We start from the raw sequence: 53,883 nt of genomic DNA on the forward strand, positions 1-53,883 counted from the left end.
CAGGGAAGGTACAGTATAACTCCGATCTGCAGTCTCTGTCATGCCGAACTTGTTTCGGCATCCCCCTTGTGTTTACAGGTACTCAGGGAAGACAGGGTAGGCAAACATACGTTGGGATGACAGTGTCCTTAGGCGTTGTCCTGCCTACCTTCGCTGGATGCACCGCTTCCTGATTAAAATACCCTTTTGGGTCCGCTGGATCTTTCCCCGGTACATCTGGCGGATGCCCACCCGGAAAAAAGTGTTGTACCTCACTTTCGACGATGGCCCGCACCCCGAAATCACTGCCTTTGTGTTGGATCAATTAAAACAATATGGCGCCAAGGCCACCTTTTTCTGTATTGGTAAAAATGTTTTGGCCCATTCCGGTACCTACCAACGCATACTGTCCGAAGGCCATGGCGTGGGCAACCATACCCATAACCACCTGAATGGCGTACATACTGCCAATGATGTATACCTGGCCAATATCGGGGAAGCGGCACGCCATATTGATACCCGGTTGTTTCGGCCACCTTATGGCCGCATCCGAAGCAGCCAGGCCAAACAGGTTGCGGTAGCCATGCAAAAACCTGAAGCCAAAATCATCATGTGGGATGTGTTGAGTGCCGATTTTGACCAGGGCATCAGCCCGGGGCAGTGCTTGCAATATGTGGTTCGGAATGCCCGGCCCGGATCGGTAATCGTATTTCACGACAGTGAGAAAGCTTACCGGAATATGGCATATGCCTTACCACGGGTATTGTCGTATTTTATGGAAAGAGGATATCAATTTCAGCCCTTGGTGTTGTAGTAAAAAAGTAGGGCCGGGGTAGAAACCCTGGCCCGTTTTTAATCCGTACCCTATGAAAACTGTGCTAAAGGTATAAAGTTTTTTTTGAATTAGTCGCAAGTAATTTCCCTTAGTTTTCTCCTTTATTTTTTGCCTTGGGGTCAAATCCATGTCTGGCTTGGGTTCCGGCTTTTTACAAAAACCATTGTTGATGAGGTGATTATGCGTGCAGGGCACAGGTTTGTAGGTGAGTTTCAACTGATTAGGGGCGGACTGAGTAGCAAACCCAAGGCTTTAGTTCCAGCAAACAGCCGATATGGAGGCTTCTATTCAATCCTGAATCGCATTTTGTAGTACGGATAATTTGATTAGGTCCTCTTTTCTACAGTTGTTACAGAAAAAAATATCTGTTTCTTAACCTGGCATTCAGTCTTCCCAGCCAGGAAATTGTTCTTTGTTTTTGGTCCTGCCAATAAAACTGCAGTTTTGCATTCCATGAATCCGATCATTGATACGCATACCCATATTTACCTGCCCGAACTGAATGAAAGCCTTGAAAACCTGGTGGGCAGGGCCAGGGAAGCAGGTGTTACGCAAATGCTGCTGCCCGCCATTGATAGCGAAACCCATCAACAGCTTTTGCAGGTTGCCGATACTTATGGTTACCTGCCCATGATGGGCTTGCACCCCTGCTCGGTAAAAGCAAACTTCGAGGCGGAACTGTCCATCATCAAAAATTACCTGGCGCAGCGTTCCTTTATTGCCGTTGGTGAAATAGGGCTCGATTTTTACTGGGACCGCACCTTCGAAAAAGAGCAGTATGAAGCTTTTCACCAGCAGATAGCCCTGGCGCTGGAATATAACCTGCCAATTTCCATCCATTCGCGCAATGCTACCCCCGAAGCCATCGACGTGGTGCGGCAGTACCCGGGTTTGCGGGGTGTGTTTCATTGTTTTTCGGGGTCTGTTGAAGAAGCTGAAGCTGCCCTGGCAACAGGCTTTTACCTGGGCATCGGTGGTGTGGTGACCTTTAAGAACGGCGGCCTCGACAAAGTGATCAACGCCGTTGGGCTTGACAAGGTGGTGCTGGAAACCGATGCGCCCTACCTGGCGCCAGTGCCTTTCCGGGGTAAACGCAATGAGCCATCGTACCTGACCCATGTAGTAGCCAAACTGGCCGAACTGACCGGGCTTCCTGAAGCAACAGTAGCTGCCCGCACCACAGAAAATGCACAGCACTTGTTCAACATAAAAGGATAAACCCTACATTTGCAACCCCGCAACAATGGAGACTTGTCCGAGTGGTTGAAGGAGCACGCCTGGAAAGTGTGTATACCTCTAAAGGGTATCGAGGGTTCGAATCCCTCAGTCTCCGCCAGTTATGTTCTTCAAAAGAGGTAAAAGCCTGTAAACTACTAGTTTACAGGCTTTTTTATTACGGATTCTTTGTCACAAACAGCCAATTAGCACCAAAAAAAGGAGACTAAAACGGGACCCAATGGAACCTGGAATTTGGAGTCCCGATCCCTTTGTAATTGGCTGTATGTCAAATGGTTAAATTTTTGAACACCTTTGCTTTCGGTTACTTGATAATCTAATTTTATTAACCCTTAAAATTTATTTTATGGTAATGAATCGATTAAGTGTTCGCTTCAGGTTGAAAAAAAGCAAAACTTCGAAAAAGAAAGCATGCTGGTGTACATGCGTATAACTGTTGCTTCTGAACGTATTGAATTATCTGTGAACCGTGCATTTGAGCCTTCACGATTGAAAAGCTAAAGAATAAAATACTAGGAAAAGAAGTGTGCAAACCAAAGATGCTGCTCCAGATATTTTCAGAACACAACCTGCAAATGCAAAAACTAGTGGAGCAGGGTGATTATGCTAGAGGAACGCGCCTTTACTATTAAATAGCATTTTCCCCCTCTTGAACCGGCTTGCTGCTTCCTTATCTAGAGGTCCACGGTCATAAGTTTGCACATAATTTATATGTGGCTGTTTATGGTTGTTACAATTTGGCTTATCTGCAAAATCGGCGATCTTCTTGTAGGCACATTTACCAAAACATCTGCTGCACAAAAGTCAATGACGGCAATCCTCAGGTAAAGCATTACATTGTTTTTCGAACCAACTGTCAAGATATTGACTCTTATTAATTGCGATGGTCTGCAACATTACTTATACATATAGCCTAGTGAAAGGCTTTTAAAGCGACTTAATTTTCTTGTTTAGTTTCAGCATGCATTGTTCCACCCTTATTAGTTATAGCTCATTGAACTTAACGAGCTCGGCATTTAAACAGTATCTTAGCCTTACCCTTAGTTGTTCTATCTATTATGCCAAGACTTTTCTTACTTGTGCTGCTCACCATTGCGGCACTTTGCTGTTGCCGTCAATCTTTGGGGCAATCATGCCCTGATTCGTTTTATATTAAAAAGCTTTACGCTGCAGGAGTGCAGGTAATTACCCATGACCAAGTGATGCTTCAGGACAACAGTATCATCTTGTGTGGGCAAATAAGCCCTTCAACTGGAGTGAATGGAGATGCCCTCCTGGTCAGGTTGGATGTAAACGGGAATATAGTCTGGGAGCGAGTTTTTGAAAGTGATGGGGCTCAGTATTTCCAAAAAATAATACGATGTGCAGATGGGGGGGTGCTGACTGCGGGTTACCAGGAACATATGGGTCTTACTGGTTTGGTGTTGTGTCGGTTTGACCTTGATGGCCGCTTACAATGGCGAAAAGATTATTCTTTTAAATTGGGCGCCTCTTTAGGTATTGCAGATATAAAGGAAGATGCGGAAGGTGCTTTTTTGCTCCTGGCCAATTTTATGGCCAATGGCTTATCCTTCAGCGACAAGATATTCTTTGCCCGGTTTGATCAACAGGGGGCGCTAAAGTTTTCCCAGGCGTTTTACCAGCCAGTAACGCTGCGTTCCATGCAAGCCAACCAAATGGTATTGCATAACGGAACTGCCTATATCGCAGGGTATTGCCACGACTGGTATAAGCACCAAGGAATGCTGCTTCGGGTCAATGCAAGAACTGCCGCGCTGCAATGGTCTAAATTCTACAGTTTCAATAATGGGGAGGCGAGCTTTAAGCATGTTTTGAAACCTGGCAGTAATCAGTTGTACTTGTTAGGTACCAATAATGTTTTGAGTGGTGATACTACCATCGTTCTTGTTACAGATTTGGATGGGCAGGTAGTAAGCTCCAAATGCCTTAGCCAGCAGGGTTGGCGTGACCGTGGCGCTGCTGCCTTGGACGGTGCAGGCAATATTTTGTATGGCGATCGTTTTTATCTGACCAGTGCTCCTGCCAATACTGGAATCAATGTAGTAAAATTCCATCCGCAGTTAGGGGGGGCCTGGTCGAAAGTTTATCCGCAGATCGGGGGTATAGCGCTAGTTTTTGGTCTTGGGGTGCGCTCCAACAATGAAGTTGTGCTTAGCGGCACAAGTTATGAAGGTAATAAGCCGGGTAGCAGCTTTATAAGCCGTTTGCCCATATCGGGCGAACTTAACTGTAGTACTACTGATTTATTTTTCAAATTTGGGGAAGCGCGGTCCAGGTCGGTTATCGTGACATTTACCGCGGAGCCGGCACCAATAACAGATACAGTTATCAGCTATAACCTGTCCGGCAATTTGCCTTTATCGCTTGAACAGCTTTGTACACGTGTTAGCGATTGTTCCAGCTTTTCACTGGGCGTTTCCCGGAATATTTGCAGTGCAGGTGATACCTTAGTCTTATCCATTCGAAAGAACGCAGGATGTATTGCTGCTCCGGCATTTACGTACGATCAAAGTATGTTTCGATGGGTAGGGCAAACTGAATCCGAAGTGCGATTTATAGCTATAAAACAGGGCAGCTCCAAAGTCGCCGCTGCAATTGAAGGATTATGTGGTACCATTAAAGACAGCATTACCTTGTCCATATCTTTTTCAGCGGCTTCCTTCAGCTTGGGTTCGGATACGGCCCTTTGCAGTGGGCAGTCGTTGCAACTTAGGGCTGGTGACGGTTTTGCCAGCTACCAGTGGCAGGATGGATCAATAGGTTCTACCTATGATGTAAAGAAGCCAGGCATATACCACGTTAGAACTATTAATAGTTGTGGAGGCGTGTTTAGTGACACCATACGGGTTACGGAAGGACTTGCGGGTAACTTTGATATAGGTGCGGATCGTACCCTTTGTGATGGCGATACAATTATGCTTCAGATGCCACCGGGTTTTAATTCATATGTTTGGCGTACTTCAGATGGAACCTTGCTTGGCTCCGATTCTTCTATCCTTATACATCCAGATTCATCTGATACCTACACTGCAATGGCAACCCATTTAAGTGGGTGCACTGTTACAGATATAATTTCAATAAAGGTGAAGGCGCCCATGTTCCTAGATTTAGGAAACGATACCAGTTTGTGTACTGGTGACAGCCTGGTTTTACAGGTAGGGTCTGATTTTAATCAATTGCTTTGGTGGGATGGAAGCAGCACAGCTAGTAGATCGGTGACTGCCAAAGGCGCTTATTCTGTAAAGGCTTGGGATAGCAATGGCTGTGTATCAACCGATACTATCAAAGTGTTGAATTTATTTCCAGTCCCGCAAGTCAGGTTGGGCTTTGATACGGTACTGTGCAGCGGACAGGCCCGAGTCCTGGAAGCGGGAAGTGGCTTTAGTAATTATTTTTGGAGCACAGGTGCGACTACATCATCAATTGCCGTACAGGATACAGGAATGTATAGGGTAATGGTTGTAGATCGTAATGGGTGCTATGGTGATGGCCAAGTACGCATAAACAAAAGGGTTGCTGCTCCTGCCAATTTTCTGCCCGCCCAGCTTTCTTTATGTCAGTATGGTAGCATCAAATTGAAGCCTTTGAATACCTATGCGCAATACTTATGGAGCACAAATGCTGTTACCTCTGAAATAGATATTTTCAAGCCTGGAACGTACTGGCTGGAAGCATTGGATCTGTATGGATGTCGGGGAAGGGACAGTATTTTAATAAAACAGAAGCAATGCTTAGAAGGGTTTTATATACCCAATGCATTTTCTCCCAATGGTGACCGGCTGAACGAGGTTTTCAAGCCTTTAATTTTTGAGCCTGTTGCTAACTATCATTTTTTGGTATTTAACAGGTGGGGAGATGTAGTTTATGAATCCCGAATACTTGAGCAGGGTTGGAATGGAAAAGTAAAAGGAGTTGCTGACAATACCGCAATTTTCACATGGTTATGTACTTACCGGAATGCTGACCAAGTGCCACAAGTGAAACGAGGAACAGTTGCTTTGATAAAGTAACGTCAGTGAATGACCTTTGGCTATTCAGTTGCTTTAACCGCTGACTTAAATGGCTTATACCAGCAGCTACCTTTAGGTTTGCATAGTTCCTGTACATCGGTACTAACTTTTTAGGGTTTTCGTAACTTCTTGTTTTGTCACTTACTTTCCTTTTGCCTAAGGCATTGTTCACTTCTTTTGTTGCATTCAGAAAGTGATTTTTCCAACCTGTTTGAAAACGTTGTAAAAGAATCACCTTGGTAGGATTGTGAGCACCTCCACAAGGTTTCCTAATTACAAAACGGCTATCCTGGGTTAATGCCATATAACTTTGGTGTGAAAAATTGTATTCAGTGATGATAAACAGGACCGTTACATGATGCTGGGCGAGTTGGTACTTACTTTGCTCCGGAACTATTATTTAGGGTTGAAGCGTCGATCAGAGGTTTATATATTCGAAGGGGAAAAGCCAAATACGCATTACAGTGCTTGTGCAGCACAAAAGTGTTTCATCGCGCACGGTTGGCAGCAGGAAATCGCAGGGAAGTAAGCTTCCATAGCCTGAGGCATAGCTTTGCCACCCATTTGCTGGAACGTGGCACAGACATCTGATACATAAAGGAGCTACATGGCCACTTCAACATCAAAACCACAGAGTGTTACTTACATGTTGGTCGGAGTGACATTATCAGCATTGGGAACCCTCTGGATGATTTAGCAAAAAAAGAAGGGTTCTTGTAAGATTGTACAATTTAACAAAGACACACAGCAGGTTTTGAAAATGAGATAGTTAGAGAAAGGGAGAGCCAAAGATGGTTCGTATATTAGCGTGTTGGGCGCAACTTATGGAAACAGCCCCAAGGTGCATCTCTTGGAAAAGAAAATGAAATCAAACTTCCTGCTCAAACTTTCCTTGCTCACATTGATTGTAGCAACATCATGTATCCAACCAAACGAGCAATCAACCAAGCCAAGCCAAACCTCTGGTTTTGACACATCAATTGTTGCTGTTATTCAGTTCGACAAATCTGAATATGGGCCATTTCCCAAGGAATATGAACCAACAAACTTAACAACCGACGAGATCATGCAACTCGACAACATCATTAAGGAACAGGCCAATACATATAATCAAAGCTTGAAAGAGCATTTAAAGGAAGCCTACAGCGTTTACTTTACAAATCATAAGTATAAACGGCAATACATTCCGGTAATCAACACCAAAGGTGAAAAGGAGGTATGGGCAAATTTCTTTTGTAACTCATGGAGTGACGACTGGAAAACGGAAGTAGTGTTTGTCAAGGATGGAGGCAATTGCTACTTCAATATTAAAGTTAACTTATCAACCAAGAAAACTTATGAACTTAACGTAAATGGCTATGCTTGGGAGAGCGGTGCGCCCAACAGCGCATTGCCGCAAGCGGGGCTAAATAGCATAAGCCGATCGGCAGTTTTTTAAGTAAGCATTTGTACATTAGCCAAGCAGACGCAGCGCTATTTCCCCGCCTGACAACAATGCGTTAACCGTTAGCCGCCACCTGAATGGCACCCGTCCTAAGCTGGCAAAGAACCAAAACTTACTTTATAGAAAGTTCAGAAGCTGGCTGCCCACAAGTAAGAAGCACTCAAAAAAGTAAATGAAAAATAGCCCTAAGGTCAAACTACTCCTGGTTTCCGCCGTTGTTGGTACAGCTTCAGGGCAAGGGGCACCAACAACGGCTATAAAAGGCAGGGTAGTTTGATGGTTGTGGTAGTGCCTATACCCTCATGGCTTTCCGCCTGAATGCTGCCGTTCAGTTGCAGCAGAAATTCATTTACCAGGGCCATGCCCATGCCTGCACCTTTTTCGTTGTTGGTTCCGGCGGTTGAAGTCAACTTCCCGGTAACGTATTTTTTCAATTTTTCAGGTGGCATGCCTATCCCGGTATCTTGCACATGTATGGATAAAGTGCCCGGATCGGCACCTGTAGTTACGGTAACAGTTACCCCTCCGCTGCTGGTGTATTTTATGGAATTGTTTACCAGGTTGCGGATGATGAAGGTAATAACCTGCCGATTCGAACTCATTTCCAGTAAAGGGCTCACCTCGCTTTTAAGAACAATGTTTTTCGCGTCTGCATTGCCCTGCAACAGTTCAAATACCTCCCTTACAACATCCTGAAGCAAAAAAGAAGATTCTGCCTGCTTTTTATTGTTTAATAAGGCATCCGACCAACTAAGTAGGTCCGCCAGTAAGATAAGCGTGGCATCCAGCTGGTTTGCCATCCGCTCAAAGAAAGGTATGATCTCTTGCTGCGCGATTTTTCCCTCTGCCGCTAGCCTGATCATCATATTGATGGAATAAAGCGGAGCACGGGTGTCGTGGCCAAGGATGAATAAAATTCTCCGTTGTGCCTGTAAAGTGTGTTCCTTGTGGTCGGCAGCAGCTTCCGCCATTTTCTTGGCGTTCAGAATTTCCACCTCATATTTTTTCCGGTCAGAGATGCTGAAAAGAATCGCATTGATCTGGCGCAGACTTCCATCTTCATGCTTGATGGCGGAAGCATTGAACAGGCAACTGGTGCTGGTATTTTCGGAGGAAAGGATGTCAATACTCAGTTCATTGATGTATCCCTGCATTTTCAGCAAGGGATAAACAAACATCTGAAAATAGATGCTGGTGCCCTTTGCGGTAATTGCGTCCAATTTCTTGACACCCACAACCTCTTCCTTCCGGTACTGGATCCAGTTCAGGAGGGTTTGGTTGATCTGGCAAATGGTTCCATCGGGGTAAAACGACAAATACCCGCAAGGCGCATGTTCAAAATCGTATTCACTGATCATTCGCTACATATTGAAGTGTGTTGACGCACCTACTCATGTTTCAAAAAACTGCTGATAGACCTCACCACCTCGTGGGGTGCACTTAAATGCGGACAATGCCCGCTGGCTTTCAGATGCACCAATGAGTTGTTGGGCATGTGTTCGGCTACATAAGCGCCAATATGAGCGGGTGCCAGCATATCATCGGTACACTGAAGGGTAAGGCTTTCTACTTCAACCAGTGGAAGAAAAGATCGATAATCGGAGTAAAAAGTAACCTTGGCAAACTGGCGTGCAATAGCTGGATCGTTGGCGCAAAAACTATTGGTCAGTTCTTCGCCCAGTTCCGGCCGCTCCGGATTGCCCATGATCAGCGGGGCCATCAACGAAGACCATCCAAGGTAATTGTTGTCCATCATCTCAAAAAGGCCATCGATATCCTGCTTGTCCAATCCGCCATTGTATTCGCCATCCGCAAAGAAATAAGGGCTCGGACTTACAAAAACTAGCTTTTTAAACAATTGTGGCTCCTGCAAGGCTGCCGATACGGCAATCATACAACTCACCGAATGAGCAACCAGGATAAAGTCGTTGCCGCCCAGGTCGTGGCAGATATCAAGGATGTCCTGTGCATACCCTTCCAACGAACTGTATTTTTGGGGGTCATAGGCATTCCGGTTTGACTGCCCCGAGCCTACGTAATCAAAAAGCACAACCCGGTAGCGATCTTCGAAAGCAGGTGCTACCTCCCGCCAGGTGTTCTGGTTACATCCGAAACCATGGGCAAAAATGATTGTTTCCTCGCCCTTCCCCTGGATCGAGACATTATTTCTTTTCAACACATCAAACATAGGAATCGAAGTATGGTTTTTCCATAAGACACCTTGACAAACAAGAAGCACAGAGCATTTTGCCTATTGGTATGTGGATGCAAACATACTATGCAATCGATTAAACTTAAACATAATACGGTGAATGCTTTTTCTTTTTCGCCGTTGTGGTTTGCCCAGACGATAAAGTGTAACAGGTGCAGCAATGGGCTAGGGAAGCTGAAGGCCATGGAATTTCTAACCGCATATTGACGGCCGTTTTCGGCATTGTTGGTGTTCCGCCTAGCCCTGCGCTTGGCTGCACCAGCAAAAAGCGGGTGGTACGCTTAGTTGGTGGTGAGCCGAGGTGCATTTCCATATTTCAATAAGATCGATGGTAACAAAATTGCGGTTAGTGGCATGTCTTGCGGCGGCTTGCAAACCCTGGAAGTGGCTTCCGACCCACGCGTCAGCACCGTGGTGGTTTGTAACAGCGGCATCCTGGCAGATACCACCAAAAGATTGTCCGGAATGCCGGGCCTCACAAAGGATCACCTTCAAAAACTCCATACACCAACCCTGTATTTACTTGAAGGCGAAAAGGACATCGCTTATAAGAATGGCATGGACGATTACCGGCGGATTGATCATGTGCCTGTTTACGTAGCTAATATGGATGTAGGGCATGGCGGAACGTACAGCCAGCCACAGGAAGGTGAATTTGCAAAGGTGGCTACAGCCTGGTACAAATGGCAATTGAAGGGCGATCAGGAAGCCGGAAAACTGTTTGCCGGTGCACACCCTGGGTTGTCACAAAGCCCGGCCTGCGTTTTGAAAAGAAGGATAAACCTGTAAAGTAACAAGTAATAGCTTTTGAAGGCAACATGCGGGCAGCATACCTTACAAGGACGGATATAATCATTTTCATTTTTCAGGAGCTGCATTGGTCTGGCTTGAAATTGAACCCTGATCGGGTGAGTTAAAAGCTGGGCGGCTCAACATGCGCTCCTGAATAACAGCATCGCTTGGCTGGTGAAACGGCACCAGGATCCAGGGGTCGTTTCATTGTTTACAGCCAACGTTGCATACCCGGTAGAGAATACCTTTCATTAGTAGCGTTGTGCCTCAATTCGTAATTATAATAGCCGAATGGGCCATCTCCCAGTTTGCCTGCACTTGTTGTAAAAAGCCCCGATCTTCCTGCAGCTGCTGTACCTGTACCGCCATCCCACTGCCAGCGATGCTGCAATTGTAGTTATTACCGGAATCACATTTGGTTGCCTTTTGCCCATGTACAAAAACGACTTTATTGGTTATATGGTCCATTTGATTATTTCCTTGTTTTGCCAACAACCTGAAGCAAGCCATGGCTGTATGCACAGATAGTAAAAGCCAGGGTTAGCTTACCATTGATATCAACGAAGCCGCCAAGATGATGGAGCTGTACGAAATAGTGGCAGGCCTGGCTAACGAATTAAAATGACGGGCGCAATTCAACAAGGTTGCCCGAGGGAGAAGCTGCAGTTTATACAGAACGCTGACAGCTTGGTGCTCAACATCACCGGGTTGCGGTGCAGGATTTAAATCATGAACTGAAACTTTTTAGTCCATTTCTTTCAATGCATCCAATAGCTTCCTTGCTTGCGCACCCATTGTTTCTGGTAGTATATCCATCTGCTGCTGCAAGCTTTCTCTAAGACCATGCAATAGTTCTGATTTATCCTTGCTGATTTTATCGAACGATTCAAGAAAGTTGGCTGCGTGCTCTTCAGGTAAAGGCGTTGCCAGCGCGGGCTCGTGCGGGTCAACCACGCATTCGATCAGCACTGGCCCATCTGCCATCAATGCCTCTTGTAATTGCTGACGGCACGTGGTAGGGTCATCAATCTTTATGGCTCTTACGCCACAGCCTTCGGCTATTTTCACAAAATCGGCAGGCAAAAGGTCGTTGCCAAACTCAGGATTGCCCATGAACCCCATCTGCTCCCATTTCTCCAGTGCCAGCGTATTATTTTTAAACACCAGCAACTTTACAGGCAGCTGATACTGTGCCAGGGTAAGAAGCTCGCCTAAAGCCATTGTCATGGCACCATCACCGGTCATCACCACAACCTGTCGCTTTGGAAATGCCGCCTGGGCCCCAATACCATAACTGATTCCGGAAGCCATAGTACAACTGGTTCCACTCAGGGTAAACCGCTGTCCTTTACGAAGTTTGATGTGTTTATTGATCCAGTAAGCCACTGTGCCTGCATCCCCAAGCAAGATGGCGTCATCAGCTAAGAGCGAGGACAGATGCTGTGCCGGAACCTGAGGCTTCATGGGTAAGGATGTGCGGGCAGCTTGCGCTTCCACAAACTGCCACCACCTGGCCATTCCTGCTTGTGCCTGTTCAAGGAATGTGCGGTCTTGCTTTTGCCTAAGTAGGGGAAGCAATTCCTGGAGGGTGGCTTTGGCATCGCCTGCAAGTCCTACGGTTGCAGGGTATCGCATACCAATGCGTTCAGGCATATCGTCTATTTGTATGCATGCGGCCTGGTTGGGTTTGGGATACCATTTCAAGTAGGGCATGGTGCTGCCTATGATCAGCAGGCAATCGCAGGTGTCCATCACCATTTTCGACGGGGCGGTAGTGGTATGACCCGTGCCACCTGTTGTGTAGGGGCTATCATCTGCAATGACATCTTTTCCCAGCATTGATTTTATGACAGGCGCACCCAACAGTTCCGCAATTTGTGCTACCTCATCACCAGCACCCGAGGCACCAACGCCAACCAGTATGGCTACTTTGCTTTTGGTGTTGAGGAGGTCTGCAGCTTTTGTTAACAAACCTTTTTCCGGGATGCGGATTGGTAAATGGAACAGGGCTGAAGTGTGATGCGGTACGTTTTCTTTAGAAGGCTGAATATGATCTGCCGGCAAGGATTGAAAATCGGCAGGAATGGCAATATGCACGGGTCTTCTTTTGGTAAGGGTTGTGCGGCAGGCCCTATCAACCAATCCTTCCACATGTGCAGGTCCCATTACCCGCTCATTGTACACTGTAAAAGGCTCCATCATTTTATTGGAATCATAGCCCTGCATGTTTTCCGATCCAATAAGATCGTGAAAGGTTATCCCTGTAATAGCAAGCAGCGGCACGTGGTCCATCTGCGCATCCAACAATCCATTCAGGAGGTGTACCGCACCGGGTCCAGTTGTACCAAAGCAAACCCCAATCTTGCCGGTTAGTTTTGCATAAGACACAGCTGCCAATGCACCCATCTCCTCGTGTCGTACATGGATAAACCGGATCTGCCCTTGTTTTCTGCGGAGGGCTTCCATAAAACCATTGACGCCATCGCCTGGAATGCCAAAAATAGTGTCCACTTCCCAGGCAAGCAGGCGGTCCAGCAAAAGGTCTGAAAGCGTGTAGGGACCATTGGTATACGTTGCATTAATCGCGGGTATCTGCATCTTCGGTAGATTGCTTATTCAGGTTGTTCCTGGTCAGGCTTAAGGGTGCCTTGCTCTTTAGCCCTTTCTATATCATCCATATACCGGTTGGCATTATCAATGGCAATGCGGTTATCTTCCTCATCGCCTGCATAGTCGTCCAGGTTAATTTGCTGCATCGGATCCTTTTCAGTAATCGGTTCTTTTTGCTTTTTCGAGCTGTCCATATGCTTGGGTTTAAGTAATAAAAAATTTAGTAAGCATCACAACAAATCAACGCATTCCGACGCCACCCCAATTACTTTGCGTCGGGAAATTTTATTTTGCTCGTCCATAATTTGAATTTGTCGGATTTGAATCGATTGCTTTCAATAAAACCTAGTGTGCGTATTACAACGCATTGGTTTGTTTGAGATCTGGAAATTACCATACCATAAAAACGTGCAGCCCATAGGCTTTCATGAGCTTTCATCACTCATGTCGCCATTTTATTGATTAAGGTTACTCAATTCATAACGTGATAATCGAAAGGATATAATTATTTATTGCTGCCGGCAAATGAATGGTTGCAATGGTGGAGCAGAATTGCTTTTTAGTTGCTGTTTGGCAACAAAAAACTAACTACTGTAGAAGCACTACAGTGAGGCTTGTGATAATTTGCTCAAAGAACAGTAGCGTGGCGCCATTGGTTTTTCCGGTTTACTTCCGGGAGCAGTAGTCAGCTACGCCTCATCCGGGGTGCTCGCTTGTTCGGTATGTAACAAGTTCTGTGGCATGGTATAGGTTTACTATTTCTAAGCACGGTCGAGCCATTTATTTATGAGTGCTTGGGTGATGAAACTTTTTGATTTTGGGTAATGGTTTAATTTTCTGTAGCCACATACCCGGACATCAGGCAACTGCCATCTTACGCTTTATGGGCTATTGTTCCTGTTCTTAAAGTCTCAATGTGGATACCATCTGGTTGATGGTGGTCCATTTAAATGCTCCGTGCCACTAGGCAGAAAACATCATATTTCTATAACCCGTTGCCCGCTTAGGAAAAAGAAATAGAAGTGGAAGCAAGGAAAGCAGACTTTCCTGGATATCCTTGCCATTGTAGCCTTCCTGCTTCAGGCTGCTGAGTTCGGTATTGATATCAGCCGCAAATGGAAAAAAGCAAGAAAAGGCAGCAGAAAGAATATGGCTGTTCCAGCCTGAACCTAAATGAACTTTCCTGGTAAATTTTTTTAAAGAATGATTATTGCAGAAGCTGTTGTCTTATGAAGTACAGTTTGTTGTCCAAGGTGTGATCGCAATTCGCTGTACAAGGGTTTGAAAACAAAATCGCGGTCTAACGTAGGTCAGTATTGCATGTAGCGTACAACTTTACTGTTAGAGTACGCATTTTTGTTTCATCCCTTTTACGAAGAATACAGAACAACCCAGTTCTTAATCAGGCTTGGGAAAGCGCATTACTTGGTTATTGTTGGCAACTGCATCAACTACCGGCAAAGCATCAAAAAGAATACAATCCATGCGTAACAAAATGTTTCCCTTCTCGCTTATAGTTGTGATCCTGGCACCTTTCCTGGTTAAATGCCGCCAGCAGGGCGAAAAAGAACAGCGGGCAACACAGGCAACCACACCGATTTCTGTTGATAGCACGGCTGCTTTATGGTATAAAAACAGTGTCATGTACACACTGGATGTAGAAGTGTTCCAGGATTCGGATGGGGATGGTACGGGCGATTTCAAAGGACTTACCCAAAGGTTGGGCTATATTGATTCGCTGGGCGCCGACGTGATTTGGCTGGCACCTTTTCAACCTACTCCAAACAAAGACGATGGCTACGACGTTTCGGACTATTATACCATCGATCTCAGGCTCGGCTCAATGGCCGATTTCCAAAACATGATTAAAGCTGCTGATGCCCGGGGGCTGCGCATTATTATGGACCTGGTGGTTAACCATACTTCCAATGAACACCCCTGGTTTCGCGAGGCACAAAGGGATACTGCAGGGCCCATGCATGATTGGTATGTGTGGGCGAAAGGGCGGCCTGAAAACTATGATGTGGGGATGGTTTTTCCTGGCGTGCAGAAAACCATCTGGAGCCTGGATTCCCGCTCGGGATTGTATTACTATCACCGTTTTTACGACTTTCAGCCTGATTTGAATGCACAGCACCCACAGGTGCAGGCAGAAATCAAAAAGATTATCCGGCATTGGTTGAACCTGGGTATTGCAGGCTTCCGGCTCGACGGTGTGCCTTTTTTTATCGAAGTACCGCAAACAAAAGGAGAAAAGTTTGAGCACCAGTACGAACTGCTGTCGCAGATGCGGTCTTTTGTACAGTCGATCCGAAAGGATGCCGTGATTTTAGGTGAAGCCAACGTTTTGCCAGCGGAAAACGAGCATTATTTTGGAAGGCAGGGTGAGGGAATGAACATGATGTTCAATTTTTTCGTTAACCAACACCTGTTTTATGCACTGGCTACCGGCGAGGTAAAGCCCTTGAAAGATGCACTAGATGCCACTTCGGAAATTTATCCCAACGCACAATGGGGGCAGTTCCTGCGGAATCATGATGAGGTGGACCTGGGCAGGCTCAGTAAAAAGGATCGTGAAAAAGTGTATGCCGCTTTCGGGCCTGATACCAGCATGCAACTTTACGACCGGGGTATCCGCCGGCGGCTGGCGCCCATGATGCATAATAACCGCAAGCAATTGGAGCTGGCATATAGTGTGTTGTTTTCCTTGCCCAGCACGCCGGTGCTGCGCTATGGCGATGAAATAGGAATGGGCGACAACCTGGCGCTTAAAGAACGGAATTCCGTTCGCACCCCCATGCAGTGGTCTGAATCGTTTAATGGCGGCTTTTCCTCTTCAGTGAAAACCGTTCGCCCGGTGGTTGATACAGGAATATTCGGTTATCCTTCCACCAATGTAGCACTGCAACAAAAAGACACGGCATCGCTGCTTGCCTGGACGGCCAGGATGGCCCACCTGCGCAAGCAGTGCCCGGAAATAGCTTATGGTAGCTGGCGTTTGTTGAACTCCGGGTCGCCGCAGGTTTTGGTGATGCTTTATTCCTGGCAGGGGAAATCTTTATTGATGCTCCACAATTTCGGAAAGGAAGCTGTTCAGGTGCAACTTGATAGGGAGGATGTCGATTTTCCCCACCTGCAACTGGTTGCCACATCAGGTGCCGTTGTAAAAACAGATCAGGACATCCCGGTGCTCTCTTTGCCGGCTTATGGTTATTACTGGGGCCGGTCTGCAACAGTTCTCAAATGATTCTTTTCAGTTGATGAATGAAATCAATTCAATAAGCTGACCTTTTTTAAAACCTTTCAATTGCACAGAAAAGCTATTACAGCATGCAAGTATCTGTGCCTTGCTGCAACTACCTGGCGCTCACTGCTTCAGGGTTGCCGGGTTGTAAGACGGAAAGCGTATTTGCAAGGTCTTTGATATGCCTGCAGCTGTAATCCGGCTTTGGGGCAAGGGTATAAGGTGCCTGGCCCTTGCGCCTGATAAATGCGGTTTGCATGCCTGCTGCGGCGGCCCCGGCAATATCCCATCCATGTGCCGCCACCATCAATATCTCGGAGGGTGCAACACCAAGCACTGCTGCTGCATGTTGATAAGGTTCCACTGCCGGCTTAAACTTCCTTACAGCATCCACACTCAGGTTGGCTTCGAAGTAAGAGGTTAGGGCACTATTTGATAATTGGGTCATTAATGTTTGCTGCGGTGAATTGGTGAGTGTCGCCAGCCGGAGTCCTTGTTGTTTTAACAGCTGTAGTCCAGGTTTTACATCTTTATAGGGCTTCAAATGTCCCATCAGGGAAAGGGCTGCCTTTTTTTCGTGTTCTCCCACTTCTTCATCCAGAGCCACAGCCGCCAGATCCAAAGCAGCATTGCCAATTGTTGCAAAGTCGTGGTACTGGTTGGTGCAGTTTTCTACCAGCGAGTACTGGAGCAAGAGCCCAAACCAGATGCGAAAGCCGCTTCTGCTGTCCAGGATGCTGTTTACTTTCCTTTTTACTGGTGTCATGTCCAGAAGCGTTTCGTTTACATCAAAAAGGATCACTGCTGGTTTGGTAAATTGATTCATGTGGTGCCTGTTTGACCGGGGTATGATTTTATAACCTGTGCTCTAGTATATTTTGTGCTTATGAGGCGTGCCGCAGTTAAGCAGCTTGAAAGCACTCCGTACCCGACTGGGTAAAGAGGCCATCAATTTCACTGTAGGCAGGGGCAACATCACCAGTCCCTCATGTAAGCATGCTTATATTCCATTTGGTTGCTCATGACATTCGGCGATAGTTGATCGTTTACCCGGTAAAGGATTGATAGGTGGGGCAAAAAACAAACCATCGGAAAGGATGGAGCATTTCAAGTTGTGATATTGGTATAATTCTTTTCGCAACTTTTGCATGCGACACCAAAAGGTTATTAAAGCTGCGGCCATCTTCATTATCCTCATTGCAATTGTAGTGATCCTGGTATATGCCAAGCCTTTCCTGGTGCCGGTTACTTTTGGTGCTTTGCTGGCCATGGTTTTATTGCCCATTACCAAGTGGCTGCAGCACAAAGGTGTAGGCCATGCGCTTGCTATTATACTTTCTATGCTGGTGTTGGTTGCTTTCTTCGCCCTGGTAATATTCTTTATCTCCTGGCAGGTATCCGATATTGCCTCAAATGCTTCACAACTGGAACAACAGCTCACCAGTAAGTACCAGCAGGCGCAGCAATTCATTGCAAAGAAAATGGGGGTGCCTGTGGAACAGCAACAGCAATTGCTTAAAAAGCAGCAGCAATCCTCCTCCGGACAGATGGGCACAATGATTACCGGGTTTTTATCCGGCCTGGGTGGTTTCCTGACCAATACATTGCTGGTGCTGGTGTATATCTTCCTGTTTACTTACTTCAGGGAACGGATCAAGGGGTTTATTGTTCGGCTGGTTCCCAAAGAGCAGGAAGGCAATGCGGTTGATACTGTAAGCAGCGCTCAAAAAGTGGCGCAGAAATACCTGGGTGGCCTGGCGTTGATGGTTGCTTTTCTTTGGGTAATGTATGCTATTGGCTTTACCATAGCAGGTGTTAAGAATGCCATTTTCTTTGCCATAATTTGTGGTTTACTGGAGATTGTTCCTTTTGTGGGCAATCTTACGGGTACGGCACTTACACTGACGATGTCGCTGGTGCAGGGTGGCGGCATGAACATCGTCATCGGTATCCTGGTTACATATGGATTGGTGCAGTTTATTCAAACTTATATTCTGGAGCCGCTGGTGGTTGGTGCAGAGGTAAGCATCAATCCCCTGTTTACCATTATAGGCCTTGTTGCAGGTGAACTGGTATGGGGCATACCGGGTATGATCCTGGCTATACCGCTGATGGGCATTGCCAAAATAGTTTGTGACCATGTGGAGCCGCTGAAGCCATATAGTTACCTGATTGGCGAGGATAAAAAGAAAGGCGAGGAAAGCGGCTTCAAGAAAAAGATGAAGCAGGCAGGTGAAAAGATCAAAGGATGGTTCAGGTAAAATGTGCGCCATCGAATATTTGTCAGGATGCATTTTCCCTGCTTAAATAGCAACAGGGAGGCTGCAAACACGCAAGTATGAACTATGCGGCACATGCCACGCTTTCAAGCCGGTATTTCATCATTGTTGCTGCCGTTGCAACAGGTGATAACGTAAATGTTGTAAGGGTCTGACTCCTGTATCAGAAATGGCGATGCATGCAGGATTACAGGGGTGTGCAGTAAAAGTAGCCGAATGGTTGTGTATGAATTTTGCAGGCAACACAGTAAACATTATTTATGGACCTGCATTCCGGCTACCCATACTGGCTCATTCGCAATGGATTGCTGGCCGAATATCCCGCCCTCACCCATAATCTGCCGGATGAAGAGATTGTCATCATTGGATCAGGGATTTCGGGCGCCCTGGCAGCGCATGAGTTGTGCAAAGCCGGCTTCCGGTGTACCATCCTCGATAAGCGGCTGTTGGCTGCAGGCAGTACCTGGGCTTCAACCGCCCAATTGAATTACGAGATTGATGCTTCGATGCTGCAGCTAGCCAAATGGTATGGCGAGGAGCAGGCGGCAATGGTGTACCATGCAAGCTTTCAGTCGGTGAACAAAGTGCAGGATATATCGGCGGAAATCGGGCTGATGGGTGATGGCAACGGCCGGTCCAGCATATACCTGGCCAGCGATCGCAACGGGAAGAAAGAAGCACCTAAAGAGGCTGCCATCCGCCAAAAACACGGGTTGCCGGTAAGTGTGCTTGACCGGGATGCATTGCAGGCCCGCCGGATTATGCAACAAGACTGTGCTCTTTACCACCAGCACGCTTTCCAGTTTGATGCCTACCAGATGACGGCCAGGCTGATACAACACAATGTGGCAAAAGGCAACCTCAAGGTATATACCCGTACCTGTGTTGAAAAGTTGGCGTCGCAAAAAGACGGAGTGGTTTTGGAAACTAGTGAAGGGTATCAGGTACGGTGCCGCTTTGTGGTATGTGCGCCGGGCTATGAGTCGGCCCAGTTTCTTCCGCGAAAGGTGATGGACCTGCATGCCACTTATGCTTTGGTAACCCAGCCGCTTCCGGAAGAACAGTTATGGAAAGAGCGTAGCCTGATCTGGGAAACAAAAAGGCCTTATTTCTACTGTCGCACTACTACCGACAACCGCATCATGATGGGTGGCGAGGATGTGCCGTTCAGAAACCCAAAAAGGCGGGATGCCCTGATGGGTGTTAAAGAGGAAGCCCTCCTGAAACATTGCCGGACCCTGTTTCCGCACCTCCACATCAATGCGGACTTTGTATGGTGTGGCACTTTTGGCGAATCGCCCGACGGGCTGCCCTATATTGGTAGGTATCCAGGCATCGACCATGTGTTTTTTGCCCTTGGTTATGGCGGCAATGGCACCACCTACAGCACCATGGCTGCCGAGATGGCCCGCAACCATCTTACTGGCGTGCGTGATGAGCGGGAACAACTGTTCGGGTTTGACCGGAAGCGTAAATAGCTTTTAATTATTGGCTGGCAACGCTGCAATTATACTCGGTGTTCCTGCTTTTTTGGCCTGTATGGTCTAGGTGACTGCTTAAGGCTCAGCGCGAAAAACATCCTGACCAGTTGGGAAGGCACCCATGTTCATATCGATGATGCAACCCTTAAAAGGGATGGTGGATAGGTGGTTGAAATAAAAACAAAAAAGGAGTGTTGGCGTTTTTTGGGGCTAACCTTTTTTGGATCAGGGTTAGAATAATGTATCAGCTGTCTTCAACCTATAGCCTATTCAGGTGTTGCAAAACTGCACCTTAAGATTGTTTGACCGGTTTGCTTCTTGAGACCACCTTTTAGCTAAACTCCATGATTTGGCTCTTGCATACTTCTATGTAAATAGCGATAAATGTTTGTACGCTTCTTAATTGCCTGTTTGCAGAATCTTGGTTATGCTTTATCTGCCGGGATATTGTTTGTGTAAGCCAGTTGAAACAACCCCAGGTGAGAAAACCAGTTGATTAGGATAATGTTTGGACACCTGCTAAGAACATGAAATCCCAATAAGCAGGACGCAAGAGTGCCTTCAAATTGAGCGGGAGGGAGCCTGTGTGGGTAGTGGCGCATGATGGTGCGTAGAAAAAGTAAGCACAATAAGATTTCTATAGGTGAACTAGCATGATTTTTTGACACTTGAGCTGTGATGCATTCGTAGATGCTACCCATGTCGAAATGCAATTGGATGGCCGCGGTGTGATTCTTATGGGCACAGTAAAAAGCCGGAGCAAAAGCGCCGGGCGGTAGAATCTTATCAGTTCAAGTAGTGCAACGCGAATCAGCAGCACCTAATGGTGCCGCTTACTTTTTCAACAAATCATGTAAACACTTTTTGCAGGTGCTTAAATGATGTAACCTTGGTATTTCAGTATGGAACGACTAAACGAATGGTGGGGCATAAATGAGGATATTTCACCGGTGGAAATTGCAGCAAGGGCAGCTGTGATGTTTGTTTTAACCTTATTGCTGATCCGGATTACCGGGATGCGGCCTTTCGGAAAGAAGGATCCTTTTGATATCATTATTGCTTTTTTGATCGGCGGCGTATTAAGCCGGGGAGTTGTTGGTGCAACCCCCTTCTTTTCAGCTTTCGCCGGTGCACTGATGCTGATCCTGGTTCATAAGGTTTTATCCTGGCTGTCCATTCATTGGAAAGGTTTCGAAAAAACCGTCAAGGGTGAAAGCCTGTTGCTGTACAAGCAGGGTAGGTATATCGCTGAAAACATGGAAAAAGTTGGCATCACCGAAAATGACATTCACGAAGAACTACGCATTGAATGCCATACCGGCTCTTATGAAAAAATTGCCGAAGTGTACATGGAAAAGACCGGAAAAATCAGTTTTGTCCGAAAGGATTAATGCTGGTTAACTGTGCATGATAATGGTAAGCTGACGGCGTGCAGTACATGACATTGGCTCGGGGAAATACCGGTAGCCGGATGCCTGTTGCCGAAGAGCACTGGTGCTTTTTTCTACAGCCCCAAAACCTTCGTTTTAGTATCCATGACCAGACTATCGGTGCGGTACCGGTGGTTTAGCAGTTTGGTAAAGTCACCTCTTTTGCCCGGCCCGATGCTGCACAGAGCGCGGGTTGCCGAAGATGAATGGCTGGCCGGGGAACGGAAAAAGAAGTTACACAGCATCATGGAAGCCTTTGCCACTTTGCTAGAATCCGATGGAAGTCTACCCTGGCTGTGCAGGCACCAGGTGTGGATGCACAGGCGCCGGCAAACCTTCAGCGGCCCGGTGTCGAAAGCCGGCAGACCCGTATGCAAGGATAAGCAGTACTTTGCGGCACCCAATTTCACCTACCATGCGCAACTTGAACCGGATTGTACAGCGCCGTGCACAGGAATTGCTGAACCGGATTGGCAACAGTCCGGTGCGCACTAACCTGTTGCAGGGCCTGCCTTTTTGGATCGCATCCATCCTTACAGGTATGCTGGCAGTTGCATACGCCCTTCTTTTCGGCTATGCCGAAAGGCTGACCCATGTGGCAATAGGATATAACAAAGCCTTTTTGTTTGTGCTTACGCCTTTTTGTTTCTGGCTGGCCTGGTGGATGGTGCAGCGAGGAGCACCCTTTGCCAGGGGTAGTGGTATTCCGCAGGTGATGGCGGCAATGGAGTATACCCAGCCGGGTAAAAATGGTGTACTTAACCGCTTGTTGGGCATTCGAATCATCCTGGTTAAGATTGCTTCCAGCCTGGTGCTGGTGCTGGGTGGCGGCGCTATTGGCAGGGAAGGGCCTACCATACAGGTGGCAGCCTCCGTGTTTGCGGCCATCAATAAACGTATTCCTGCCACCTGGCCCAGGCTGGCTGACCAGAGTTATATTATTACCGGCGCCGCTGCAGGACTGGCTGCCGCATTCAATACGCCTTTAGGCGGGCTTGTATTTGCCATGGAGGAGCTGGCCCGTATCCATGTCCGGTTTTTTCGTACGGCCCTTTTTGTAGCGGTAATCATTGCAGGCCTTACCGCACAAGGCCTCTTAGGACCTTACCTCTACCTGGGCTACCCCGACGTACGCAATCTTTCCTACCGAATTTTCCTGGGGGTGGTTGTGGTTGCCTTGCTTTCGGGAATAGCAGGTGCTGTGCTCAGCCGGATGATTCTCTGGCTTATTGCCTGGAAACGCCGGGTGCAGGGCAGTTTCAAGCCCTGGCAGTATGCAATAGCTGCAGGTTTGCTTACAGCAGCTTTTGCCTTTTGGATCAGTACGGGCATCTTAGGTTCGGGAAAGGAACTGATGACCGGGGTGCTGTTTGCGCCCAATAAGGAAATTGACCTGGTCGCCTTGGTGGGGCGGTTTGCCGGGCCCCTGCTGGCTTTCAGCACCGGTGCTGCAGGGGGTATTTTTGCACCTGCGCTTGCCGCCGGTGCCGCTGTTGGCGGTTTTGTAGCTCACCTGTTTGTGGTAGGGGGCACCCATGCCAACATCCTGGTGCTGGCAGGCATGGTGGGGCTACTCACAGGTGTTACCCGTACGCCATTTACTTCGGCCATACTGGTGTTGGAAATGACCGACCGCCACAGTGTAATCTTCCACCTGCTGGTGGCGGGATTGGTGGCGCAACTGGTTGCATTACTGGTAGACAAGCATTCCTTTTACGATCACCTGAAGCAAGGCGTCATTCAGGAGTTGGAAAAGAAACCGGCATCCTAGGATGTCGGCTCTTGTGATTGTGCGGCTTTCATTTAGTTAGCTACAGAAGCCGTCGCATAATAGGATTTCAGCTCCGCAAGGCGGGCTTAAAGAAATGGTAGCATTATGCAGCCATCCGGCGGCACGCTTCGGCACACCTGCGGCAGGCTGCTGCGCACTGCTGGCAGTGGTCGTGCTGGTGCTGGGCACATTCTGCGGCACAGGCATCACATGCATCGGCACAAAGCCTGCACAATTCTTTTGCTCGCTCGCTGCCTAAACTCATTAACCTGGCTGCTGTATAACACAAAGCAGCACATTCCATATCCAGCTGGATACAACGGGCCATCATTTTTACATGTTCTTCCTGCAAACAGGAACTTGCGCAATTGTCGCAGGCCGAAGCACAATGCAAACAGGCATCGATACAGTCCTGGTATTGTTGAAATGTTTGTTGCATAATTTTTTTAGAAAAGAAACAAGAACTACACCAGCAGCCCTGTTGCAGTGGCCATATATAAACTTTCCCATGCGGGATCGGTTTTGTCATGGTCTGCTGTCTTGATTATCAGCGCATGGGCTTCTGCGTGGCAATGAATTCTAATGACATTTTAATTCCATGCGGTGCCGGTTGTAGCTAGCTTGCAACAAAGGCTGGCCTATGCAAAAGCAAAGACTGTTCATCGTATCCAACAGGCTTCCCGTTAGTATACTGGAGGAGGGAGGCAGCCTTAAGGTTTTGCCGTCATCGGGTGGCCTGGTAACGGCAGTCAACAGTTTTGTTGCCATGAGTGGCAATGCCTACAAGGACATCAGCTGGGTGGGCGTTCCGGGCTGCTCGCCTGCATCCTGGATGGAAGCATCGCGGCAGCTGCCGCAAACCGCTTTCCGTTATGTTCCTGTAATGGTGTTCAAAGAGCAATATGATCATTATTACAACGGCTTTGCCAATAGTACGCTCTGGCCCTTATGTCACTATTTTCCTTCTTATGCCGAGTACAGTGAAGAAGACTACCTGGATTACCTACAGGTAAACGAACATTTTGCCGAAACACTGGAGCAGTCCTGTGTGGCGGGCGATATCGTATGGATACACGATTACCACCTTTTGCCCCTGGCAGCCCGCCTGCGGCGCAGCATACCGGGGCTGACCATTGGCTTTTTCCTGCACATCCCATTTCCTTCCTACGAGCTGTTTCGCCTGATGCCCCGCAACTGGCAGCAACACCTGCTGGAAGGGATGCTGGGTGCCGACCTTGTAGGCTTTCATACCATGGACTATGCGGCCCATTTCCTGCAAAGCGTGCAGATGGTGCTGGGGCTTAACCATGACCGCAACATCATCCGCCAGAAAGACCGGTTGGTAAAGGTGGATGTCTTTCCCATCAGCATCGATTACAACAAATTCAGCCAGGCATATGATGATATTGAAGTAAGCACTATGCGGCAAAAACTGCAGGTTCAGCTGCAGGGCCGCAAGCTCCTTTTTTCTGTAGATCGCCTTGACTATTCCAAAGGCGTACACCACCGCCTGAAGGCCTATGAATGCTTTTTGAAACAATACCCTGAGTATCGCGGCAAGGTGGTATTTGTGATTGTGGTGGTACCCTCCCGGGATGGTATTGCCAAGTACGCCGAGCGAAAGCGGATGATTGATGAACTGATCAGCAATATCAACAGCCAGGTGGGCGACATTACCTGGCAGCCTGTTATTTACCAATACAACGCACTTGCCTTTGCCGAAATGGTGGGACTGTACACCGCCTGCGATGTGGCGCTGATTACGCCATTGCGCGACGGCATGAACCTGGTTGCAAAGGAGTTTGTAGCCAGCCGTGCCGACAAAAGGGGCGTGCTGGTACTGAGCGAAATGGCCGGGGCAGCCCGGGAGCTTTCCGATGCCCTGCTCATCAACCCCAACGACACGCGTGAACTTGCAGGAAAAATCAAGGAAGCCCTGGAGATGGATGCTGAAGAGCAGGCTTTGCGCATGGTTCAAATGCGCAGCCGCATTGCCCATTACACCGTAAAGGACTGGGCAGAGGACTTTATGTCGGAGCTCCAGCAGATCAAGGTGCGCCAGGAACAATACCAGGAATTGTTCCTGGCGGATACCGATAAGCGTAAGCTGCTCGACAGCTATAGCAGTGCCCACCGGCGGCTTTTGCTGCTGGATTACGACGGTACCCTGGTGTCTTTTTGCAACAATCCTACACAGGCTGTTCCCGGCAACGAATTGCTGGACCTGCTGCATAGCCTGGGCAGTAAGGAAAACCATGAAGTATGGCTGATCAGTGGACGCAGCAGTGCCTGGCTGGAGCAGTATTTTGGTCATCTGCCGGTGGGACTTATTGCGGAGCATGGTGCCAAAATGAAACAACAGGAAGGCGCATGGAATACAGAAGTGCCTTTCAACAGCGAATGGAAAGAAGCCGTGCGCAACATCATGGAACGCTATGTGCGCCGTTGTGCCCACACCTTTATCGAGGATAAGGAGTTTTCCATGGTATGGCACTACCGCAATGCCGATCCTTTCCAGGGCAGGCTTCGGTCGTCGGAACTGGCAGCCGAACTGAATAAATACCTGATAGACCGGCAACTGGAAGTGGTTTGCGGCAACAAGATCGTGGAAGTGCGCAATAGTGGCACCAACAAGGGCACCGCCATACGCAAGCTGCTGGCCACCCGTACTTTCGACTGGATTTTTGCCGCAGGGGATGATAAAACCGATGAGGACATGTTCAAAATGCTGGCGCCGATAGCACATGCCCACACCATTAAAGTGGGACCAAATGCTTCTTATGCCCGTTACAACCTGCTCAAGCCACAAATGGTGGTTGGCCTGCTCCGCAGTATGAGCGAACTTCAGGCAATGCAGGCCATTTAGCCTGCCCTTGAATAGCTGATGGCGGTGTCCTTGCTCTTTGTTATTTGTTCACAGTGCAGGGGCACAAATAGCAAGGGGTTTTTCAAACCGTTGATGGCTGCCTGGGTGTGTGGTCCTATGAACCTGCTGTTGCCGTTCATGTCGAGGGCGCTGTTTGCCACTACCAGTGCCCCTTCGTTCCGGCTGGCATAATGCACCAACTCCTTGCCAATGCGCAGGCTGGTGCCCTGGGCCATTTTTACCAGCACCTTTTTCTCCGCACATTTCTCCTGCACCTGGTCGGCAAAGGCATGGAGCGCCCGGTTGCCAATATCCAGCAGCTTCTGGTTCACCGACAACAACTCGATGGTGGCGCCGGTGCTGACAAAAGGAAGTACCAGGTCGTGGCGCATTTGTGCACCATCCATCAGCCGGAAGGGATAGACTACATGGTGAAACAACCCTTGTGGGCAGGACGCGGGCACCACTAATACCGGCACGTTACTGTGTTTGATGGTGTAATAGGTGTTGTGCCCGGCAAAACCATCGCGGATGCCCGAAGCGCCGTGTTTGCCCATTACCACCAGGTCGGCTGATTGTTCCTCGGTTGTTTGTACAATGGTTTCGGTAACATTTCCCCCTTTCATCGAAAGGCTGATGCGTAGCTGGTACTTTGTTGCCAGTGTTGCAGCGAGGGCCGGCAGTACATCGTTGTGCGACCCTTGCAGGTTGAGGGCAGGCCCAAAAGGATCCTCCATTGCGTCTAGTCTTTCTTCAATGTGCAACAGGTGCAGGGTAGCGCCTGTTGCCTGGGCCAGGGCACCCGCCACTTCTACCGCGTTCAGCGAGGAATCGCTGAGGTCAAGAGGTGCCAAAATATTTTGGATGGTATAGGTTGCCACAGGTTAACTGGTTTTGTATGGAACAACGCGTTTTTCCCCAACAGGATAAACGCCTTGCAAATTGCACCATCCCCTTCCCTCAACCTTCAAAAACACATTAGAAACAAATTAGAACTTGTGCGGCATTGGCTTGGTAACCCCCGCATTACTGGTTAAGCGGGGCGTGCGGCAGTAAGGTTTACCCGCGTGTACAGGTACCAGAGCGTTTTGGGAAATTACACATTGCCCAGGCGGGTGGCGCTGGGCAGCACGATCTGGAACAGGGAACCACCCGACGCCGGCTGTATCAGGTCGATGGTGCCTTTGTGTATTTTGATGATCCGTTCTGCAAGGGGCAGGCCCAGTCCAAAACCCTGTTTGGGTGTGTCGCCTGCTATCCGGTAAAAGGGCTGGAATACTTTGTTGCGTTCCTGTAGGTCAATGCCGGGACCTTTATCCTGCACCTCGATGACTATGGCATGCTCCTGTACGGCAAGCACCACCCTGGCGTTTTGGTCGGGGGCATACTTGCAGGCGTTCAGTACTATATTCTTTAGTGCGGTTAGCAACAGGGGCTCATTGCCAAATACCAGCAGCTGCTCCTCCTGTTCGGGCAAGTTTTCGAAGTCGATGGTAACTGCGTAATCGGGGTTGATGCGTGTAGCTTCCGCAGGCAACCGCAGCACAATTTCGTCCATACGCACCAGGCTTATTTCCAGGCCACCGGGATCACCGCTTGCCTTGGCAAACTCCAGCAGGGTTTGGGTGAGCTTACACAGGTGCTGCACATCCTGGAATATCGATTCCATTACCTGTTTGTACTCGGTGGCAGCCCTTTCGCGGCTCAGGGCAATTTCCAGCTGGCTGGAAATTGCAGTAAGCGGGGTAGACAGCTCGTGCGAAGCGTTGGCAATAAAGCGCCGCTGCATTTCAAAGCTTTCCTGCAGGCGGTCGAGCAGGGCATTGAGGGTAGTGGACAACTGGTACCATTCATCCCTGCTGTCGCCGGTATGGATGCGCCGGGTAAGGTTCTGTGCCGAGATGTCGCGGGTATCGTCGGAAATAGCCTGGATCGGCCGCAGCAGGCCCCGGGAGAAAAAATACCCGATCACCACCACCAGTATAATGCCGCTTACAAAACCAAAAAGCAGGATGTTGCGCAGTTGTTGCAAGGATTGGCGTCCTTCGGCATCTTCACCGGCAACAAACACATCAATGGTATTATCACCGGAACTGTAGTGATAACCTACCATTTCTTTTTTGCCCTCGGCAACAAATACCTGCCCCTTGAAACGTACGGTAGCCAGGTCGTTGACGGTGATGGAAAGGGTATCGGCCGCAAGGTCGCTGTAGCGGTAAATACGGTCGTCCATGCTGTTGTAAGCCTCCACCGACTTGTTGTTGAGGGCGATGGTGGTGGCGGCATCAATGCGGCGTACCAGTTCGCGGTCGAAGGTTTCGCGCTGGCTGAGCAGCCGCGCCGTGGTAATGGCCCGGTTGGTGAGCCTTGTTTTGATGGTGTTGAGCCGCGCCTGGTAGGAAAAATAATAGATGCCGGCGCATACCATGGCCAGGATGATGGCCACCAGGAGTGAAAAGATCAGGGTGATGCGGAAACGTACCGGCATATCAGGCGTTTTCCCTGAGTACATACCCCATACCTACCTGGGTGTGTATCAGTTTCTGGTCAAATGGTTTATCTACTTTGTTGCGCACATAGTTGATGTATACGTCGATGACATTGGTATTGGTGTCAAAGTCTATATCCCAAACATTGATGGCCAGGTCGGCACGGGATACCACCCGGTTTTTGTTGCGCAGCAGGTATTCCAGCAATTGGAACTCTTTAGCGGTCAGTTGTATGTCTTTGTTGCCGCGCCTTACTTCCTTGCTGTCGAGGTTCATTTCCAGGTCGCCTGCTTTTAACATGCTGCCAGTGGGTACCTGCAGCTGCTGGCTTCTTTTGAGCAAAACCCGGATCTTCATCAGCAGTTCGCGAAATTCAAAGGGTTTTACCAGGTAGTCGTCGGCACCGGTATCATATCCTTCCAGTTTGTCGCTGAGCGAGCTGAGTGCGGTGAGCATAATAATGGGTACCTGCGCATCGCGGTTGCGGATATTGCGGCACAATTCATAACCATTCATCCCCGGCAGGTTGATATCAAGGATCACCAGCTCAAAAAGCGCCTGTTGGTACAGCCGCCAGCCGATGGTGCCATCGTAGGCCACTTCTACGCGGAAACCTTCCTCCTCCAATCCCCGCTTCAGGGTGTCGGCAATCTTGCGTTCATCTTCCACCAGTAAAATACTCCGCTCTTTCATCGCTCCTTTTGTTATGGAAAGATAGTTGCCCCTGCCTGTTTGCCAAAAGTGCCTGCTGGCTGCAGCCTTATTCTAATATCATTCTAATGCCAGTTTAATGCCTGCCTAATTCCACAGGGCGAGATTCGTAGTAAACCGGCAGTATGAAGTTTGCTTTCAATAACATATTGGTGCCTGTTGATTTTACCATCAATACGGAAGTGGCCGTAGCCAAGGCACTTGCCCTTGCCGACACCGAAGGCGGCCTGCTTCATTTGTTGCATGTGCGGAAAAACAAGGTTGGTATTGCTGCCCCGGTAAAAGAAAACGAGCTTGCCGCAACGCTGGAACAGTGGCAGCATGAGCTTGAAACCTACCAGCCCGGATTACGGGTACGCTGGTGGATCGCACATGCCGACAGCATCACTTCCGGCATCGTGCACCACGCGGTTAGCCATGGCTGCGACCTGGTGGTGGTAGGCAAGAACAGGAAAGACCATTGGTTTCGTTTTACCGATACCATCGTGCCCAGGCGTGTGGCCGCCCAAACAGGTATACCGGTACTGACGGCCCGCCCCGGCGCCCTGCAAACAAAGGTGCGTACCATAGTGGTACCTGTTTCCGAAACGCTTCCCCTGAGCAAAATGGCTGCTTTGTCGCTGCTCTGTACGCGGATGCATCCCACCATTCACCTGGTAGCTTTTGGCACCAATGCCGCTGTGAGCACTGAAAACGCCGCTTCCCTTTTACAGGTATATCAATGGGTGCGCAGCCACCTGCGCTGCCCCGTTGAATATGCCTTACTGGATGGCAGCCTCCGATCCCGCTCCCTGTTGCGTTACACCCAAAAAGTAGACGCCGACCTATTGCTGGTGTACCCGGAGCAGGAAACAAGGGTAGATATATGGAACCGGCATATTTCCGATGTGCTGCCTGCCCAAAGTAAAGTGCAGGTGCTGGCCCTGCAGCCCGAAACTGAATTTTCAACGACTTAAAACCACACTATGAAAAAATTATTCATGGCCGTTTTGCTGTTATGGAGCGCCGGTATGCATGCGCAAACCATAGCCGAAGGCAACAAAAATCTTTATTACCAGCGCTACCACAGTGCGGTAAACGTCTTCAGTCAGTTGAGCAGCCAGCAACCCGGCAATGGAGCGGCCTGGCTGGGCCTGGCCACCGCCTACCTAGCGCAAAACGCTGCTCCCAAAGCTGCCCAAGCGATTGGAAACGCCCCTGCCGAAGTACAGGACCATCCTTACTTCCGTGCAGCCAAAGGCTCCCTGCTGCTGGCCCAAAACAAAAAGGATAGCGCAGCAGTCTTTTTTGGCCAGGCGCTGGACCAAACCAGGCAAAAAGATGCGGCCCTGCTGCAGGCTATTGCAAAGGCCCATATTGCCTGGGGTGACGCCAGCCGAGCCCTTGAATTATTGCAACAGGCCCAGAAGCGTGAAAAGCGCGATGCCGCCATCAATACCCTGATGGGTGATGCCTATCGCAAAATGGGCAACAGCGGTGAAGCCTACAAGCAGTACCAGGAAGCTATTGCCAAAAACGATAAGTATGCCCGTGCACACTACCAGCTGGGTGATATTTTTCTAAGCCAGAAAAATGCGGATATGTATGTGCAGCATTTCGAAAAGGCATTGGCTGCCGACCCGGCATATGCGCCGGCGCTGGAAAAGCTGTATGCTTACGAGTTTGCCCGCAACCCGCAGAAGGCACGCGCATACTATATGCAGTTTATGGCCAACAGCGATACTTCTGTGAACAACCAGTACGACCTGGCCGACCTGCTCTACATCAATAAAGAATTCAACGAGGCCATTGCCAAAGCGCAAAGCCTGGTGCAGCAGGAAGGGGAGGCCGTTCAGCCCCGTATTTACAAGATGATCGGCTATAGTTATGCCGGCCTCAGGGATACGGCGAAGGCAGCCACCTATATGCAGCAATATTTTCAGCAGGCCCCCGACAGCGTATTGGTGCCGCAGGATTTTGTATCGATGAGTGCCTTCCTCACTGCTGACAGTGATACCGCAAACGATTCGCTGGCGGCTACCTACCTGGCACGGGCGGTGGAAGTAGAAAAGGATTCGGCAACCCTGTACAAGTATTACCAGCAACTGGCAGAACTGGCAAAGAACCGTAAGGATTTTGGGGAGCAGGCCAAATGGATGCATCGCTATTACGCAGGAAATGAAAGGGCCACCAACCTCGACCTGTTTAATACCGGCCTGGCTTATTTCCGCGCCGAAAATTATGGGATGGCCGATTCGATTTATGGCATGTACGTGGCCAAATACCCCGACCAGAGCTTTGGCTATTACTGGCAGGCCAAGAGCAAGGCGCTGCAGGATCCCGAGATGAAGGAAGGGCTGGCGATACCTGCTTACCAGCAACTGATTACTGTATTAAAGCAGGATACCACGGATGCCAACTACCAGAAATGGATGGTAGAAGCCCTAGGTTACCTGGCTGCCTATGAAGCCAATACCGAGAAGGACTATGCAGAAGCGATTGGTTATTTCGAGCAGGTACTGGAAGTAGACCCGGGAAATGCAGATGCCAGGAAATACATCGATATACTGGAGCAGGATAGCAACAGCAAATGATACTTTTTCATAGTTCTAGTTTAGATGGTTTAGACGTAGGCCCTCCATTCCTGGAGGGCTTTTTCATAGATGTTCTGCCAACTGATAGCATGTTTGGGCAGCATCACGCTTGTCCGGCCATTGCCATGTACAAACGTATTCAGCACCTGGTCTAATCCGTTTACCAGAAAGCCTATCCGATTTGCTGCAGCAGTTGGTTCAGGTGTTGTAAACAGATTCCGGGCTTTGGACCTAAAGGGTATGCCAGCTGCTGCGGTCTTTCGATATATGCCGTTTGCATACCGGCATTGTGGGCACCCAGTATATCCCAGTCGTGGGTGGATACCAGCATACAGGCTGCTGCGGGCACGCCGCACTGTTCTGCGGCCCATTGATACACGCGTGTGGCCGGTTTGTACTGCCTGATCTTTTCGCTGCTCAGCACCGGGTCGAAGTAGGAAATAAGCCCGGTACGCTCCATGCGTTCCCTGACCACATCTTTGGGCGCATTGGTGAGTGCCGCCAGCCGGAACCCTGCATCGTACAAATCCGACAGCACTTGCGGGGTACCATCCTGCAGGGGCAGGTATTTCATCAGGTGCAGCAGGTCTTCGATATGCCCTTCCGAGACTTGCACGCCCAGTTGGGCGCCTGCCATCTGCAGGGTAGCCTTGCATACATCTGTAAAGGGCTGAAAAGTGGCTGTACAATTGTGCAGGAAACAATATTGGGTAAGCAGGCTAAACCAAAGATCGTAACCCCGCTTGTTGTCCAGGGCACTGTTGATCCGCCTTTTTATTTCGGTCATATCCAGCAAAGTGTCGTACACATCAAACAATATGTACTGCGGGCGGTGGCGGGATGAAGAAACACTCATGTGCCATTAATTTGAGGTTTAGGCTTGCAAAAGAGCGGCCGCAGTCCCCTGAAGTTTTACTGCACCGACAGTTAACAGAGGTATTTAAATAAAAACCGTTTTGCGTTTAATGAAGCAGTAGTCGTAAATCTGGGTAGGTTCTTTGTAAAGCAGGTCAGGTATTGGCGTTTATCGTGTAGTTACGGTTACTTATTTACGTAACTCATTGACTTATGTTGGTTGATTCGGTGGATTCGCATCCTTCAGGCTTCGCTAATAATTGTTAAGTTTCGTAATAAATGCTTGCAACCATTGGTATGCAGGCATTTTGTTTTTCTGCCCTTCACCATCCAGTTACATACCGCAGGCCGATCCGCTCGGAGGCTTACCGGTTGGTACGCCTGCATTCAGAAAAAGGCAAATGCAAGTTTAAAACAAAACAGCCGGCAGACCTTGGTTACAGGTGCCGGCTGTTTTGTTTAAACTTATTGTGTTGCTTCCTGTAGGCGATCATTATCCAACAGGCGCAGTGTTTCCTCGTCTCACGATCCGCAGCTCACACAGCCATCTTCCATACTACAGGTAGCGCCTGTTGCGATGTCTTCGGGTATTGGCTGAGCCGCTTCTTTTTGCGCCTGTTGTTTGCTAACCGTAAACTGCACTGCCTGTGCGGCTGCCTGTGTACGCAGGTAGTACATACCTGTTTTAAGTCCTTTTTTCCAGGCGTAGAAATGCATGGAGGTAAGCTTGGGTGCAGTAGGCGTATCCACAAACAGGTTGAGGGATTGCGACTGGCAAATAAAAGCCCCACGGTCGGCAGCCATGTCAATCAGGCTTCTTTGCTTGATCTCCCACACGGTTTTATAGATTTCCTTGATATCACCGGGTATGGCCGCAATGTGCTGGATGGAACCGTTCGCTGCAATGATTTGGTTTTTCAGGTCATTGTTCCAAAGGCCCAGTGCCACCAGGTCGTGCAGCAGGTGTTTGTTTACAACAATAAATTCGCCGCTCAGTACCCTGCGGGTGTAGATATTACTGGTGTAGGGTTCGAAGCATTCGTTATTGCCAAAGATCTGCGATGTGGAGGCTGTAGGCATGGGCGCCAGCAGCAGCGAGTTGCGCACGCCGTAACGCAGTACCTCGGCTTTGAGTGCCGCCCAGTCCCAGCGGTCGCTCGGCATTACACCCCACATATCGAACTGGAAGATGCCTTCCGACACCGGCGAGCCTTCATAGGTTGCATAAGGTCCCTGTGTTTTTGCAAGGTCCTTGCTGGCCGTCATGGCTGCGAAATAGAGGGTCTCGAAAATGTTCTTGTTGAGCACCCGCGCCAGCTCACTTTCGAAGGGCAACCGCAGCAGGATGAATACATCGGCAAGCCCCTGTACCCCGATGCCGATGGGCCGGTGCCTCAGGTTGGAGTTTTGTGCTTCGGGCACCGGGTAGTAGTTGTGGTCAATGATCTTATTGAGGTTGATGGTGGCCTCGTAGGCAACCTCGTAGAGCTTCTGGTGATCGAAGGCGCCATCGGCAACAAAACGCGGCAGGGCAATGGATGCCAGGTTGCACACGGCCACTTCATCGGGCGATGTATACTCCATGATTTCGGTACACAGGTTGCTGCTTTTGATCGTGCCCAGGTTCTGCTGGTTGCTCTTGCTGTTGGCAGCATCCTTATACAACAGGTAGGGGGTACCCGTTTCGATCTGCGCTTCCAGGATGGCGAACCACAACTCCTGCGCTTTGATGGTCTTCCGTGCTCTTCCTTCCGATTCATACTGGGTATACAGCTGTTCAAAGGCTGAACCCCAGCAATCACTCAATCCGGGTGCTTCGTGGGGGCAAAACAGGCTCCATTCACCGCCTGCTTCTACCCGCTTCATAAACAGGTCGGGTACCCATAGGGCATAAAACAGGTCGCGGGCACGCAGTTCTTCCTTGCCATGATTTTTGCGCAGGTCCAAAAATTCAAAAACATCGGCATGCCAGGGTTCGAGGTAAATGGCAAAGGCTCCCTTGCGTTTGCCGCCGCCCTGGTCTACATAACGGGCCGTGTCGTTGAACACGCGGAGCATGGGGATGATGCCATTGCTGGTACCGTTGGTGCCGCTGATATAGCTGCCCGTTGCCCGCACATTGTGAATGGCCAGCCCGATGCCGCCGGCGCTTTGCGAAATTTTTGCTGTTTGTTTCAGCGTGTCGTAAATGCCATCGATGCTGTCGTCTTTCATCGTCAGCAGGAAGCAGGAGCTCATCTGCGGCTTGGGTGTGCCTGCATTGAACAGGGTAGGGGTGGCGTGCGTATACCATCCTTCACTCATCAGGTGGTAGGTGCGGATGGCCGCATCGATATCGGACTTATGAATACCGACAGCTACCCGCATATACAGGTGCTGCGGACGCTCGGCAATGGCCCCGTCGATGCGCAGCAGGTAGGATTTTTCCAGGGTCTTGAACCCAAAATAATCGAAGGCATAATCGCGGTCGTATATGAGGGTGCTGTCCAGCAGGTCGGCATTGGCTTCAATCACCTCCATCACCTCGTCGGCAATCAGCGGCATATGCCTCCCTGTGTTGCGGTCTGTATATTCGTGCAGCTGGCGCATGGCCTTTGAAAAGCGCTTGGTGGTATTCTTGTGCAGGTTGCTTACTGCTATGCGGGAGGCAAGCAGGGCGTAGTCGGGATGCGTGGTGGTCAGGGAGGCAGCAACTTCGGCTGCCAGGTTGTCGAGGTCGGTGGTGCGTACGCCATCATAAATACCTTCAATGGTCTTCTTGGCTACATCGGTCACATCCACCAGCGGGTTCAAGCCATAACTCAGTTTTTGCAGCCGGGCAGTGATCTTATCGAATTTGACAGATTCTTTCTTCCCGTTTCTCTTTATTACAAACATGGTACAATGCTTTTGTGATTTAAAAATCTTCCTCGGTAGAAAACACCTGGCTGTCCTTGCCCGATAAAACACCGGCCTTCTGGTAGTCGCCAACCCGCTTCTCAAAGAAGTTGGTTTTGCCCTGCAGCGAGATCATTTCCATAAAATCGAATGGGTTGGCAGTATTGTACACTTTCGGATATCCCAGTTCTGAAAGCCAGCGGTCGGCTACAAACTCGATATACTGCTGCATCAGCCTTGCATTCATGCCAATGAGGTCAACAGGCAATGCTTCGGTGATGAATTCCTTTTCGATGGCCACCGCATCGGTGATGATGGCGTACACTTCTTCCTGCGACAGCTTGTTTTGGAGCATGCCATACAGCAGGCAGGCAAACTCGCAGTGCATGCCTTCATCGCGGCTGATCAGTTCATTGCTGAAAGTAAGTCCGGGCATGAGGCCTCTTTTCTTCAGCCAGAATATGGAGCAGAAAGAACCGCTGAAGAAGATGCCCTCAACGGCCGCAAAGGCCACCAGCCTTTGTGCAAAGGAGCCGTTGGTGATCCAGCGCAGGGCCCACTCGGCCTTTTTCGTTACGGCGGGCACGGTGTCGATGGCATGAAAGAGCCGGTGCTTTTCTGCGGGGTCTTTGATGTAAGTGTCGATCAGCAGCGCATAGGTTTCGCTGTGTATATTTTCCATCATGATCTGGAAACCATAGAAACAGCGTGCTTCCGGCAGTTGCACTTCACTCATGAAGTTCACGGCAAGGTTCTCGTTTACGATGCCGTCGCTGGCAGCAAAAAAGGCCAGCACATGGGCAATGAAATGGCGCTCGCCGCTGTTGAGTGCCTCCCAGTCCTTCAGGTCGCTGCTGAGATCAATTTCTTCGGCCGTCCAGAAGCTGGCTTCGTGCTTTTTGTATTGTTCCCATATCTGGGGATAGTTGATGGGCAGGATGACAAAACGGTCCTTGTTTTCCCTGAGTAGTACTTCGTCGTTGACTTGCATCGTAAATGGATTTAATTACCTGCAGACGAAAAGGGTAGTGCTGATGGGGTAAACCGGCAGCCATGCGTATCGCGTGCACTCCAATACGCTGCGCGGAGATCCGTCAGTACTTTGCCTTTCACCCGAAAGCATTGTTACTAAAATGATGACTGGCAGGTCTTCTGACTTACTCCGTTGTTCCCGGCCTTCCCACCCGTTAAGGGCAGTGGCATGGAGCAGAAACAACACGAAAGGAGCTTACAGCTACGGGGATAGTTCCGGACTTACACCGGATTCCCTTTTAATGCAGTACCCGAAGAGTACCTGCAACCAGTATCGAACGGTGAAGTAAGGACAGAAAACGGGCCGTGTTTTTAAATGTTTTGCACGTCCTGTGCATAACTGTAACCAGGTCTCGGTTTTGTCTGGATGATCGACAGACAACAGGCCTTTATTGATTGCATAAAGCATTTATAGCGTATAGGATGTTGGTATGTATGCCATGCCACCCTTGCGCTGTTGATAGAAGAGAAAACAAAATTTTCAAACACAAACTCCCCTACATTTGTTGAAACTTTAGGGGTGCCGAAAGGCTGAGATGATACCCTCGAACCTGATGCAGGTAATGCTGCCGAAGGGAAAAGTGAATACATACTGCACGTCTGTCCATTCCTGAAGTTTTATTATTTAAGCTCCCTACTAATTCGGAATGGAAATCTATATAAACGATCAGCCACAAGTTTTTGAACCGGGTGCCTCCGTTCAGCAGATTGTTGACGCATGGGCCGGTGAAAAACAAAAAGGCATAGCTGTAGCCATCAACAATACCGTGGTGCCCAGGGCAAACTGGAAAGATCATTTGCTGCAGGACCATGACCGGATACTGCTCATCAAAGCTACACAGGGGGGATGAACCCTCAACTGTAATGGACAGGAGCCAAGGTGCTCTTGGTTGTTTTGCTATATGCGAATGTTTGGATATGCTGATCGTTATTTCAGAGGAGACAATATGCCCCGGAGCAGCAAGCCTGGTCAATGAACTGTTTGATGCAGGAATGCCGGTATTGCACCTGCGCAAGCCGGCAGCAACCGCATCCGATATGCAACATTTGATTGCAGCTATTTATCCAAAATACAGAGCGCTTATAGCACTCCACAGCCACCATCACCTGGCGGAGGAGAATGGTATCAAAAGGCTTCATTTCACCGGAAAGCAACAGGCGGAAACATCAGCTGCCATGCTGGCAAGCTTGAAGGCAAAGGGATTCTATTTGTCGGCGTCGATGCACCAGTTGAAGGAAATAGAACAACAGGGTATGTACTATGATCATGTTTTCTTCGGACCTGTATTCAACAGCATTTCCAAAAAGGGGTACAGCTCTGTACTGTCAGCCCATTTCAGGTTGCCCCAAAGCAGGACTAAGGTTGTAGCCCTTGGCGGAATCGATGTGCATAATTGTGCCGCGGCTTTCCGGATGGGTTTTGATGGCATAGCGGTGCTGGGCGCCATCTGGCAAGGTAAAGACCCGGTCCTTTCTTTTTTACAGGTAAAAAACGCCTACGACCTGGCTGCCGGTTGTAAACAGTAATCAAAAACAAAATGAACAACATGTTACCCAGGCTGCAATACATCTCACAGGGAAGCACACCCGAAATACAGGTAAGGCATATCCGGGAAGCGCTGGATGCAGGCTGCACCTGGATCCAGCTGCGGATGAAACAGGCCACTGCCGGCGATTTGCTCACAACGGCACAGCAGGTAAGGGAATTATGCATCACGTACAACGCAATCTTTATTATCAACGATCACCCTGCCATTGCAGCGGCTGTTGGAGCTGATGGTGTGCACCTGGGTTTGACGGACATGCCCGTTTCTGAGGCAAGGGCAGTAGTAGGAAAGGAAAAGATCATCGGCGGAACCGCCAACACCCTGGCTGATGTCATCCAACGGTACGAGGAAGGTTGCGATTATGCCGGGGTCGGGCCTTTTCGTTTTACAACCACCAAAGAAAAACTCAGCCCCATATTAGGTGTTGCCGGTTACCAGCAGATCCTGGAAGCCATGGCGGAGGCCGGGATTTCCATGCCCCTGATCGCTATTGGCGGCATTACACCAGCAGATGTGGCGGGCCTAGTGGAAACAGGGGTGCATGGCATTGCGGTATCGGGGCTCATCACCCATAACGACCACAAAAAACAAATCGTTCAACAACTAAACAACCAACTGTATGCAACCACTTTCCATAAGGGATAAAATATTGCATTCCCGTTTGTTCCTCGGTACCGGCAAATTTGGTTCGGCCAGGCTAATGGAAGATGCTGTGCTGGCCTCAGGCACCGAGCTGGTAACCGTAGCGCTAAAGCGGGTGGACCTGGAAACCCAAACCGACAACCTCCTGGCTCACCTGCAGCATCCGCACATCAACCTGCTGCCCAACACATCGGGTGTGCGCACTGCCAACGAGGCGGTATTTGCTGCACAGCTGGCCCGCGAAGCCCTGGAAACAAACTGGCTCAAGCTGGAGATTCATCCCGATCCCAGGTACCTGCTGCCCGACCCGGTGGAAACCCTAAAGGCAACCGAGGAGCTGGCCAAACTGGGCTTTGTGGTGCTGCCCTATATACATGCCGACCCGGTACTGTGTAAACGGCTTGAAGACGCGGGTACTGCGGCCGTGATGCCTTTGGGCGCACCCATTGGTACCAACAAGGGCCTGAAGACCTACGACTTCCTGCAAATCATTATTGAGCAAAGCAAGGTGCCCGTGATCATTGATGCCGGTATTGGTGCCCCTTCCGATGCAGCCAAAGCCATGGAAATGGGTGCAGATGCCGTACTGGTCAACACCGCCATTGCTGTTGCCGGAAACCCCGTGCAAATGGCAGCAGCCTTCAAACTTGCGGTTGATGCCGGCAGAATGGCCTACGAAGCCCGCCTTGCCACAGCAGCAAACCATGCTACTGCCTCCAGCCCCTTAACTGCATTTTTACATGAAGAACTTTAAAGAAGTTTTTGACCAGTACAGCTGGGAAGAAGTGACCGCGGCCATTGCCACCAAAACCAGTTTGGATGTACAGCAGGCACTGGCCGCACCACGCCGTAGCTTGGAAGATTTTATGGCCCTGATTTCGCCGGCTGCCGCACCTTACCTGGAGCAGATGGCGCAACTGAGCCATGCTGCAACCCGGAAGCGTTTTGGCAATACGGTACAGTTGTTTGCGCCCATGTACCTGAGCAATGAATGCAATAATATTTGTACCTACTGCGGCTTCAGCTTCGACAATAAAATAAAACGGCGCACCCTCAACGCTGCCGAAATCCTGCAGGAGATCAACGAGATCAAAAAGCACGGCTTTCAGCACATCCTGCTGGTTACCGGTGAGGCCAACCAGGTAGTGCATGTGGATTATTTCCTAAAAGCTATTGCCCTGATCAGGCCGCATTTTGCCAACATCTCCATAGAAGTGCAGCCTTTGGATGAAGACGAATACCGGCAACTGCAGGAAGCAGGTATTTACTCGGTACTGGTTTACCAGGAAACCTATCATAAAGACCGGTACAAGGAGTACCATACCAAGGGTAAAAAGTCAAACTTCTATTACCGGCTTGAAACACCCGACCGTATTGGCCGTGCAGGCATGCACAAAATCGGCCTGGGCGTGTTGCTTGGGCTGGAGGACTGGCGTGCCGACAGCTTTTTCTGTGCCCTCCATCTCGACTACCTGCAGAAAAAGTACTGGCAGACCAGGTACGCTATCTCCTTTCCACGCATCAGGCCCGCAGCAGGTGTGGAAAGCGGCAAGTACACCATCAGGGACCGCGAGCTGGTGCAACTGATTTGTGCCTACCGCCTGTTCAATGAGGATGTGGAAATATCCATCTCCACCCGCGAAACCGAAACCTTCCGCAACCATGTTTTAAAGCTGGGTACCACCACCATCAGTGCGGGCTCCAAAACCAATCCCGGGGGCTATGCAGTTGATCCGCAAAGCCTGGAACAGTTTGAAGTAAGCGACGAACGATCCGCTGCTGAAATGGCTGCCGTGATCAGGGCGAGCGGGTATGAACCCGTATGGAAAGACTGGGATAAAAATTTCAAAGTACCATGTTGACCATCGAACAGATCAATCGCTACAGCCGGCAGCTGATGGCCGATAAAGTAGGCCTTGAAGGGCAAATGAAAATAAGGGCGGCAAAGATCCTGGTGATTGGTGCCGGTGGGCTGGGCTGTCCTGTATTGCAATACCTGGCAGGTGCGGGTATCGGAACCATTGGCATCGTGGATTTCGATACCATCGCCATACATAACCTGCATCGGCAGGTACTGTACACCACCGCCGATATCGGCAAGAAGAAAGTGGCTGTTGCAGCAGAAAGGCTTCAGGCGATCAATCCTGACTGTAACCTGTTAGGTTTTGACATGAAGCTCGAAGAAGAGCAGGCAAACGACCTTATCGGGCAGTTTGACCTGGTAATAGATGGCTCCGATAACTTCCGGACCCGCTACCTGGTTAATGATGCCTGTAAAGCATTGGGCAAACCTTTGGTATATGGAAGTATTTTGAATTTTGAAGGACAGGTAGCTGTGTTCAACTACAAAGGGAGCAACAGCCTGCGACACCTGTTTCCGGAACCGCCCGATCCGGGAGATGTACCAGGCTGCAGCGAAAATGGTGTGTTGGGAATCGTTCCCGGAATGATTGGTACGATGATGTGCGATATAGCATTGAAAATTGTGCTGGAAAATGAAGTGCCGGTCAATACCCTGCTCATTGCTGATTTTGACCGGTACCAATTTCAAAAGATTAGCTACTAAGTAGCATTTCAAAATCAGGAGTACCGGAACAGCGGCAGCATCAGCCTGCTATCCGGTTCAACAAGTGGCTTTTTCCTGGTTTCCGAACTGCTCGATTTCGACCAGGTGGTGGCACAGGCCATGCGCTTTGCCGACCAGGATGGCGAGACCCTGGTGATTGTTACTGCCGATCATGAAACCGGCGGCCTTACCCTGCATGGCGGCGATTATGCCAGTGGGTATGTGGCGGGCCTTTTTGCCACCGATGACCATACCGCGGCGCCGGTACCGGTGTTTGCATACGGGCCGGGTGCGCAGCTGTTTGGCGGGGTATATGAAAACACGGCCATTTTTCACAAGATCCTGCAGGCCCTGGATAGCAATTTAAATGCTGCAAAAAAACCTTGATTGGAATTTGGATCACCGTCCTCAAAAGGGTGAATTCCGGCTTTATAGATAGTGCTATGTTCTTTTAAATGTAACCGTTGTAGCCTGCTGATGATAGCTCAAGCCATTCAACTAAAAAGATGCTGTTCAGCAGAAGAAAGTTCCGCAAATCTTTCGGCCTTATTTGTCCTGGAGCGGTATACCTGTTTCACTGCTGCTGCACCGCTTTTTGTAAGGGGATTGTTTTCTATTATCTTTTTGAAAATGAGCCGGAGTGTTTACAGGGTGATGGTAATACCTGCTTTGAGGAAGAATGGCGTGCCGGGGGTAAAGTGTATTTCAGTAACGGGATCAGGTTCCTGCTGTAACCGGCTGGTGCTGGCAAACTGCGTTTCTTTCCAGCGCACGTCAAACAGATTTTGTGCCGACAGCATCAGCTCTATCCGTTTGAAGTTGTAGGCAAGTCCCGCGTCGCAAACGAAGTATCCTTCGGCCACCAGGCTGTTGTCTTCATTTGCGGGCCGGTTGCCCATCCAGCGGTACCGGAAGCTGCCGTTCCACCCGGTATTTTTCTTGTAGGTGATGCCGCCTGAGGAAGTGAACCGGGGTGCCAGCGGCAGGTAGTCCTCGCCTTTCGAAACATCTAAGGCCAAAGCCCTGGCATAGTTCAGGTCGGCATCGAGGTACAGGTTGCGCAAAGGCTGGTACCGGGCAGAAACATCCAAACCGGTTCTGCGGGTGCGGCCCAAAGGTTCAACGATGCCTTCATCACCTACATAAATGAACTCCTGCTCCAGTGCCAAATACCACAATGCTGCCTGGAGCACCAGGTTGTTGCGGGGTTTGGCCTGGATGCCCAGGTCAGCACCCCAGGCTGCGGGCAGGGCTTCACGGCCATTTGTTTGTACCACTACCCGGGCATCGTTGCTGTGAAAGCCCCTGCCTGCACTCAGGTACAGCATGGCTTTATTGGAAGCCTGCCACGACAGGTTGATTTTGGGACTGACGATGGCGGTATGTTTTTGCCTGCGCGTATCCTGCAACTTATCCGAATAAGCATGGATGAACTGGTCGAAACGCAGGGCGCTTTCCAGGGTGATGCGGTAGGGGAGTTGGACGGTTTCCCTGATATAGGCAGCCGCGTTCCACTCGCTTACATTGCCCCATTGCTGTTGTTGCAGGAGGGTTGCGCGGTTTTTGGTATGCGCCAGTTGACTGTTGCGGGTGGCATCGGCACGCAGGGAGAGGCCTGCCTCAAAAGTATGCGTGTTCCGCCCCAGTACACCATAGTGTTTGTACAAACCGTTATAACCCCAGAGCCCTCTTTTTTCCTTTTGCCTGATCTGGTCGCCGTTAACAGGATCGTTCAGGAAAAAAGTAAAATTGGAAAACAGGTCAAAATGGTAAGCCGTGTAATACAACTGGTTGCTGAGGGTACTGTTTTCCGACAATTGGGTGCGCAGCCTTGTCTGGATATTGGTGCGGTGGGTATTGCCGCCCTCGCTGGGGTCGATGGCGCCAAAGAAAGAGATACTGCCATCTGCAACGGCACGTTCGGGTATCTGGCCCGAAGCGTTCCATTTGGAGTAAAAGGTTGCTATGGATGCATCCAACTGGTGGCGCTTGCCCAGCATCTGCTGGTAACGGGCAAACAGGTTGGTGCGGCTAAAGTTCTGTGGCGCATCAAAAAAGCCTTGGCTCCGCAGGTGCTCGGCGGCAACATACATCCCCTGTTTTTGCCTGCCCCTGTCTTGTAACAACTGTACCATCGCCAGGGTGCGCAGGGTGTTGAACTGGCCGCCTTCCACCTTCACCAGGCTGTTGTCCAGTCTTTCTTTTGATTGGAGTGCCACATGGCCCGCAGTGGCGAAATTGCCCTTATCGGCAGCATAGGGCCCTTTGCCAAAGCGTACCTGATCTACCACTTCCGGAATGATGAAGTGCAGGTCGGCATAGCCCTGGCCATGGGCATGCGATACCATGTTTACAGGTATGCCATCGGTGGTGATGGCTACATCGGTACCATGGTCTATATCAAAACCGCGCAAAAAGATCTGTTCAGCTTTTCCGCCACCGGCATGTTGCCCTATGAAAAGACCGGGAACCATGCGCAGCAATTCCTGGGCATTGTTCAGTCCCCTGATCTTCATATCCAACTGACCAACATTATGCAAGGGCTTGTTGCCCGAAGCCGAAAGGGTCATCTCGCGTAAGTTTACCACGTCGGGCTCCAGGTGGATATTCAGTTCTTCCCTGATGTCTTTACAGGCAATGGCTTTGGGTACATAACCCAGTGCCGATATGTGCAGGCTGTCTGATGCGGGGAGCCGGGAGGCAAAGTAAAACCTGCCTTGCTCATTGGAGGTAAAGGCAATATTGGTTTGCCTGCTTTGCACCACTGCGCCTTCAATTTGCCGGTGGGTACGGGCATCTGCAATAAAACCCGCATATCCGGTTTTTGATTGTTGTGCTCTTGCCGTTTGCGCCAGCAGCAAAAGGCAAATGAAATACCTGCTCATAAAGTGGTGTTGCATCCAAAACTTTGGTTCAGGATTGTTGGTTGGTTTTTAAAACATCATGTACTGCACGCAGTAAAGATGCATCCCTAAGCGCATTTTGGGCAAGAGATTTTTGAAGCAACGTACGGCCTTCGGCAGTTTTGCCAGCTGCGGTAAGGATCAGTCCCGACCGGGCCATAAGTACCGGGTCGGTGCTGCCCGTGCGTAAAGCCTGCTGCACAATGGGCAATGCTTTGGCTACTGATCCATTTTTATAATGAAGCCATGCCATCAGTTCGTTGACTTTTATATTACCTGGGCGGCGGTCGTATTCCTTTTTTACATGAAGCAAGGCTTGCTCATATTGCTCCATCAGTAAGTAAACAGCTGCCAGTTCCATATCGGTATGGTATGGCGCATTTGCAACACCGGCGTTTTGCTGTTCCTCTGCTTTCAGTTCGGTTTCCATTTCCTTTAAAACGTGCAAGGCCTTTTCGCGTTGCCCCATAGCCAGGTAGGTTTGGGCTATCTCCTCGCCAAAGCCATGGTCGGCAGGTAAGGAGTCGGCTTTCAGGAAATAGGCAAGTGCCTGCTGCAGGTTCCCTTCCGCCTGTGCAATGCGGCCCAGGCCGGCCACTGCGTATGCATAATCGGGGCGGTATTTCAAGGTAACCTGGTATTGCACCCCGGCCTGTTTGTAGTCGCCGTTTTTCTGCAGTAATTCCCCCAGTTGGATGCGGGTCCACGACGAGGGTTCATCGCCATACCCACTGGCATCTACCGCCAGTGCCATAGCGGTTATGGCGCCTTCCATATCGCCATGTATCTCCCTTAGGTAAGCTACCCTTGCATAGGAGCGCATATCGGGGCGGATGGCCACCATCTGGTCGGCGCTGGCTACTGCTTTGTCGTACTGCCCCAACTCTACATAGCTGTCGGTCATCAGCCCGTACAGGAAAGCGTTATGCGGATTCAGCTTTTGGGCTTTGGTAGATGTTTCGAGCGCAGCTGCAAAATGGTGTTTAGACAACTGGATCAGCGCTTTCATGGTAAGTGCTTCAAAGTTGGCCGGATTTTTTTCAAGTACCTGCTCCAGGTGGTAAAGGGCTGCCCCGTCGTAATAATCATGGTTGCCCGATGCCCTGCCTTCCTGTATATACAAACTTGCAAGCGCCAGCATGGATTTCTGGTCGTCGGGGTTTTCGCGTACCATCCGCACCAGCCTTTCCGCCGATTGTTTAGTATCGTTCCACTCCGGCCAGGTAGCCGCAATGCCTTTTCGCTCCTGCAAAACATAGTGTTGGGCCAGTTTGGTGCTGAAACCCTTTTTGTTGCGGCCCCCGAAATAAAGGGCCGGCAGCAGTACTGCTAAAACCGCTATCAGAACAAAGTATTTTTTACGCATGGAAGATGTGTTAAGGAACAAAAGGCAACAAGGCCAATAGCGCCTTGTTGCCTTTTGGTGTATTAGTTTTTAATTACCTGTATGCTTTGCACCTGCTGGCCATCGTAACTGCCTACAACTGTGTAGGCACCTTTGGCCACCGTACTGGTGTTCCAGCTTACCTGGTGGGTTCCGGCTACCTGTTGCTGGTTAACCAGCACTTTGATGATTTTGCCGGTAGCATCATAAGCAGCAATAACCACCCTTGCCGGTTTACTTACCTGATAGCGGATCACGCTGTTGTCCCTGGCAGGGTTTGGCGTGGCCATCAACAACATTTCCGGCACGCCCAATCCAATACCCAGTTTACGCTCGGGTATGGTATTCAGCAGCGACTTCATCGTTGATGCATCTTCTTTTGCATCTTCATCGCAGTTGCACTGATGGGTTCCGGGCCAGGCAAGCGCCATGTAGGGAAACTCATCCACAAAGGGTGCGTCATTCTTTTCTACACCGGTAGTATACGAAATCACATTGAGCAGTTGTGGCGTGGTAACAGGGCCGCCCTCCTTGTAATCGTCGTATGGAAGCCCGATGGCTGCCAGTACCAGGCCGCTCACTGCCTGCAATTCAATGCGGGTCACATCATCTTCCAGCCGCCTGCCGTTGGGAAAGCCATCCATATTGGGTATGAACTGGAGGTTGGTGGTTTGGTTGAACCTGGGGTCCAGTATACCCAGCGCTGCTGCGTTAATCAGGCCCAGTGAACTGAACTCTTTGCTGTTGCGCGGCGTGGTGGGCACCGCCATATTCAAGCGCAACATGTCTCCACCATTGGGCAGGAAGTTGTGAATGAACGGTTTGCCTGAAGCCAGCGGGTTGCCGTTCTTGCCCGTAAGTAACTGGTAAGGGCGCAGGTTGGGCACACCGGTGTGGAATATGGGGTAGAGGTCAACGGTGCGGGGCATGCCAGGGCCGGGTAACAGTACTTTGCCAAAGATTGCATCATCCAGCGCTGTTCCTTTTACTGCCTGCGAACCTTTGAGCGGGAAAAGACCATTTTGCCCGTTAGCAAAACCAAATTGACCCAGTGAGGCCTTCTGAATCCGCAGGGGTGCAAAGGCTGGTACGGCTCCGCCAAACTTGTCGTCATCCATGTACAGGGCCAACTCCGGGTTGTTGAAGTATTTGCCTACACTGTTCCTGTAAAACGGGTCCTTGTATGGTGTATAGGAGTTCCAGAAATCCTTAACAACAATGGGGTTAACCACTTCATTGGTCAGGGGCATACCCAGCCGCGACACCTGTACCCAGTCACCGCTATGTGTTTCAGTTCCGTTGCCACCCAGGGTCCTGATCTTGGGGCGGCTGGCCGAAGCCCATACGCCGATCACATAATTCGGATCAAGGATGTTTTGAGCATCCTTGGCCATTTTTTTATCCTTCTGCAAGGTGGAAATGTCTATTTCCAGCGCCAGTGTAGATACGTTCAGGCATTTCAGGCCATCGCGGGCCTTGCCATTTTGCCGGGGCGCATCGCCCAGGTCAAAAACTCCGCCCAGGTCTACAAAGAATGGGTCATCTACCGGGCCTGCATATACCTTTTCGCCGGTATTGGCATTCATAAAGGCTTTTCTTCTAACATGCAGGTAGCCCGGCTCGTTCAGCCCAACGGGTGAAAGTATAGAGCGGTCGCCTGCGGGATAAGGAGCTACCCTGCCGTTGGTAAATAGGGTAGTGAACGATTTGCCACCATCCATGCTGCGTTCCAGTGTATAGCTGGTCTTTTGGTTCTCTGCTTCTAACCTTATTTTGAAAAAAGTACCATTGGCTTCATTCTTCGTTTTGAAAGTAAAGCGGTAAACAATGTCATCTCCTGGCGTTGCAATGTTGTTGTCGATGTGGATTTCATAGCGGATGTTTTCGCCAAAATTGTAATAGATAGGTCCACCCTGTGGCAGTTGCATGGGAATGTAGTTGGCGATGATGACTACTTTCTCCGGGTTGTAAGGACTTCTAAAGGCATACAGGTCTGTGTTGTCTGCCTGCGGGTCGTAGGCAATAAGCGGCGCCTCCCGGTGGCTGGAAGACGTCAGCAAAACTGTCGCGAACAAAGCTGTGGCAAGGACTGCAAAAAGTTGCAACCCTTGTGTCGTTGATCTTCGTTTCATTGTGTTAACAGGTTTAATTAAATAAATGCGGCATTCACCAAAACTTGGATGTTACTGGGTGTATACACAAGGTGCGGAAAGGAGGATCGGGCACGGAGGGATAAAACGGGCAATACAATCACAATCAGGCTTCAATCGGCTATGCGAAAATCCTGTTCAGTAATGATTCTATGATGTTCCTTGGGTTTGCTCTGTTTCAAAGGGATGAACCCCGGTTATTGCATTGCTTTGATAGGTACGTAAACTCGAAAGGTGTTGGATTGGAAATGTTAAAATTTTTATACCCTCTTCAGCTATCACCATTTGTAACTGGGCAGTTTAGGGGTGACTTATATAACATATAAGTCAGATAGCAGAAATCAATACGGAGAAGTTACTGAACCCCATCATTTTGCTATGGTAGGTTTTCAATCATCAAGGTGCAAACCGGGGGCCTAAGGAGAAAAGAAAAATGCAGGCAAAATGGCCCTGTGTATATGTTTGGTTTATTGCCTTTGGCATTTGCCTGGAAATGCCCGCTTTTTGATGCGAATGGGTAAAATTTGAAGCACGCACAATTCTCAATTTTTGTGCAATTCTGGTTTTTAAAATAACCGGGAAAGAAAGCCATAAAGGGCAGGTGGTCTGAAAGGAGCAAAAAAACGGATCAATTATTTTTAGCTGCAGGTTGCCTTACATAGTATGATTGGTACTGTTCCTTTTTTACTGGGTATTTAACTGCACCATACCACCCAGCACGCCACTAAAGCCTACCCGGATACCGTAGTGGGCGCCAGGTGCCGCCTGGTAAGCCGAAACAAAATCTACCCGCAATAGCTTGAAGATGTTTTCCAGCCCTGCAAATACTTCAGCATAGTAATTATCCCTGTTTACATAAAAAGTATTGGTGCCTGCCACCAGGTTCCACTTCAGCCGTTTGAACAGCGGGATTTTGTTGGTAAGCAAACCATTGAAATGGTGCTCTGCATGCACGAGCCCATAAATGTTTTCGGTATTGCTGTACCGGTAGTAAGGCGCCAGTTGAAAGCTGTTCAGGTAGTTGTTGTTGATGATGGTTCTGTTGCCGATGAAATGGGTATAATCCGGAATGTCCACCCTGTTTTTATTTAAAAAGCCACCGGCGCTGATCCGGTACCGGAATTCACCTTTCAGCTTCAGGTTCATATTGTCGTGTACACTGAACTGCCACCGGTCGAAGTCTGCATCGGCATCCAATATACCCGGGATGGCTTTGGCATATTCCAGATCCAGGGTAGGGTATTTGGATCCTATAGGAACTTTATACCTGGGAAACTGTATGTAGCGCTGACCCGGCTGGAAGCTCAGACGAAGGGTAGTTACCAGAGCCCTGTTTTTTTCAAATGGAACATTTGCCAGTTCAACAGGGTGGTTGGGCGTGAACTTGTTGCCGGTTTTCCGGAATGCATAGTCTGTTGTGTTTTCCAGTGGCCGCCTGCTTTCATACAGCCCCTCCACGTTGATCTGAAGACCATTTTCCAACCTGTTGTTGTACCGCAACTGGACAAAGCTGTTTTCATAGAGCTTCATCCAGTTGTTGCCGTACACCAGGGTGGATACAGCGTTGGTCAGCGGGTGGATGGGATTATCGCGGTTGAACTGCGAAACGCGGGAGCCACCGGCAACAGCCAGGTAACGGTTCCTGAAGCTGTTATCTTTTGGACTGATCGTTAATTCACCCAGGGCATTGAGCCTTTGGTTATTGATGCCATACCGGGTGTAATTACGGAGGGTGTAGTTAAAGCTGCCTTGCCTTGGGCGAACCTCCAGGCTGTGGTCGATGGCAACGACAACACCTTCCACCGTGTTGTACTGCAATTGCTGGATAAAAGGTTCGAGCCGGTAAGTTGAGAATGCTTTTGAGGAGTAATAATTGCGCCGCACGCCACCGATAAAAAACTGCTTGAGTTTTACCGGCTTCTGGTTCTTTCTCAAGGAGTCGATATTGCTGCGCGTAAACATAGAATCACGCGCCACCTGGTGGATGCTGTCTTTTACAACAAAATCTCTTTTCTCATCTGGCTCCAGGGGCACTGGCCGCACCCGGCTCCAGTAAGTGCTGTCCTTTTTGTTGAAGCTGGTATCGTAAGACAGGAGCACCCGGTTGAAATGCTTTTTACCAAAGCTGGGTTCCAGGTCGTAGTTGGTGTATACATTCAGGAAGTTGCCGGTAATATCAAACCCGAATTTCTTTGCGGCAACATATACCACCTGGTTTTGCGTGCGCCAAATGTTGTTGGTCACTTCGCCATGTAGCTGTGTCACTTTTAAAGTATCCAGCAATTCCATCTGGTATTCCTTGGTGGTGGTCAGCTCCAGGCTGTGGAAGCGCCACTCGCCGTCGATGATATTGACAAAGCCTTCAAACAGGGGTTCGAACTTCCGCCTGGGCGTAACGCGGATGCGATTGATGATTTTTCCATGCTCAAAAAAGTCGCCTTCATACCGGAAACGATAATAATGAAAGGCATTGTCGGAAATAGGCGAGACAAAACCCCGCGAGTTGATGCTGTTGGTGAGTAAGGTTACGTTGTTGGCGTAAAAATTAATAAAGGAAGGAAAACTGAAACCAAAGCCGCCGCCACTTTCCCTGGAGGAAACCACTTCCATCTTTACCTTATCGGGTCGCTTCAGGGATACTTTTGTTACCGATTCGGAAAGGAACAAGATGCCCCTGCCAAGCGAGTCCATACCCTCCTTTTGCATTTCCTTTTTATCGATCTTCTGGCCGAAAAATTTGTCGGGCACCGCCCTGGAGCGCAGTAATCCTTTGATGTACACATCCACGGTAAGCGAGTCTACCTGGTTGGCGTAAAAATCCCGTTTCCGGATGGTTTCCCTGATGATGCCCATGGCCGGGTCAACGCCCTTTTTCACCACCACTGTTGCCATGGTGAGGTTCTGGGTGGTTAAGGTGAAATTCACCACCAGGTTTTCCTGTCCCAGTGTTATGCTTTTCTCTTCTGTTTTATATCCCACATACTGGCAGGTGATGGTGTAGCTGCCCGGAGCGAGCTCCAGCACATACCTGCCCTGGCCATTGGCAACCACGCCCTTTTTTGTTCCTTTTACCGTAAGGGAAGCATAAGGAAGCAGCTTACCGTTGTTATCCATGATGGTTCCGGTTAGGTTGGCTGCGATACAGAGTTGTTGCAGCAATACACAGCATAACAGCAGTAGCAATGATTTCATAAGCGGTTGAATGCCCTAAAAATATCGGGGCAAAGCCATCTGCAAAGACCACAGGTCAATTTTAACAGAAACACAGGGCTGCAGGCTGTGTTTTAAATCCTTGGTCCAGGTTGTTGTGCCTGCATTTCACCCCTTGCCCGGCGGCATGAGTTTTGGAACATGGGTAATGCTGCTGTGCCGCCGGGTCCGGCCAGGACCCGCCTTATATGCAGCTGGATTAAGTATTTAAAAAGCTTCCGCTATGCCTGCCGCAACCGACAACCTTGCCGCCTTTGTGCTGGAAATTCACCACCGCCTGTCGGACGTATACGGCAGGCAGATCAAATACTTTCACGACCTGGACCCATTGAGCGAACTGGTGTCGGCTTTATTGTCGCACCGCACCAAAAACGCAGCTTCAGGCAAAGCTTTTCATAACCTGCGCGAGCTGTTTGGTACCTGGGAGGCCGTGCGGGATGCTCCTACCCACCTGGTGGAAGAAGCCATTTATCCCTGTACCTGGCCCGAACAGAAAGCACCGCGTATCCAGCAGGTGCTGCGGCTGGTTACGGAGTTGCGGGGCGAACTATCGCTGGATTTTTTGGCCGATATGGATGTGACTACTGCCCGTGCCTGGCTGGAGCAGTTGCCCGGTGTAGGACCCAAGACCAGTGCAGCGGTGCTTTCCTTTAGTTTGTTGCGGGGCAAGGCTCTGCCGGTAGACTCGCACCACTTCCGGGTAGCCGTGCGGTTGGGTATCATTTCAGAAAAAATAGGGGAGGCGCGGTCGCATAAAGTGCTGGAAGATTTATTGCCTGCCGACTTTAGCGCACAGGATGTGTACGACAACCACCAGGTGATGATGAAGCACGGGCAGAAGGTTTGTTTTTACAACAACCCGGCCTGCAGGGAATGTGTGTTGCTGGATTTGTGCCCGACAGGACAACGGCGTTTGGGGATCGGCGATCAACCGGCGCAGGCAAAGAGATGAAGCAGCCGGTGTTCTGGTATCGGTAAAACCTGATGCATTCTTTTTATAAAAGAAAATCCCTTGAGCACTCAAGGGAATTTCTTTATGTATGATGCAAATAGCTTGTTCCGTATAAAGCCTGTTAGTGCGTCGGCTGCTCGGCTGCCGTTCTTTTGCCAAAGATCCCTTTGCCCAGCTTCAGTATTTTATCAATGATAAAACCAAGGATCAATCCGCCAATACCACAGGCCAGGGCTTTGGCAAACCAGGCCAGTGCAGGCATGGAAGCAAGTGCATGTTCCAGGTCGTGGAGGAGGTGGCTGGTGAACGGAATGCCGTGGGCAATGATTTCGGCACCAACCCAAAGCATGGCCGCCGTACCCACATAACCCAGGATGGTAAGAAAATGGGGCATGAACTTTACGATGCCGCGACCGAACTTGCGGGTAACAGGATGAAATTTATCCTGCGCCAGGTGCACGCCGATATCGTCTGCTTTTACTATCAGGCCCACAAAGCCATACACTGCCACGGTGATGAAAACAGCTACGGCCAGCATCACCAGAATCTGGTTCAAAATGGCCTGGCCTACCACCTGGCTATAGGCAATGGCCATAATTTCTGCCGACAGGATCACATCGGTACGCACCGCGCTGGTAACGCGTTGCTGCTCCAGTTCCTCGGGTGTAATCACTTTTACCTCTTCGCTTTCGGCATGCACATCTGCATGCTTGCTGAACAGGGAATGCACCTTTTCGTAACCTTCATAGCACAAATAGGCGCCGCCCATCATCAGAATGGGCGTGATGGCCCAGGGCGCAAAATAGCCCAGCAACAAAGCCGCCGGGCTGAGGATCAGCAGCTTATTAATCAGCGACTTTTTGGCAATCCGGAAAATGATCGACAACTCGCGCGATGGATCGAGGCCTACTACGTATTTGGGCGTAACCGCCGTATCGTCGATCACGATGCCCGAAACTTTGCCGGTGGTTTTGGCAACCTGGGTGGGCACATCATCCAAACTGGCGGCACTTGCTTTTACCAAAGCTGAAATATCGTCTAATAAAGCAAAGAACCCTGAAGGCATAGTGTAAGAGTTTGCAATTGGTTTCTGTAGAAATGGGCTTCCCTGCGGTTTTTGCCCGGCGGCAAGTTAGGGGCAGCATTTTGATTTACAAGATAGTTGGCTGTAAATAGTGGGTGTAAAGGGTGGGTGCGGGTAAAGGCTAAATAGGTAAAAGACTTTTGATTTTTCAAGAGGCCTTTGTGACCTGAAAGCTAAGCCAGCCCATTCCCAAGTTATTGGGAATGGCAAGGTGGCGTAATAACCAATAGGACTACCGATCCAAAGTATTCTTTGAAGAATGCACCAACTGGGTAATCTGCTCCCGGCTATATTTTTTGATTCCCCTTTCCCGAACCAGGGCTTCCCGTTTGGATGGGAGTTGTTCCATGTAAACAAAGTGCCATGGACGCTTGAATCTTGTACTAAGCGTCTCGCCGTTGTTGTGACGGTTCAAACGAATGGCTGGCTCTTCGGTAAACCCCTTATAAAAGCTGCCATCCATTTCACTTTGAATGATGTATACGTAAAATGGCATGAAGGCAAAAAACAAAAAAGCCATTGAATAATCAACGGCTTCGTACGAATTTGAAAGACTCGAACCCGTCCCCAACGCAGTAGGGGATGACCCACAACCTTTGGTTGGGGCACGCAAGGCGGTGTATCAACCAACTGAACTATGAATAGTCCTGAAATAAGTTGACAGTATTTAGAATGGATCCCGGTTGCCTCAGGTGGCC

The 53,883-nt window shown here is 49.5% G+C and carries 40 protein-coding genes, 1 tRNA gene and 2 riboswitches; of the genes, 23 read left to right on the forward strand and 18 right to left on the reverse strand.

All coding sequences use genetic code 11. From position 1 onward, the window contains the following. The first annotated feature begins 157 nt into the window (after positions 1-157). The 6 genes from BUE76_RS05430 (at position 158) to BUE76_RS05455 (ending at position 7,519) form a co-directional block, all read left to right on the forward strand. On the forward strand, positions 158-793 hold the full coding sequence (locus tag BUE76_RS05430) for a polysaccharide deacetylase family protein (RefSeq protein ID WP_073048543.1): 636 nt from the start codon (positions 158-160) through the stop codon (positions 791-793). Positions 794-1,267: 474 nt separating this feature from the next. Continuing rightward, on the forward strand, positions 1,268-2,032 hold the full coding sequence (locus BUE76_RS05435; protein ID WP_073048556.1) for a TatD family hydrolase: 765 nt from the start codon (positions 1,268-1,270) through the stop codon (positions 2,030-2,032). 27 nt (positions 2,033-2,059) lie between these two features. Continuing rightward, positions 2,060-2,150, forward strand: a tRNA-Ser gene (locus BUE76_RS05440). Between the two features lie 958 nt (positions 2,151-3,108). Then, positions 3,109-6,081, forward strand: a complete 2,973-nt coding sequence (locus tag BUE76_RS05445; RefSeq protein ID WP_083596738.1) for a T9SS type B sorting domain-containing protein — start codon at positions 3,109-3,111, stop codon at positions 6,079-6,081. Between the two features lie 483 nt (positions 6,082-6,564). After that, entirely contained in the window at positions 6,565-6,672 is a 108-nt protein-coding gene (locus tag BUE76_RS25445) for a tyrosine-type recombinase/integrase (protein WP_073048554.1), read from the forward strand. Between the two features lie 259 nt (positions 6,673-6,931). Next, positions 6,932-7,519 carry a hypothetical protein gene (locus BUE76_RS05455; RefSeq protein WP_143157477.1) on the forward strand — a complete coding sequence of 196 codons (588 nt, stop codon included), beginning with the start codon at positions 6,932-6,934 and terminating at the stop codon, positions 7,517-7,519. Between the two features lie 260 nt (positions 7,520-7,779). On the opposite strand, the gene BUE76_RS05460 is transcribed toward BUE76_RS05455, so the two are convergent. Together BUE76_RS05460 and BUE76_RS05465 are read right to left on the reverse strand one after the other, a co-directional pair. Continuing rightward, positions 7,780-8,883, reverse strand: a complete 1,104-nt coding sequence (locus tag BUE76_RS05460; RefSeq protein ID WP_073048534.1) for a PAS domain-containing sensor histidine kinase — start codon at positions 8,881-8,883, stop codon at positions 7,780-7,782. Positions 8,884-8,912: 29 nt separating this feature from the next. Next, the gene (locus BUE76_RS05465; protein WP_073048532.1) at positions 8,913-9,713 is read right to left on the reverse strand and encodes an alpha/beta fold hydrolase; all 801 of its coding nucleotides are present in this window, start codon (positions 9,711-9,713) and stop codon (positions 8,913-8,915) included. A 378-nt stretch (positions 9,714-10,091) separates the two neighbouring features. Between BUE76_RS05465 and BUE76_RS05470 the strand changes: the two genes are divergently transcribed. Further along, positions 10,092-10,526 (forward strand): hypothetical protein, encoded by a 435-nt coding sequence (locus BUE76_RS05470; protein ID WP_178371849.1) that lies wholly within the window; start codon positions 10,092-10,094, stop codon positions 10,524-10,526. 747 nt (positions 10,527-11,273) lie between these two features. Here the strand turns inward: BUE76_RS05470 and BUE76_RS05480 are convergent. Further along, positions 11,274-13,127: a thiamine pyrophosphate-dependent enzyme gene (locus BUE76_RS05480; protein WP_073048526.1), complete on the reverse strand. Its 1,854-nt coding sequence runs from the start codon at positions 13,125-13,127 to the stop codon at positions 11,274-11,276. A 14-nt stretch (positions 13,128-13,141) separates the two neighbouring features. Next, positions 13,142-13,333 carry a hypothetical protein gene (locus tag BUE76_RS05485; RefSeq protein WP_073048522.1) on the reverse strand — a complete coding sequence of 64 codons (192 nt, stop codon included), beginning with the start codon at positions 13,331-13,333 and terminating at the stop codon, positions 13,142-13,144. 1,289 nt (positions 13,334-14,622) lie between these two features. Between BUE76_RS05485 and BUE76_RS05490 the strand changes: the two genes are divergently transcribed. Next, on the forward strand, positions 14,623-16,386 hold the full coding sequence (locus BUE76_RS05490; RefSeq protein ID WP_216820626.1) for an alpha-amylase family protein: 1,764 nt from the start codon (positions 14,623-14,625) through the stop codon (positions 16,384-16,386). 109 nt (positions 16,387-16,495) lie between these two features. Here BUE76_RS05490 and BUE76_RS05495 read toward each other — a convergent pair whose 3' ends face one another. After that, positions 16,496-17,209 carry a haloacid dehalogenase type II gene (locus tag BUE76_RS05495; protein WP_073048520.1) on the reverse strand — a complete coding sequence of 238 codons (714 nt, stop codon included), beginning with the start codon at positions 17,207-17,209 and terminating at the stop codon, positions 16,496-16,498. 322 nt (positions 17,210-17,531) lie between these two features. Between BUE76_RS05495 and BUE76_RS05500 the strand changes: the two genes are divergently transcribed. The 4 genes from BUE76_RS05500 to BUE76_RS05520 all read left to right on the forward strand — a co-directional run bounded on the left by BUE76_RS05500 (position 17,532) and on the right by BUE76_RS05520 (position 23,344). After that, entirely contained in the window at positions 17,532-18,644 is a 1,113-nt protein-coding gene (locus BUE76_RS05500; RefSeq protein WP_073048517.1) for an AI-2E family transporter, read from the forward strand. Between the two features lie 278 nt (positions 18,645-18,922). Beyond that, a complete protein-coding gene (locus BUE76_RS05505; RefSeq protein ID WP_073048514.1) occupies positions 18,923-20,140 on the forward strand; it encodes an NAD(P)/FAD-dependent oxidoreductase in 1,218 nt (405 codons plus the stop codon). A 905-nt stretch (positions 20,141-21,045) separates the two neighbouring features. Then, the gene (locus BUE76_RS05510; protein WP_073048512.1) at positions 21,046-21,534 is read left to right on the forward strand and encodes a DUF421 domain-containing protein; all 489 of its coding nucleotides are present in this window, start codon (positions 21,046-21,048) and stop codon (positions 21,532-21,534) included. A 454-nt stretch (positions 21,535-21,988) separates the two neighbouring features. Further along, positions 21,989-23,344 carry a chloride channel protein gene (locus BUE76_RS05520; protein WP_073048508.1) on the forward strand — a complete coding sequence of 452 codons (1,356 nt, stop codon included), beginning with the start codon at positions 21,989-21,991 and terminating at the stop codon, positions 23,342-23,344. Between the two features lie 103 nt (positions 23,345-23,447). On the opposite strand, the gene BUE76_RS05525 is transcribed toward BUE76_RS05520, so the two are convergent. Then, the gene (locus BUE76_RS05525) at positions 23,448-23,783 is read right to left on the reverse strand and encodes a four-helix bundle copper-binding protein (protein WP_073048506.1); all 336 of its coding nucleotides are present in this window, start codon (positions 23,781-23,783) and stop codon (positions 23,448-23,450) included. Between the two features lie 201 nt (positions 23,784-23,984). Between BUE76_RS05525 and BUE76_RS05530 the strand changes: the two genes are divergently transcribed. Then, the gene (locus BUE76_RS05530) at positions 23,985-26,210 is read left to right on the forward strand and encodes a bifunctional alpha,alpha-trehalose-phosphate synthase (UDP-forming)/trehalose-phosphatase (RefSeq protein ID WP_073048504.1); all 2,226 of its coding nucleotides are present in this window, start codon (positions 23,985-23,987) and stop codon (positions 26,208-26,210) included. On the opposite strand, the gene BUE76_RS05535 is transcribed toward BUE76_RS05530, so the two are convergent. The 3 genes from BUE76_RS05535 to BUE76_RS05545 all read right to left on the reverse strand — a co-directional run bounded on the left by BUE76_RS05535 (position 26,207) and on the right by BUE76_RS05545 (position 29,392). Next, on the reverse strand, positions 26,207-27,091 hold the full coding sequence (locus BUE76_RS05535; RefSeq protein WP_073048502.1) for a universal stress protein: 885 nt from the start codon (positions 27,089-27,091) through the stop codon (positions 26,207-26,209). The two genes, BUE76_RS05530 and BUE76_RS05535, sit on opposite strands and share 4 nt — an antisense overlap. A gap of 215 nt (positions 27,092-27,306) precedes the next feature. After that, positions 27,307-28,698, reverse strand: a complete 1,392-nt coding sequence (locus BUE76_RS05540; protein ID WP_073048500.1) for a HAMP domain-containing sensor histidine kinase — start codon at positions 28,696-28,698, stop codon at positions 27,307-27,309. A gap of 1 nt (position 28,699) precedes the next feature. Further along, on the reverse strand, positions 28,700-29,392 hold the full coding sequence (locus tag BUE76_RS05545; protein WP_073048498.1) for a response regulator transcription factor: 693 nt from the start codon (positions 29,390-29,392) through the stop codon (positions 28,700-28,702). Positions 29,393-29,535: 143 nt separating this feature from the next. Here BUE76_RS05545 and BUE76_RS05550 point away from each other — a divergent pair, with 143 nt between their 5' ends. Continuing rightward, on the forward strand, positions 29,536-30,366 hold the full coding sequence (locus tag BUE76_RS05550; RefSeq protein WP_073048496.1) for a universal stress protein: 831 nt from the start codon (positions 29,536-29,538) through the stop codon (positions 30,364-30,366). Between the two features lie 9 nt (positions 30,367-30,375). Beyond that, positions 30,376-31,983 carry a tetratricopeptide repeat protein gene (locus BUE76_RS05555; protein WP_083596732.1) on the forward strand — a complete coding sequence of 536 codons (1,608 nt, stop codon included), beginning with the start codon at positions 30,376-30,378 and terminating at the stop codon, positions 31,981-31,983. A gap of 172 nt (positions 31,984-32,155) precedes the next feature. Here BUE76_RS05555 and BUE76_RS05560 read toward each other — a convergent pair whose 3' ends face one another. The 3 genes from BUE76_RS05560 to BUE76_RS05575 form a co-directional block, all read right to left on the reverse strand. Next, a complete protein-coding gene (locus BUE76_RS05560) occupies positions 32,156-32,839 on the reverse strand; it encodes a haloacid dehalogenase type II (RefSeq protein WP_073048490.1) in 684 nt (227 codons plus the stop codon). 521 nt (positions 32,840-33,360) lie between these two features. Next, complete coding sequence (locus BUE76_RS05570; protein WP_073048483.1) at positions 33,361-35,715, reverse strand: ribonucleoside-diphosphate reductase subunit alpha; 2,355 nt, start codon at positions 35,713-35,715, stop codon at positions 33,361-33,363. 19 nt (positions 35,716-35,734) lie between these two features. Then, positions 35,735-36,706 (reverse strand): ribonucleoside-diphosphate reductase small subunit, encoded by a 972-nt coding sequence (locus tag BUE76_RS05575; protein ID WP_073048480.1) that lies wholly within the window; start codon positions 36,704-36,706, stop codon positions 35,735-35,737. Positions 36,707-36,840: 134 nt separating this feature from the next. After that, positions 36,841-37,035, reverse strand: a riboswitch (cobalamin riboswitch). Positions 37,036-37,253: 218 nt separating this feature from the next. After that, positions 37,254-37,342, forward strand: a riboswitch (TPP riboswitch). Between the two features lie 52 nt (positions 37,343-37,394). Here BUE76_RS05575 and thiS point away from each other — a divergent pair. The 7 genes from thiS to BUE76_RS05610 all read left to right on the forward strand — a co-directional run bounded on the left by thiS (position 37,395) and on the right by BUE76_RS05610 (position 41,889). Further along, complete coding sequence (gene thiS / locus BUE76_RS05580; protein WP_073048476.1) at positions 37,395-37,598, forward strand: sulfur carrier protein ThiS; 204 nt, start codon at positions 37,395-37,397, stop codon at positions 37,596-37,598. Between the two features lie 67 nt (positions 37,599-37,665). Beyond that, positions 37,666-38,274 (forward strand): thiamine phosphate synthase, encoded by a 609-nt coding sequence (locus BUE76_RS05585; protein ID WP_073048473.1) that lies wholly within the window; start codon positions 37,666-37,668, stop codon positions 38,272-38,274. A gap of 11 nt (positions 38,275-38,285) precedes the next feature. Continuing rightward, the gene (locus BUE76_RS05590) at positions 38,286-38,939 is read left to right on the forward strand and encodes a thiamine phosphate synthase (RefSeq protein WP_245798430.1); all 654 of its coding nucleotides are present in this window, start codon (positions 38,286-38,288) and stop codon (positions 38,937-38,939) included. Then, positions 38,914-39,690, forward strand: a complete 777-nt coding sequence (locus tag BUE76_RS05595) for a thiazole synthase (RefSeq protein ID WP_073048471.1) — start codon at positions 38,914-38,916, stop codon at positions 39,688-39,690. The genes BUE76_RS05590 and BUE76_RS05595 overlap by 26 nt, the downstream gene beginning before the upstream one ends. After that, a complete protein-coding gene (gene thiH / locus BUE76_RS05600; protein ID WP_073048468.1) occupies positions 39,677-40,798 on the forward strand; it encodes a 2-iminoacetate synthase ThiH in 1,122 nt (373 codons plus the stop codon). The genes BUE76_RS05595 and thiH overlap by 14 nt, the downstream gene beginning before the upstream one ends. Continuing rightward, positions 40,792-41,502: a HesA/MoeB/ThiF family protein gene (locus BUE76_RS05605; RefSeq protein ID WP_073048465.1), complete on the forward strand. Its 711-nt coding sequence runs from the start codon at positions 40,792-40,794 to the stop codon at positions 41,500-41,502. The genes thiH and BUE76_RS05605 overlap by 7 nt, the downstream gene beginning before the upstream one ends. Positions 41,503-41,589: 87 nt before the next feature. Then, positions 41,590-41,889 (forward strand): alkaline phosphatase, encoded by a 300-nt coding sequence (locus tag BUE76_RS05610; RefSeq protein ID WP_262485780.1) that lies wholly within the window; start codon positions 41,590-41,592, stop codon positions 41,887-41,889. A gap of 257 nt (positions 41,890-42,146) precedes the next feature. On the opposite strand, the gene BUE76_RS05615 is transcribed toward BUE76_RS05610, so the two are convergent. The 4 genes from BUE76_RS05615 to BUE76_RS05630 all read right to left on the reverse strand — a co-directional run bounded on the left by BUE76_RS05615 (position 42,147) and on the right by BUE76_RS05630 (position 51,131). Then, positions 42,147-44,387 (reverse strand): TonB-dependent receptor, encoded by a 2,241-nt coding sequence (locus BUE76_RS05615; protein ID WP_158069931.1) that lies wholly within the window; start codon positions 44,385-44,387, stop codon positions 42,147-42,149. Positions 44,388-44,415: 28 nt separating this feature from the next. Further along, a complete protein-coding gene (locus BUE76_RS05620; RefSeq protein ID WP_143157476.1) occupies positions 44,416-45,771 on the reverse strand; it encodes a tetratricopeptide repeat protein in 1,356 nt (451 codons plus the stop codon). A gap of 62 nt (positions 45,772-45,833) precedes the next feature. Further along, the gene (locus tag BUE76_RS05625) at positions 45,834-47,921 is read right to left on the reverse strand and encodes a DUF4331 family protein (protein ID WP_073048452.1); all 2,088 of its coding nucleotides are present in this window, start codon (positions 47,919-47,921) and stop codon (positions 45,834-45,836) included. A 702-nt stretch (positions 47,922-48,623) separates the two neighbouring features. Continuing rightward, positions 48,624-51,131 (reverse strand): DUF5686 and carboxypeptidase regulatory-like domain-containing protein, encoded by a 2,508-nt coding sequence (locus BUE76_RS05630; protein WP_073048449.1) that lies wholly within the window; start codon positions 51,129-51,131, stop codon positions 48,624-48,626. Positions 51,132-51,372: 241 nt separating this feature from the next. Between BUE76_RS05630 and BUE76_RS05635 the strand changes: the two genes are divergently transcribed. Continuing rightward, a complete protein-coding gene (locus BUE76_RS05635; RefSeq protein ID WP_073048446.1) occupies positions 51,373-52,101 on the forward strand; it encodes an endonuclease III domain-containing protein in 729 nt (242 codons plus the stop codon). Between the two features lie 121 nt (positions 52,102-52,222). Here BUE76_RS05635 and BUE76_RS05640 read toward each other — a convergent pair whose 3' ends face one another. Together BUE76_RS05640 and BUE76_RS25450 are read right to left on the reverse strand one after the other, a co-directional pair. Further along, on the reverse strand, positions 52,223-53,167 hold the full coding sequence (locus tag BUE76_RS05640; protein ID WP_073048443.1) for a DUF808 domain-containing protein: 945 nt from the start codon (positions 53,165-53,167) through the stop codon (positions 52,223-52,225). Between the two features lie 250 nt (positions 53,168-53,417). Continuing rightward, complete coding sequence (locus tag BUE76_RS25450) at positions 53,418-53,705, reverse strand: GIY-YIG nuclease family protein (RefSeq protein WP_083596728.1); 288 nt, start codon at positions 53,703-53,705, stop codon at positions 53,418-53,420. Between the last annotated feature and the right edge of the window lie 178 nt (positions 53,706-53,883).

It is taken from the genome of Cnuella takakiae (assembly GCF_001953305.1).
Classification (GTDB): domain Bacteria; phylum Bacteroidota; class Bacteroidia; order Chitinophagales; family Chitinophagaceae; genus Flavisolibacter; species Flavisolibacter takakiae.

What these genes read in the sequence shown, in the direction of transcription:
- BUE76_RS05430 (WP_073048543.1), top strand. Translation starts at nt 158, where the DNA reads ATGCACCGCTTCCTGATTAAAATACCCTTTTGGGTCCGCTGGATCTTT.
- BUE76_RS05435 (WP_073048556.1), top strand. Translation starts at nt 1,268, where the DNA reads ATGAATCCGATCATTGATACGCATACCCATATTTACCTGCCCGAACTG.
- BUE76_RS05445 (WP_083596738.1), top strand. Translation starts at nt 3,109, where the DNA reads ATGCCAAGACTTTTCTTACTTGTGCTGCTCACCATTGCGGCACTTTGC.
- BUE76_RS05460 (WP_073048534.1), bottom strand. Translation starts at nt 8,883, where the DNA reads ATGATCAGTGAATACGATTTTGAACATGCGCCTTGCGGGTATTTGTCG.
- BUE76_RS05465 (WP_073048532.1), bottom strand. Translation starts at nt 9,713, where the DNA reads ATGTTTGATGTGTTGAAAAGAAATAATGTCTCGATCCAGGGGAAGGGC.
- BUE76_RS05470 (WP_178371849.1), top strand. Translation starts at nt 10,092, where the DNA reads ATGTCTTGCGGCGGCTTGCAAACCCTGGAAGTGGCTTCCGACCCACGC.
- BUE76_RS05480 (WP_073048526.1), bottom strand. Translation starts at nt 13,127, where the DNA reads ATGCAGATACCCGCGATTAATGCAACGTATACCAATGGTCCCTACACG.
- BUE76_RS05485 (WP_073048522.1), bottom strand. Translation starts at nt 13,333, where the DNA reads ATGGACAGCTCGAAAAAGCAAAAAGAACCGATTACTGAAAAGGATCCG.
- BUE76_RS05490 (WP_216820626.1), top strand. Translation starts at nt 14,623, where the DNA reads ATGCGTAACAAAATGTTTCCCTTCTCGCTTATAGTTGTGATCCTGGCA.
- BUE76_RS05495 (WP_073048520.1), bottom strand. Translation starts at nt 17,209, where the DNA reads ATGAATCAATTTACCAAACCAGCAGTGATCCTTTTTGATGTAAACGAA.
- BUE76_RS05500 (WP_073048517.1), top strand. Translation starts at nt 17,532, where the DNA reads ATGCGACACCAAAAGGTTATTAAAGCTGCGGCCATCTTCATTATCCTC.
- BUE76_RS05505 (WP_073048514.1), top strand. Translation starts at nt 18,923, where the DNA reads ATGGACCTGCATTCCGGCTACCCATACTGGCTCATTCGCAATGGATTG.
- BUE76_RS05510 (WP_073048512.1), top strand. Translation starts at nt 21,046, where the DNA reads ATGGAACGACTAAACGAATGGTGGGGCATAAATGAGGATATTTCACCG.
- BUE76_RS05520 (WP_073048508.1), top strand. Translation starts at nt 21,989, where the DNA reads ATGCGCAACTTGAACCGGATTGTACAGCGCCGTGCACAGGAATTGCTG.
- BUE76_RS05525 (WP_073048506.1), bottom strand. Translation starts at nt 23,783, where the DNA reads ATGCAACAAACATTTCAACAATACCAGGACTGTATCGATGCCTGTTTG.
- BUE76_RS05530 (WP_073048504.1), top strand. Translation starts at nt 23,985, where the DNA reads ATGCAAAAGCAAAGACTGTTCATCGTATCCAACAGGCTTCCCGTTAGT.
- BUE76_RS05540 (WP_073048500.1), bottom strand. Translation starts at nt 28,698, where the DNA reads ATGCCGGTACGTTTCCGCATCACCCTGATCTTTTCACTCCTGGTGGCC.
- BUE76_RS05545 (WP_073048498.1), bottom strand. Translation starts at nt 29,392, where the DNA reads ATGAAAGAGCGGAGTATTTTACTGGTGGAAGATGAACGCAAGATTGCC.
- BUE76_RS05550 (WP_073048496.1), top strand. Translation starts at nt 29,536, where the DNA reads ATGAAGTTTGCTTTCAATAACATATTGGTGCCTGTTGATTTTACCATC.
- BUE76_RS05555 (WP_083596732.1), top strand. Translation starts at nt 30,376, where the DNA reads ATGAAAAAATTATTCATGGCCGTTTTGCTGTTATGGAGCGCCGGTATG.
- BUE76_RS05560 (WP_073048490.1), bottom strand. Translation starts at nt 32,839, where the DNA reads ATGAGTGTTTCTTCATCCCGCCACCGCCCGCAGTACATATTGTTTGAT.
- BUE76_RS05570 (WP_073048483.1), bottom strand. Translation starts at nt 35,715, where the DNA reads ATGTTTGTAATAAAGAGAAACGGGAAGAAAGAATCTGTCAAATTCGAT.
- BUE76_RS05575 (WP_073048480.1), bottom strand. Translation starts at nt 36,706, where the DNA reads ATGCAAGTCAACGACGAAGTACTACTCAGGGAAAACAAGGACCGTTTT.
- thiS (WP_073048476.1), top strand. Translation starts at nt 37,395, where the DNA reads ATGGAAATCTATATAAACGATCAGCCACAAGTTTTTGAACCGGGTGCC.
- BUE76_RS05585 (WP_073048473.1), top strand. Translation starts at nt 37,666, where the DNA reads ATGCTGATCGTTATTTCAGAGGAGACAATATGCCCCGGAGCAGCAAGC.
- BUE76_RS05590 (WP_245798430.1), top strand. Translation starts at nt 38,286, where the DNA reads ATGAACAACATGTTACCCAGGCTGCAATACATCTCACAGGGAAGCACA.
- BUE76_RS05595 (WP_073048471.1), top strand. Translation starts at nt 38,914, where the DNA reads ATGCAACCACTTTCCATAAGGGATAAAATATTGCATTCCCGTTTGTTC.
- thiH (WP_073048468.1), top strand. Translation starts at nt 39,677, where the DNA reads ATGAAGAACTTTAAAGAAGTTTTTGACCAGTACAGCTGGGAAGAAGTG.
- BUE76_RS05605 (WP_073048465.1), top strand. Translation starts at nt 40,792, where the DNA reads ATGTTGACCATCGAACAGATCAATCGCTACAGCCGGCAGCTGATGGCC.
- BUE76_RS05615 (WP_158069931.1), bottom strand. Translation starts at nt 44,387, where the DNA reads ATGAGCAGGTATTTCATTTGCCTTTTGCTGCTGGCGCAAACGGCAAGA.
- BUE76_RS05620 (WP_143157476.1), bottom strand. Translation starts at nt 45,771, where the DNA reads ATGCGTAAAAAATACTTTGTTCTGATAGCGGTTTTAGCAGTACTGCTG.
- BUE76_RS05625 (WP_073048452.1), bottom strand. Translation starts at nt 47,921, where the DNA reads ATGAAACGAAGATCAACGACACAAGGGTTGCAACTTTTTGCAGTCCTT.
- BUE76_RS05630 (WP_073048449.1), bottom strand. Translation starts at nt 51,131, where the DNA reads ATGAAATCATTGCTACTGCTGTTATGCTGTGTATTGCTGCAACAACTC.
- BUE76_RS05635 (WP_073048446.1), top strand. Translation starts at nt 51,373, where the DNA reads ATGCCTGCCGCAACCGACAACCTTGCCGCCTTTGTGCTGGAAATTCAC.
- BUE76_RS05640 (WP_073048443.1), bottom strand. Translation starts at nt 53,167, where the DNA reads ATGCCTTCAGGGTTCTTTGCTTTATTAGACGATATTTCAGCTTTGGTA.
- BUE76_RS25450 (WP_083596728.1), bottom strand. Translation starts at nt 53,705, where the DNA reads ATGGCTTTTTTGTTTTTTGCCTTCATGCCATTTTACGTATACATCATT.